The organism is Enterobacter wuhouensis (genome assembly GCF_004331265.1).
GTDB lineage: Bacteria > Pseudomonadota > Gammaproteobacteria > Enterobacterales > Enterobacteriaceae > Enterobacter > Enterobacter wuhouensis.
In genome coordinates, this window is record NZ_SJOO01000006.1 from 227,825 (window position 1) to 282,258 (window position 54,434).

The 54,434-nt window shown below is 56.1% G+C and carries 48 protein-coding genes and 5 tRNA genes (1 of these 53 cut by a window edge); 27 read left to right on the top strand and 26 right to left on the bottom strand.

The annotated features are described in order from the left end of the window. On the bottom strand, positions 1-118 hold the start of the coding sequence (locus E0L20_RS15380; protein ID WP_131634700.1) for an MFS transporter. Its footprint begins 1,283 nt before the window's first position; the window shows 118 of its 1,401 coding nt (coding positions 1-118); the start codon lies at positions 116-118; its stop codon lies beyond the left edge, outside the window. Between the two features lie 226 nt (positions 119-344). Between E0L20_RS15380 and E0L20_RS15385 the strand changes: the two genes are divergently transcribed. After that, positions 345-1,154: a helix-turn-helix domain-containing protein gene (locus E0L20_RS15385; RefSeq protein ID WP_131634701.1), complete on the top strand. Its 810-nt coding sequence runs from the start codon at positions 345-347 to the stop codon at positions 1,152-1,154. Here the strand turns inward: E0L20_RS15385 and araD are convergent. From araD to yiaK, 8 genes are all read right to left on the bottom strand, one after another. Further along, on the bottom strand, positions 1,146-1,850 hold the full coding sequence (gene araD, locus E0L20_RS15390; RefSeq protein ID WP_131634702.1) for an L-ribulose-5-phosphate 4-epimerase: 705 nt from the start codon (positions 1,848-1,850) through the stop codon (positions 1,146-1,148). The genes E0L20_RS15385 and araD overlap by 9 nt on opposite strands. After that, complete coding sequence (locus tag E0L20_RS15395; RefSeq protein ID WP_010436719.1) at positions 1,844-2,704, bottom strand: L-ribulose-5-phosphate 3-epimerase; 861 nt, start codon at positions 2,702-2,704, stop codon at positions 1,844-1,846. The genes araD and E0L20_RS15395 overlap by 7 nt, the downstream gene beginning before the upstream one ends. A gap of 2 nt (positions 2,705-2,706) precedes the next feature. Next, on the bottom strand, positions 2,707-3,360 hold the full coding sequence (ulaD, locus tag E0L20_RS15400; RefSeq protein ID WP_131634703.1) for a 3-keto-L-gulonate-6-phosphate decarboxylase UlaD: 654 nt from the start codon (positions 3,358-3,360) through the stop codon (positions 2,707-2,709). Continuing rightward, complete coding sequence (locus tag E0L20_RS15405) at positions 3,357-4,862, bottom strand: FGGY-family carbohydrate kinase (RefSeq protein ID WP_131634704.1); 1,506 nt, start codon at positions 4,860-4,862, stop codon at positions 3,357-3,359. Before E0L20_RS15405 ends, ulaD begins: the two co-directional genes overlap by 4 nt. 78 nt (positions 4,863-4,940) lie before the next feature. Beyond that, positions 4,941-6,260, bottom strand: coding sequence for an MFS transporter (locus E0L20_RS15410; protein WP_131634705.1), 1,320 nt, complete (start codon positions 6,258-6,260; stop codon positions 4,941-4,943). Positions 6,261-6,306: 46 nt separating this feature from the next. Beyond that, positions 6,307-7,233 (bottom strand): DUF4862 family protein, encoded by a 927-nt coding sequence (locus E0L20_RS15415; RefSeq protein ID WP_131634706.1) that lies wholly within the window; start codon positions 7,231-7,233, stop codon positions 6,307-6,309. A gap of 26 nt (positions 7,234-7,259) precedes the next feature. Further along, positions 7,260-7,727 (bottom strand): YhcH/YjgK/YiaL family protein, encoded by a 468-nt coding sequence (locus tag E0L20_RS15420; RefSeq protein WP_131634707.1) that lies wholly within the window; start codon positions 7,725-7,727, stop codon positions 7,260-7,262. 10 nt (positions 7,728-7,737) lie between these two features. Further along, on the bottom strand, positions 7,738-8,736 hold the full coding sequence (gene yiaK / locus E0L20_RS15425) for a 3-dehydro-L-gulonate 2-dehydrogenase (protein WP_131634708.1): 999 nt from the start codon (positions 8,734-8,736) through the stop codon (positions 7,738-7,740). A gap of 226 nt (positions 8,737-8,962) precedes the next feature. Between yiaK and yiaJ the strand changes: the two genes are divergently transcribed. Next, a complete protein-coding gene (yiaJ, locus tag E0L20_RS15430) occupies positions 8,963-9,781 on the top strand; it encodes an IclR family transcriptional regulator YiaJ (RefSeq protein WP_131634709.1) in 819 nt (272 codons plus the stop codon). Positions 9,782-9,784: 3 nt separating this feature from the next. Then, a complete protein-coding gene (locus E0L20_RS15435) occupies positions 9,785-10,240 on the top strand; it encodes a 4Fe-4S dicluster domain-containing protein (protein ID WP_131634710.1) in 456 nt (151 codons plus the stop codon). A gap of 4 nt (positions 10,241-10,244) precedes the next feature. Here the strand turns inward: E0L20_RS15435 and avtA are convergent, their stop codons facing one another. Both avtA and E0L20_RS15445 read right to left on the bottom strand, forming a co-directional pair. After that, entirely contained in the window at positions 10,245-11,501 is a 1,257-nt protein-coding gene (gene avtA, locus E0L20_RS15440) for a valine--pyruvate transaminase (RefSeq protein WP_131634711.1), read from the bottom strand. 241 nt (positions 11,502-11,742) lie between these two features. Continuing rightward, on the bottom strand, positions 11,743-13,773 hold the full coding sequence (locus E0L20_RS15445) for an alpha-amylase (protein ID WP_131634712.1): 2,031 nt from the start codon (positions 13,771-13,773) through the stop codon (positions 11,743-11,745). A gap of 314 nt (positions 13,774-14,087) precedes the next feature. Between E0L20_RS15445 and E0L20_RS15450 the strand changes: the two genes are divergently transcribed. After that, positions 14,088-14,912 carry a protein bax gene (locus tag E0L20_RS15450; RefSeq protein WP_131634713.1) on the top strand — a complete coding sequence of 275 codons (825 nt, stop codon included), beginning with the start codon at positions 14,088-14,090 and terminating at the stop codon, positions 14,910-14,912. A 40-nt stretch (positions 14,913-14,952) separates the two neighbouring features. On the opposite strand, the gene xylR is transcribed toward E0L20_RS15450, so the two are convergent. The 4 genes from xylR to xylF form a co-directional block, all read right to left on the bottom strand. Beyond that, positions 14,953-16,131 carry a D-xylose utilization transcriptional activator XylR gene (gene xylR, locus E0L20_RS15455; protein WP_131634714.1) on the bottom strand — a complete coding sequence of 393 codons (1,179 nt, stop codon included), beginning with the start codon at positions 16,129-16,131 and terminating at the stop codon, positions 14,953-14,955. Positions 16,132-16,165: 34 nt separating this feature from the next. Further along, positions 16,166-17,347 carry a xylose ABC transporter permease XylH gene (xylH, locus tag E0L20_RS15460; RefSeq protein WP_131634715.1) on the bottom strand — a complete coding sequence of 394 codons (1,182 nt, stop codon included), beginning with the start codon at positions 17,345-17,347 and terminating at the stop codon, positions 16,166-16,168. Continuing rightward, the gene (locus E0L20_RS15465; RefSeq protein ID WP_131634716.1) at positions 17,325-18,866 is read right to left on the bottom strand and encodes a xylose ABC transporter ATP-binding protein; all 1,542 of its coding nucleotides are present in this window, start codon (positions 18,864-18,866) and stop codon (positions 17,325-17,327) included. Before E0L20_RS15465 ends, xylH begins: the two co-directional genes overlap by 23 nt. A 71-nt stretch (positions 18,867-18,937) precedes the next feature. Next, positions 18,938-19,930: a D-xylose ABC transporter substrate-binding protein gene (xylF, locus tag E0L20_RS15470; protein ID WP_131634717.1), complete on the bottom strand. Its 993-nt coding sequence runs from the start codon at positions 19,928-19,930 to the stop codon at positions 18,938-18,940. A gap of 371 nt (positions 19,931-20,301) precedes the next feature. On the opposite strand from xylF, the gene xylA reads away from it, so the two are divergent. Next, on the top strand, positions 20,302-21,624 hold the full coding sequence (xylA, locus tag E0L20_RS15480; RefSeq protein ID WP_131634750.1) for a xylose isomerase: 1,323 nt from the start codon (positions 20,302-20,304) through the stop codon (positions 21,622-21,624). Positions 21,625-21,696: 72 nt separating this feature from the next. Then, positions 21,697-23,151, top strand: coding sequence for a xylulokinase (gene xylB, locus E0L20_RS15485; RefSeq protein ID WP_131634718.1), 1,455 nt, complete (start codon positions 21,697-21,699; stop codon positions 23,149-23,151). A gap of 54 nt (positions 23,152-23,205) precedes the next feature. On the opposite strand, the gene E0L20_RS15490 is transcribed toward xylB, so the two are convergent. Next, complete coding sequence (locus tag E0L20_RS15490) at positions 23,206-24,201, bottom strand: acyltransferase (protein ID WP_131634719.1); 996 nt, start codon at positions 24,199-24,201, stop codon at positions 23,206-23,208. 183 nt (positions 24,202-24,384) lie between these two features. On the opposite strand from E0L20_RS15490, the gene E0L20_RS15495 reads away from it, so the two are divergent. The 4 genes from E0L20_RS15495 (at position 24,385) to E0L20_RS15515 (ending at position 30,210) form a co-directional block, all read left to right on the top strand. After that, the gene (locus E0L20_RS15495; RefSeq protein WP_131634720.1) at positions 24,385-24,690 is read left to right on the top strand and encodes a YsaB family lipoprotein; all 306 of its coding nucleotides are present in this window, start codon (positions 24,385-24,387) and stop codon (positions 24,688-24,690) included. Positions 24,691-24,851: 161 nt separating this feature from the next. Then, complete coding sequence (glyQ, locus tag E0L20_RS15500; RefSeq protein ID WP_006177784.1) at positions 24,852-25,763, top strand: glycine--tRNA ligase subunit alpha; 912 nt, start codon at positions 24,852-24,854, stop codon at positions 25,761-25,763. A 9-nt stretch (positions 25,764-25,772) separates the two neighbouring features. Further along, positions 25,773-27,842: a glycine--tRNA ligase subunit beta gene (gene glyS, locus E0L20_RS15505; RefSeq protein ID WP_131634721.1), complete on the top strand. Its 2,070-nt coding sequence runs from the start codon at positions 25,773-25,775 to the stop codon at positions 27,840-27,842. A 748-nt stretch (positions 27,843-28,590) separates the two neighbouring features. After that, positions 28,591-30,210 (top strand): ABC-F family ATP-binding cassette domain-containing protein, encoded by a 1,620-nt coding sequence (locus E0L20_RS15515; protein WP_131634723.1) that lies wholly within the window; start codon positions 28,591-28,593, stop codon positions 30,208-30,210. Between the two features lie 40 nt (positions 30,211-30,250). Here E0L20_RS15515 and E0L20_RS15520 read toward each other — a convergent pair whose 3' ends face one another. Beyond that, on the bottom strand, positions 30,251-30,538 hold the full coding sequence (locus E0L20_RS15520) for an HTH-type transcriptional regulator (protein ID WP_131634724.1): 288 nt from the start codon (positions 30,536-30,538) through the stop codon (positions 30,251-30,253). A gap of 331 nt (positions 30,539-30,869) precedes the next feature. Between E0L20_RS15520 and E0L20_RS15530 the strand changes: the two genes are divergently transcribed. Continuing rightward, positions 30,870-31,580, top strand: coding sequence for a DUF3053 domain-containing protein (locus E0L20_RS15530; protein ID WP_131634726.1), 711 nt, complete (start codon positions 30,870-30,872; stop codon positions 31,578-31,580). A 244-nt stretch (positions 31,581-31,824) separates the two neighbouring features. Then, on the top strand, positions 31,825-32,037 hold the full coding sequence (gene cspE, locus E0L20_RS15535; RefSeq protein ID WP_032615822.1) for a transcription antiterminator/RNA stability regulator CspE: 213 nt from the start codon (positions 31,825-31,827) through the stop codon (positions 32,035-32,037). Positions 32,038-32,095: 58 nt separating this feature from the next. Here the strand turns inward: cspE and ghrB are convergent, their stop codons facing one another. The 6 genes from ghrB to E0L20_RS15565 all read right to left on the bottom strand — a co-directional run bounded on the left by ghrB (position 32,096) and on the right by E0L20_RS15565 (position 38,096). After that, the gene (ghrB, locus tag E0L20_RS15540; protein WP_131634727.1) at positions 32,096-33,070 is read right to left on the bottom strand and encodes a glyoxylate/hydroxypyruvate reductase GhrB; all 975 of its coding nucleotides are present in this window, start codon (positions 33,068-33,070) and stop codon (positions 32,096-32,098) included. A gap of 26 nt (positions 33,071-33,096) precedes the next feature. Then, complete coding sequence (locus tag E0L20_RS15545) at positions 33,097-34,377, bottom strand: MFS transporter (RefSeq protein ID WP_131634728.1); 1,281 nt, start codon at positions 34,375-34,377, stop codon at positions 33,097-33,099. Between the two features lie 115 nt (positions 34,378-34,492). Further along, entirely contained in the window at positions 34,493-35,431 is a 939-nt protein-coding gene (locus E0L20_RS15550) for a sugar kinase (RefSeq protein ID WP_131634729.1), read from the bottom strand. Between the two features lie 3 nt (positions 35,432-35,434). Further along, positions 35,435-36,184 (bottom strand): sugar phosphate isomerase/epimerase family protein, encoded by a 750-nt coding sequence (locus E0L20_RS15555; protein ID WP_131634730.1) that lies wholly within the window; start codon positions 36,182-36,184, stop codon positions 35,435-35,437. A 102-nt stretch (positions 36,185-36,286) separates the two neighbouring features. Beyond that, entirely contained in the window at positions 36,287-37,303 is a 1,017-nt protein-coding gene (locus E0L20_RS15560; RefSeq protein WP_131634731.1) for a LacI family DNA-binding transcriptional regulator, read from the bottom strand. A 130-nt stretch (positions 37,304-37,433) separates the two neighbouring features. Then, a complete protein-coding gene (locus E0L20_RS15565; protein WP_131634732.1) occupies positions 37,434-38,096 on the bottom strand; it encodes an OmpA family lipoprotein in 663 nt (220 codons plus the stop codon). A 165-nt stretch (positions 38,097-38,261) separates the two neighbouring features. On the opposite strand from E0L20_RS15565, the gene E0L20_RS15570 reads away from it, so the two are divergent. Further along, complete coding sequence (locus E0L20_RS15570) at positions 38,262-40,589, top strand: molybdopterin guanine dinucleotide-containing S/N-oxide reductase (protein WP_131634733.1); 2,328 nt, start codon at positions 38,262-38,264, stop codon at positions 40,587-40,589. Here the strand turns inward: E0L20_RS15570 and E0L20_RS15575 are convergent. Together E0L20_RS15575 and tag are read right to left on the bottom strand one after the other, a co-directional pair. Next, positions 40,552-40,998 (bottom strand): N-acetyltransferase, encoded by a 447-nt coding sequence (locus E0L20_RS15575; RefSeq protein ID WP_131634734.1) that lies wholly within the window; start codon positions 40,996-40,998, stop codon positions 40,552-40,554. The genes E0L20_RS15570 and E0L20_RS15575 overlap by 38 nt on opposite strands. Next, the gene (gene tag, locus E0L20_RS15580) at positions 40,976-41,557 is read right to left on the bottom strand and encodes a DNA-3-methyladenine glycosylase I (protein WP_131634735.1); all 582 of its coding nucleotides are present in this window, start codon (positions 41,555-41,557) and stop codon (positions 40,976-40,978) included. The genes E0L20_RS15575 and tag overlap by 23 nt, the downstream gene beginning before the upstream one ends. A gap of 161 nt (positions 41,558-41,718) precedes the next feature. Between tag and E0L20_RS15585 the strand changes: the two genes are divergently transcribed. The 9 genes from E0L20_RS15585 (at position 41,719) to dppF (ending at position 52,285) form a co-directional block, all read left to right on the top strand. After that, positions 41,719-42,417 carry an autotransporter domain-containing protein gene (locus E0L20_RS15585; protein WP_131634751.1) on the top strand — a complete coding sequence of 233 codons (699 nt, stop codon included), beginning with the start codon at positions 41,719-41,721 and terminating at the stop codon, positions 42,415-42,417. 238 nt (positions 42,418-42,655) lie between these two features. Further along, positions 42,656-43,858 carry an L-lactate MFS transporter gene (locus tag E0L20_RS15590; RefSeq protein WP_131634736.1) on the top strand — a complete coding sequence of 401 codons (1,203 nt, stop codon included), beginning with the start codon at positions 42,656-42,658 and terminating at the stop codon, positions 43,856-43,858. A 258-nt stretch (positions 43,859-44,116) separates the two neighbouring features. Further along, the gene (gene eptB, locus E0L20_RS15595) at positions 44,117-45,808 is read left to right on the top strand and encodes a kdo(2)-lipid A phosphoethanolamine 7''-transferase (RefSeq protein WP_131634737.1); all 1,692 of its coding nucleotides are present in this window, start codon (positions 44,117-44,119) and stop codon (positions 45,806-45,808) included. 91 nt (positions 45,809-45,899) lie between these two features. Further along, positions 45,900-45,976 (top strand) — tRNA-Pro (locus tag E0L20_RS15600). A gap of 620 nt (positions 45,977-46,596) precedes the next feature. Continuing rightward, a complete protein-coding gene (gene dppA / locus E0L20_RS15605) occupies positions 46,597-48,204 on the top strand; it encodes a dipeptide ABC transporter periplasmic-binding protein DppA (protein WP_131634738.1) in 1,608 nt (535 codons plus the stop codon). A gap of 160 nt (positions 48,205-48,364) precedes the next feature. Beyond that, complete coding sequence (gene dppB, locus E0L20_RS15610; protein ID WP_063145377.1) at positions 48,365-49,384, top strand: dipeptide ABC transporter permease DppB; 1,020 nt, start codon at positions 48,365-48,367, stop codon at positions 49,382-49,384. Positions 49,385-49,393: 9 nt separating this feature from the next. After that, the gene (gene dppC, locus E0L20_RS15615; protein WP_131634739.1) at positions 49,394-50,296 is read left to right on the top strand and encodes a dipeptide ABC transporter permease DppC; all 903 of its coding nucleotides are present in this window, start codon (positions 49,394-49,396) and stop codon (positions 50,294-50,296) included. Between the two features lie 10 nt (positions 50,297-50,306). Next, entirely contained in the window at positions 50,307-51,290 is a 984-nt protein-coding gene (gene dppD, locus E0L20_RS15620) for a dipeptide ABC transporter ATP-binding protein (protein WP_131634740.1), read from the top strand. Next, positions 51,287-52,285: a dipeptide ABC transporter ATP-binding subunit DppF gene (dppF, locus tag E0L20_RS15625; RefSeq protein WP_131634741.1), complete on the top strand. Its 999-nt coding sequence runs from the start codon at positions 51,287-51,289 to the stop codon at positions 52,283-52,285. Before dppD ends, dppF begins: the two co-directional genes overlap by 4 nt. Positions 52,286-52,326: 41 nt before the next feature. Here the strand turns inward: dppF and coaA are convergent, their stop codons facing one another. Further along, positions 52,327-53,277 carry a type I pantothenate kinase gene (gene coaA, locus E0L20_RS15630; RefSeq protein ID WP_131634742.1) on the bottom strand — a complete coding sequence of 317 codons (951 nt, stop codon included), beginning with the start codon at positions 53,275-53,277 and terminating at the stop codon, positions 52,327-52,329. 317 nt (positions 53,278-53,594) lie between these two features. On the opposite strand from coaA, the gene E0L20_RS15635 reads away from it, so the two are divergent. The 5 genes from E0L20_RS15635 to E0L20_RS15655 form a co-directional block, all read left to right on the top strand. Then, positions 53,595-53,670: transfer RNA gene (locus tag E0L20_RS15635), tRNA-Thr, on the top strand. 8 nt (positions 53,671-53,678) lie between these two features. Next, positions 53,679-53,763, top strand: a tRNA-Tyr gene (locus E0L20_RS15640). A 117-nt stretch (positions 53,764-53,880) separates the two neighbouring features. Continuing rightward, positions 53,881-53,955: transfer RNA gene (locus tag E0L20_RS15645), tRNA-Gly, on the top strand. 6 nt (positions 53,956-53,961) lie between these two features. Next, positions 53,962-54,037 (top strand) — tRNA-Thr (locus E0L20_RS15650). A gap of 118 nt (positions 54,038-54,155) precedes the next feature. Continuing rightward, a partial coding sequence (locus E0L20_RS15655; protein WP_032442743.1) for a GTP-binding protein occupies positions 54,156-54,434 on the top strand: 279 nt, incomplete at its 3' end.

The following is a 54,434-nucleotide window of genomic DNA, read 5'->3' on the forward strand; positions in this document are numbered from 1 at the left end:
AGGTCATCACCGTGCCGCCCGCGTCGCCCAGGCCGTAGCCAATTTTCTCGCGAACGGACAAACGGTCATCTATCGCCCGGTGTGCAACGTCAGACTCTGTAATCGGTGTGGAAGTCATCGGGTAACTCCTCGGTAATCGAATTTATTATCGTATTTGTGCAAGGTACCCCTTTTATTCTGCACTCCACGGAAAGACCAACAAGGGAAGGGAAAAGTATAAAAAGGTGACGATTCCGACCTGATGGTAAATTTGTGATGCCGATCGAGCAGGTATTTAATTATTTATTAATAATCAATGGATAAACTCAATAATGGCCACATAAAAAGCGGAATGGTGAATATCCATGCTTGAATTATCCATAGCGCTTCCGATTAAAGTACAAAACGGCGGTTTGTTTATCTCCAGGGGCGTGGGCCGCCATCCTGCGCGAAAATTAACGTCGTGGGAGATTATTTTTGTCGAAAAAGGGACGTTAACGATCCAGGAGGAAAACGCGGTTTTTGAGGTAAAAGCGGGGGAAAGTTTGCTGCTTTGGCCCGATCGGCGGCACGTGGGGACAGAAGACTTTCCGGCGGATCTGAAATTTTACTGGCTGCATTTTGAGGTTGAGCATCACCCGCCACGGTTACCTAACCTGGCAATAGAACAACACTGCTGCGTGAGGGATGCACAATATACGATCGCTCTGTTTCGGCAATTCCTGACCGAGCAGGAAAAATTGCAGCGCAGCGTGGCGCTGGAAATGATCTTATTGCTGATTTTACAGCAAATATCTCTTTCATCAGGTTACGAAGATAAAGCGGATGAAGCGGGTGCGGCAATGGCGTGGAAGGCTAAACAGCTTATTCGCACGCAGTTTCATTTGCCGCTCTCCACGTCGCAGCTGGCAAAAGAGCTGCACTGCAATGCGGATTATCTGGGGCGCGTATTTCGGCGGACGTTTCATTTAACCCTGACGGAGGCGATCCATCGCCAGCGCGTCAGGGCGGCGGAAAAGCTGCTGCTCAACGATTCTGCGTCATTAACCGAAGTGGCCACCCGCTGCGGTTTTAATGACGTGGGCTATTTTCGGCAGATTTTTTCGAAGTACACCGGCTTAACGCCCGCCGTCTGGAAACGGCGGTACTGTAAGGAGCACATTAATTCAGGATGATTGCTGCCCGTAGTAGGCATTCGCACCGTGCTTGCGCAGATAGTGTTTGTCCAGCAATTCCTGCTGCATATCCGGCAGCTGTGGCGCGAGCTGGCGTGAGAACAGGCCCATATAGGCGCACTCTTCCAGCACTACGGCATTGTGGACCGCGTCGGCGGCATCTTTGCCCCAGGCAAACGGGCCGTGCGAGTGCACCAGCACCGCCGGGATCTGCATCGGATTTAAGTCGCGCTCCTCGAAGGTTTTAATAATCACTTCGCCCGTCTGGTATTCGTACTCGCCCGCGATCTCGGCCGCGGTCATAAGACGCGTGCAGGGGATCGCACCGTAGAAATAGTCTGCATGCGTTGTGCCCCATGCGGGGAGATCCCGGCCCGCCTGCGACCAGATGGTGGCGTGGCGGGAATGGGTATGTACGATGCCGCCAATCTCCGGGTAGCGGCGATACAGCGCAAGGTGGGTCGGCGTGTCGGAGGAGGGCTTTTTACTTCCCTCGACCACTTCACCGGTAGCGATATTCACCACCACCATATCCTCTGCCGTCATCACGTCATACTCCACGCCGGAGGGCTTAATCACCATCATGCCGCTTTCGCGATCCACCGCGCTGACATTGCCCCAGGTAAAGGTCACCAGCTGGTGGGCGGGCAGCGCCAGGTTTGCTGCCAGCACCTCGGCTTTGAGTTGTTCTAACATGTCATGCCTCCTTCCTGCATTCGGGCTTCAATCCAGCGGCGCGCCTGGATGATTTCCAGCACCGGCTCTTTTGCCTTTTCGGTCCACATTTCAATCAGAAACGCGCCGCGATAGTTGAGCTTATTCAGCGTGTTAAACACGCCAACGAAATCGACGCAGCCTTCGCCAAACGGCACGTCGCGGAACTGCCCGGGACTTTGCGCGGTGACGGGTTGGGTATCTTTCAGGTGTATAGCCGCGATGCGGTCAATGCCCAGCGTCAGCTCGGCGGTGACGTCGTTGCCCCACGCGCTGAGGTTGCCGACGTCCGGGTAAACGCTGAACCACGGCGAGGCGAGCATGTCGTCCCACTTTTTCCATTTGCTGATGGAGTTCATAAACGCGGTGTCCATGATCTCCACGGCCAGCATCACCTGCGCGGCGGCGGCCTGCTCGACGGCCCACGCCAGCCCTTCGGCAAAGCGCTGCTGCGTGCCCTCATCGTGCTCTTCGTAGTAAACGTCATAACCCGCAAGCTGAATGGTGCGAATGCCTAAGTCACGCGCCAGCCTGATGGCTTTGGTCATGATCTCGCGGGCGCGTTGGCGCACGGTTTCATCCCGGCTGCCAAACGGAAAGCGGCGATGTGCGGAAAGACACATCGACGGGATCGCCACGCCGGTTTCCAGCATCGCTTCAACCAGCGAAGCGCGCTGCGTGGTGCTCCACTCGAGGCGTGACAAACGCTCGTCTGTCTCGTCGACGGACATCTCAACAAAATCGAACCCGCAGCTTTTCGCCAGCACCAGACGCTCTGGCCAGGAGAGATCTTTCGACAGCGCTTTTTCGTAAATCCCTAACGGATGTTGACGCATGGTTACGCTCCCCAAATGTCGCGGATTTGCGAATGGAACGCCTGTGCCACCTGCGGCGGATTTTCTGCGCCTGCCAGCGCGCGCCCGGCGATAAAGGCTTTGACGTTGATCTGCTTAAACAGCGGCAGGTCGGCAGAGGTGATCCCGCCGGTGATCGAGAGCTGCAGGCCGATATCGGAGAGCGCCTTCATTTTCGCGAGATCGGCTTCGCCCCACTGCTGACCGCTGGCCTGCGCGTCGCGGCCGCGGTGGTAGATTGCCTGCTTCACGCCGACGCGATGCCACGCGCGCGCGTCGTCCAGCGTCCAGTTGCCAAACAGCTCCATCTGGATTTCTCCCCCGCAGCGCAGTGCGACCTCGTGGCCTCGCTCAACGGTTGCCAGCGGGGCGGCGCAGATGATGGTCATCCAGTTCGCGCCCGCGCCAAACGCCTGCTGTGCCAGCGTTTCTCCTGCGTCGGCGACCTTCCAGTCCGCCACGATGATTTTATCCGGACACTGCTCGCGCAGGACGCGCACGGCGTTCAGCCCTTCGGTCAGGCACAAAATGGTGCCGGCCTCGACGATATCAACGTGATCTGAAAGCGTCGCGACGTCGCGCTGGGCGGCCTGAAGTGAGGTATGGTCGAGCGCCAGCTGCAGTAATGGTCGGCTCATAGGTTGTACTCCTTAATACGGGCGTGATAGTCCTGAAGTGCTGAAATCAGTAACTGGTAACGGTGATATTTGCGCTGGTAAGCCGCATGGGCGCGCATGTCGGGTTCAACCACCCGGATGTCGTGTTTAAGGGCGCGCTGCGCAGCGTGGAAATCGGGGTAAACGCCGGTGCCCACCAGCGCCGCCAGCGCCGCGCCGGAGCAGCCGGTCTCTTCTACCTGCGGCAACTCAATCGCCAGGCCGCTGACGTCGGCGAGCATTTGCATCCACACGTCCGAATGGGTCGGGCCACCCGTGACGCGCAGCGCCTGCACCTGGGTAAAGCGTTCAAGCATGCGGTTGAGGTGGGTCATGTGGCTGAACACCACGCCCTCGTAAACGGCCTGCAGAAGATGTGCGCGGGTATGCAGCGCCTGCATGCCGTAAAAACCACTGGTCATCTCCAGCCCGGCGTTGCTGCCGTAGAGGAACGGCAGAAAGAACACCTCGCTTTCCGCTTTCGGCAGGCTGGCGACGGCATGGTTGATCTCGTCGAATGACATATCGCCCCACTGTGCGGTGAGCCACTCCAGGTTGCCGGATGAGGTCGGGCTGGCTTCGTGAACGATGTACTGCTGCGGGTGGACGTAACGGCCATACACATAGGGGAACGGCTCGTTATCGCGAAGCGCACTGGCGATCCCGCTGGTGACGGCCCAGGTGCCCATCACGGCGTTCAGCGTGTGTTCGTCGTGAAGCCCGGCGCAGATCGCGGTGGAAACCACATCAAACAGTCCACCAACGACGGGCGTGCCCGCCGCGAGACCGGTCAGTGCGGCTGCCTGAGCGGTGATTTCCCCGCAAATTTCTGCTGAGCCGACAATCGGCGGCAGGGCGCCGTCAATTTCGCTGATACCGAGCCAGCGCGTAAGCTGTGGGTCGTATTTCCCGGTATTCATGTTGTAGAGATTGGACTCGGAGATATTGCTCTCCTCGCAGCCCTTCACGCCGGTCAGACACCAGCGCAGATAGTCGTGCGCCATCATCACGCAGCCGATCTGTTGATACCGCTGCGGTTCGTTCTCTTTCACCCAGCGCAGGAGCGAGGCCGGATGCCCTGTCCACAGCGTCTGGCGCGTATGCGGATAGAGCTTTTCGGGAATGCCGTCCTGCTGCCAGCGCTGCACAATGTCCAGCGCCCGGCGGTCAGAGGAGAGTATGGCGTTGCCCAGCGGCTGGTCCTGTTTATCGAGTAGAAACAGCCCCTTGCCCTGAGCAGAAATGCCGACGCCCTTGATCTGTTTACCGTCTACGCCTGAATGGTGGAGCAGCGCGGCGACGGTAGCGTGGCAGTGCTGCCAGAGCTGGGTCATATCCCGCTCGGCGTAGCCTGCGCGCGGGCTGAGCGTGGCAACCGAGCGGCGTTCGATACACACTTCCTTGCCCTGGCTGTTGTATAAACCGGCTTTCAGATAAGTACCGCCACAATCGATACCCAGCCAGAAGGGCTCTTTTTCACTCATCTTCTTCTCACTTATTCGCCGGGTGGACCCGGTTCGGTTTTCTCCCTCTCCCCGTGGGAGAGGGCTGGGGTGAGGGCATCAGGCCGCACGCTTGTGCGGATTTACCGTGGGATTAGGCTCTGCGCCGGCATCGCATTTCGCCGGCAGCAGCAGGGCCAGCAGCGACGCCAGCGCCAGCGACACCGCCAGGCAGTAAACGCCCGCGTCTTTGCTGTAGAGGGTGATCAGCACGCCAACCGCATACGGGCCGCAGAAGCCACCAAGGTTGCCCAGGGCGTTGATCACGCCGCGCGCGCCGCCCGCCATCTCTGCGCTGAACAGACGCGCCGGAATGGTCCAGAACACGCCCGCTGCGGATTGCAGGAAGAACCCGCAGCCCACCAGCGCGGCATACGCCAGCCAGGTACTCTCTTTCAGCGCCACGGAGAGGAACATGCACAGCGCAAAGCCAATCAGCGGCAGGGAGACAAACAGCTTGCGTTTGCCGGTGCGGTCAGAGAGCGTGGAGAACAGGAACATCCCTGCAATGGCCCCGATGTAGGGCAGGATGGCAAGCATCCCCACCTGACCGATGCTGGTGTGCGTCAGCTCCTTCAGGATGGTCGGCAGCCAGAGCGTGTAGCCGTAAATCCCGGTCTGATAGAAGAAGTTCAGGGCAATCAGCTGCCACATGGTTTTGTCAGAAAGTACGGCGGTCAGCGACGCGTTTTTCACCTCTTTACCGGCAATCGCCTGCTGCTCCGCCGCCAGCGTTTGTACCAGGTAGTTCTTCTCGGCGTCTGAAATCCAGCGCGCTTCCTGCGGGCGGTCGTACACGGTGAACGCCCACAGCACCAGCACAACGACGGACATCAAGCCTTCAATGATGAACAGCCAGCGCCAGTCGAGCGCGGTGATGATCCAGCCTGACAGCGGGGCGGTGACGATCCCGGCGATGGGGACGAACATAATCACAATGGCGTTGGCGCGACCGCGCTCGGCGTCCGGGAACCAGTTGCTGATCATGGTGAGCACCACGGGCAGCATCCCGCCTTCCGCCACGCCGAGTAAGAAGCGCAGCGCCAGCAGCTGATACTGATTCGTCACGAGGCCCGTGAGCACCGAGATCACCGCCCAGGCAACCAGCGACCAGCCGATAAACTTCTTGCCGCTGCCGTGCACGGCAATCTTGCCGCCGGGAACCTGCAGGAACAGGTAGCCGATAAAGAAGATCCCACCTGCGAGGCCCGCCATGGTGGCGGTGATACCCAGTTCTTCATCCATGCCGCCGGGCATGGCAAAGGCGATATTTACGCGGTCCATATAGGAAATAATGCAGGCGATTAGAATCGGAGGAATAATTCTTAGCCAGCGCTGGCGCGGAATGTCCGCTTGTAGAGCATTCGAGTAAGTGTTCATATTTACTGTCTCAGTCAGAGTAACCGGAATAGGGATATTTTTATTGTTATTGCGTTGCTTTATTCATTTGGCTAATGCCGTCGCGCAAAATAGCGATGCGATGGCTGACGTCAGCATTAGCATTTATTTCCAGTAATTTAATACCGGAGAATTTCAACGTTGCGGCGCTCGCCGCAGTAAAGAGTGAGGTTGCATGTTCAGTGGACATCAAACTGTCGGCGCAGAATGAAGAAAACGGCGCGTGCAGATCCTGCCATTCACCGTATTCCCCGTGGGTGGCCGTGCCCGAAAACATCAGCGCGCCCAGCTTTCCGGCACCGAGAGCAGCCTGAACATGTTCCAGCGGGAGCGTCGTATTACGGCCTTCGATGGCCGAGCGCGCCCAGTTGATGCAAACGCTGATATCGGTATCTTTCACCACCTCCAGCACCTGCGCTAAGGGCAGGAAGCCCTTGCGCGGTGCCGGGCCGGTCATGGCATCGCAGTGTTCCAGCACCAGATCGCAGTCCCAGTCCCAGCTCGCGATTTCCCGGATCGAGCGGGAAAACGCTTCGGTAGCCTGTTCGACGGAAGCATTGCCCGCCTGCGGGGCCGCCTGCATCTCCAGGGCAATCACTTTGCCGGGAAAACGGGCGTTCACTGCAGCAATTTTCTGCTGCAGATGACGGTAGTAATCGACGCAGGCTTTACGCTGTCCTTCGTCGGCTGACGCCAGGCCAAATGCGCCGTTGCTGCCGCGACGGCGCATGGTTTCCATGACGGCGGTGACGACGATTTGCCAGTCGCCCGGCGTATGGCGGAACAGCCATTCGTCGCCAAACGGATGGAGATTTTCAAGGCACGGCTGTTCCAGCCCGCGAATGTTCGGCGTGTCGGAAAGTTCCCGCCAGAAGGTGTGTTCTTCTTGTTCCCCTTTCTGGTGAAACGAGGGTGCGCAGGGGTACGCACCAATAATAAAACTGGTATTGGCCATTTCGCGTTCCTGTATATATCAGAAAATTAATCTAATTCGCTGACTGCCACTTTCACCACAATTTTACGAATTGCGGCTTCCTTGTTCTTAATACAGGCAGGACGGTGCACATCCTGCGGGAAAAATATGGCATAGCTGCCGGGTATCATTTCGATAAAGGATTCATTTTCGCTGGCGTGATAAAAAATAATATCCCGCTGTTCCAGTAACGATTCGCTTATTTCGTTATTGCCGGTATCAATGGCGATACCGATTTTTTCTTCACCCCATGCCAGAAACTGAATATCCAGATAGCGGCGGTGTACTTCCGGGCGATTCTCATGCGGTTCTTTTGTCGTCAGGTCGAGTACCTGAGCGAAAATGTTGCGCCCTTCGATTTCCACCACGCCTGGCGCCAGGGTGGTGAAATCCGTCGTGCGCAGAAAATGAAGCGCTTTTTCAATCGCCTGCGGCAGGCGGCACGGATTTGGCTGTGAAATATGTCCGAATATCATCGCCCACTCCTTACAGAGACTGGATTTTCGCCCACACGCTGTCGTCGATGGTGATGCCGTCGCGGCGGTTCTCTTCCAACAGGCGCGTAAACTCATGCCCCGGGAGACGGACGGCGACGTTTTCATCAGCGCGTTCTGCGGTGGTGATGAAGTCCATAATGCGCTGCAGTTTGGCATCGCGGGTTGGGCCGTCGATCAGACGATCAACCTCGATGGCGATAAAGATCTGCGACACGCCGTACTCGTCGCTGTTGTCCTGGGTCACTTCCGCGACGGACGAGCCGTTGGAGAGCAGGGTGGCGATCATGTCGAGCACGATAGACAGGCCGGAGCCTTTCCAGTAGCCCATCGGCAGAATACGGCGATTTTTCTCAATCACGCCCGGCTCTCGGGTGAGATTGCCCTCGTCGTCAAAGCCGCCATCGACCGGCAGCTCGCGTCCGGCCAGGCGATTCACTTCCAGCATGCCGTAGGAGAACATCGACATCGACATATCGACCATGGTGATCGGGTTAGAAGGGATCGCCACGATCAGCGGGTTGGTTCCGATGCAGCACTCTTTTGATCCCCATGCGGGCATCACGGCGATAGAGTTGGTCCAGCAAATGCCGATGTAGCCCTTCTCCGCCGCCTGCCAGCCGTAGCTGCCGCCGCGCATCCAGTGGTTCGCGTTACGCAGTGCCACCAGACCAATACCGTGGTCGGACGCCAGCTCGGTGGCGCGATCCATCATCTTTTTCGCCGTCAGGTTGCCGATGGAGCGCTGGGCATCCCACTGTTCGATCGCCCCTAATGTCATCACCCGCTTTGGCTGGGCGTCAGGGATGATGTCGCCAGCATCAAGCTGCTGAATGAAACGCGGAAAGCGGTTAACGCCGTGCGAATAGACGCCGGATTCCGTCGTGCGGGCGAACATCTCGGCGCAGGCGTCTGCGGTGTCCGCTTTTATGCCGCGATCGAGCAGAACCCGATTGAACGCCGCTTTTAACTCTTCAAAGGTCACTTTCATCCCTGTTCTCCTGTTCTTTTTCGGGGCAAATGCGAGTGCTTTTTTATCGCTAAATTTCACTATGCGAAATCTGATTTCAAATATAGCGATCAAATTTTGTCAGATCAACGACATTCATGATTTTCAAAATCGATTAAAATCAAGTGGTTGTGTTTTTTCTGTTGAGATCGTGAACTAAACCACACTTTGCGCTACCATCAGGGCGCGATAAAACAGGAGCGATTTGATGAGCATGAAAGAGAGCGAAATGACGCAGGAAAAAGAGAGGCCAGCAGGTAGCCAGAGCTTGTTTCGCGGCCTGATGCTGATTGAAATCCTCAGCAACTATCCAAACGGATGTCCGCTTGCGCACTTATCAGAACTCGCGGGGCTGAATAAGAGCACCGTGCACCGCTTGCTGCAGGGGCTGCAGTCGTGCGGGTACGTCACCCCGGCGCCTGCCGCGGGCAGCTATCGCCTGACCACCAAGTTCATTGCCGTCGGGCAAAAGGCGCTGTCGTCGCTGAACATCATTCACGTGGCGGCTCCGCATCTTGAGGCGCTGAACATTGCCACCGGCGAGACGGTGAACTTCTCCAGCCGCGAGGACGACCACGCGATCCTGATTTATAAGCTTGAGCCGACAACCGGCATGCTGCGCACGCGCGCCTATATCGGCCAGCATATGCCGCTCTACTGCTCCGCGATGGGTAAAATCTACATGGCGTTTGGCCATCAGGATTACGTGGCGACCTACTGGGAGAGCCACCAGGAACAGATCCAACCCTTGACCCGCAACACCATTACCGAGCTGAGCGCGATGTATGATGAGCTGGCGGAAATCCGCGAGGGCAGCATGGCGATGGACAAAGAAGAGAACGAGCTGGGAGTGTCCTGCATTGCCGTGCCGGTGTTTGATATTCATGGTCGGGTGCCGTATGCGATCTCCATTTCGCTGTCGACCTCGCGCATGAAGCAGATTGGCGAGAAAAACCTTCTCAAACCGTTGCGAGAAACGGCTGAGGCCATCTCAAGAGAGCTGGGTTTTAACGTGCGCGAGGCGTAGCAGATGAACCGATTTATCACGGCGGATTCGGCAAAATGCATTGGGTGTCGCACCTGCGAAGCGGCCTGTGCGGTGTCGCATCAGGAATTCGTCTACGCAAACGCCTTTACGCCCCGCATTCGGGTCGTTAAAGGGGATTCATACACCACGGCGGTGGGGTGCCATCAGTGCGAGGATGCACCCTGTGCGAACGTGTGCCCAACCGGCGCCATTCAACGTTCAGCGGGCGTCTGGCTCGTGGAGCAGGCGCGCTGTATCGGGTGCAAAAGCTGTATGGTGGCGTGCCCGTTCGGGGCGATGCAGGTACAGTCGGCGGGGGATCGTGCTCAGGCGTTGAAGTGTGATTTGTGCAGCCATCGCGAGAGCGGGCCTGCCTGCGTGGAGGCGTGTCCAACACGCGCGCTGAGCTGCGTCGATCCTGCCAGATTACGCACCGAACGGCTGCGTAATCTGGCGTAACGCGTTACTGACCGCCTTCGCGCCAGGCGTTTTCAATCTCTTCGGCGAGGATCTTCACGCCCGCTTCGATTTTTTCCGGGTCCGGCACGTAGTTCATGCGCATGCACTGGTGCGTGTGCGGCCACGGCTTATCCAGCCCGGGGAAGAAGTAATCCCCCGGCACCATCAGCACACCGCGTTTTTTCAGGCGCTGGTAGAGGAGTTCTGTGGTGATCGGCAGATCCTTAAACCATAGCCACAGGAAAATAGCCCCTTCCGGTTTATGGATCAGACAGCGTTCTTCCGGCAAATAGCGGCGAAGTATCGCGATCGTCTCCTGAACGCGCTGGTAATAGAACGGTTTTATCACGTCATTCGACAGACGCAGCAGATCGTTGCGTTTAATCATTTCGCACATCATCGCCGGGCCGATACCGCCCGGTGAAAGGCTGATAATGCCGTTCATGTTGGTGATGGCTGTGATGATTTTTTCGTTGGCGATAATGATACCGCAGCGGCTGCCCGGCAGGCCCAGCTTGGAGAGGCTCATGCACAGGACGATGTTCGGGTTCCACAGCGGGCGTGCTTCGCTGAAAATTATTCCAGGGAACGGTACGCCGTAGGCGTTATCGATCACCAGCGGGATGCCGTGCTGATTGGCAAGCGCATCCAGCTTCATCAGCTCGTCGTCGGTGATGACGTTGCCCGTTGGGTTGGTAGGGCGCGAGACGCAGATCATGCCCGTCTCTTCACCGATGTGCAGGTGTTCAAAATCGACGTGATATTTGAACTGACCTTCAGGCAGCAGTTCGATATTCGGGCGCGCGGAGACGAACAGATCTTCCTCGAGGCCGGAATCGGCGTAGCCGATGTACTCCGGCGCCAGCGGGAACAGCACTTTTTTGGTCGTGCCGTCGGCGCGACGTCCTGCGAACAGGTTAAACAAGTAGAAAAACGCGCTCTGGCTGCCGTTTGTCAGTGCAATATTCTGTGGTTCGATATCCCAACCCAGCTCTTCACGCAGCATATCGGCGAGGAGTTTCAGCAGTTCGGTTTTGCCCTGGGGGCCATCGTAATTGCAGAGTGCCTCGGTTGCTTTGCCGCTCTCCAGCATCTGGGCCAGCAGCGTCTGGAAATAGGTATTCATCTCCGGGATTTGAGCCGGGTTTCCGCCGCCGAGCATGATTGCGCCCGGTGTGCGCAGCCCGTCGTTGAGGTCCTCCATCAGGCGGGTAATGCCTGAATGGCGGGTAAATTTGTCGCCGAAAAGTGAAAACGTCATAGCAGGTGATCTGTCGGGCTTATTATGAAAGGGGGTAACCATAACGCTAGCACCGTGCGGGTGCAAATCGGTGGATGTGGTCGGATTTGTTGTTTTATGTGGTTGGTTTGGATTTATGTAGTGAATAGTTCTGGTGGGTTTCCCCTCACCCCGGCCCTCTCCCCAAAGGGGCGAGGGGGGAAAGACGGCGCTATCCGGTTCCCTCTCCCCTGCGGGGAGAGGGTTAGGGTGAGGGGGAGAATTACTGATTACCCGCCCATACCACCATCACCTTATCGCCCTTGTGCTCGCGCACAAATCCGTAGCCTTCTTTCAGCGACAGCGTGGTTTGCTTGCCTTCGCCAATCGCCGGATGGCGGGCGCGGAACTGGCCCAGCGTTTGCCAGTGGGCGACGGTTGAGGCCTGTTTGCCCGTGACGTCCTGCCAGTTCATGTCCGAACGGGTACCCTGAAGCGGGTCGGAACCTGTCGGGCCGAACGGACGCTCAGATTCATCACCGTAATATATCTGCACGCTTCCCGGCGCCAGCAGGAGCAGCTCGGCGGCGCGCTGGCCGCCTTCGCGGAACAGGCGGGTATCGTGGGACGAAAGGTAGCTCAGCACGTTGAAGCTTTGCAGCTTTTCCGCCATCTGCTGCCAGGTGAGATCCATATCGGCCAGGCAACTCACCGCTTTCGCCGCCTGCTCCTGGTAATCAAAGTTAATCATCGCGTCAAAGCCGTGGCGGTAATACTCGCTCTGCATCACGCCGTGACCCCAGGATTCGCCCGTCATCCAGAACGGCGCATTGTCGAGCTTTTTGTCCGGATTCGCGGCTTTCCAGGCGGCGAGCGCCTGTTCTGCACGTTCTTTAAGCTGCTGCCACGCGTCAAGCTCAACGTGTTTGGCGGTATCGACCCGGAAGCCATCGATACCGTAGTCACGCACCCACTGGCTGAGCCAGTGGATCAGGTAATCCCGGGGCGTGAAGTTCGCTATCGCTTTAGCATTGGTGTCGGCCTTATGCTGGTAAAAGTTCGGCAAGCCGGAAGGCGTTGTGGATTCGGTTTTCAGGTCCGGCAGGAACGCCAGGGACATCGTCAAATCATCGAATCCTGGGTTGTCGTAATCCCCGATATCGGTGCGAACCCATTTCTTGCCCCACCATTTTTCCCAGGCCGCTTTGTCGCTGAAGTTGATGTAGTCGTTAAAGCTGTGCCAGCTTTGTCCTGCGCCCGGCTTCCAGTCCGTCCAGCGCTCACCCAGCGTCTTTTTCAGCTCATCGCCCTGCAGGTACAAGGCACCAAACTGGTACTCCTGCATGTCCGCAAGCGTGGCGTAGCCGACGTGGTTCATGACGATATCGAACAGAACGCGGATCCCGCGCTTGTGCGCTTCGTCGATCAGGCGGCGTAAATCCTCTTCGGTGCCCATGTTGGCATCAAGCTTCGTCCAGTCCTGCGTGTAGTAGCCGTGATAGGCGTAATGCGGAAAATCCCCTTTGGTTCCGCCGCCTACCCAGCCGTGGATCTGCTCCAGCGGGGAGCTTATCCACAGCGCGTTCACGCCAAGCTGCTGCAAATAATCGAGCTTGCCGGTAAGCCCCTTGAGATCGCCGCCGTGGAAAGTGCCGATCTCCTGCATGCCGTCTTTATGGCGGCCATAGCTGTTGTCATTGCTCGGGTCGCCGTTAACAAAGCGATCGGTGAGCACAAAATATACCGTGGCGTTTTGCCAGCTGAACGGCGCGGGCCTGTCGGTTTCGGCACGCTCCAGCAGCAGCAGGCCATTGGCGCTGGCGGCAGGCTGGAGGGTGATTTTGCCGTTCTGCACCGTTGCGGTCTGCTTGCTGTAGAAATCTCTTACCACCGTGCCTTCGGGGAAGGTGTTGCTCACCTCCAGCGTCAAAGGCTTACCATCCCACATAGGACACTGACGGATAACATTAGCGACGGGTTGTTCCGCTGCGCTCTTTATGGTCAGCATCAGCGTTGGCGTACCCGATCGGGTATCGATGCGCATCTGGTACTCACCGTCGCGGAACAGACGCCACTGCGGAGGCGTACCCTGGCAGCGCTTGAGCGACAGCATCTCGTTGAGCTTTATGGCATCCGTGGGCTGCCAGCACGTCTTGTCAAAACTCAGCGTAAGAGGACGCGTACCCTTCGCAAGCTTTGCCTGGCTGGTGAAAACCCCGGTGCCTTCCGCGCTAAACGCGCCGAACCCCGGCGATGACCAGTCGGCATGCGCCAGTGCGGGTAACATCAGTAGTGCCAATGCGGTGCGTTTCATGAGATTTTCCTGTCGCGGCATTTTTGACCAGTTTGCCATCGGGCGCAGCCGAAAAACTCATCCCCTGACGCTTTCTGCCAGGAGGACGCGAAGGGATGAGTGATCCCGCGCAAAATTAGGCAGTTATCTGCGATATCGCACACATTTTTCCGGCAGCGATGCTTTTGTGAGCAGCTTTTAGGTGACATAGTTTCGGAAATGGACTATTTCTATACGTGCTCTTGAAGGCTATTTTTGATATGATTTGAGATTCCGCTCTCAAATTTGTGAAAAAAATAAGGTGTTGGGATGATTACATCCGACCAGGAGACCTAATGATATCGACTCCCATTCGACGATATGGGGCCGCGATACTCATGTTACTCACCATGGCATTTTCGGGTGAGGTGCTTGCGAAGACGCACACGGATACAACGAGTAAGAAAGCCCACGTAATAAAGACGACAAGTAGTAAGGTTAGCAGTAAACAAGAGTATTCTCGCAATAGTGCAAAGAGTAGTTCACTTCCTGATTTGCGAAAATACCCTTCCGGGACACCAAGGAAAAAAGCGTTTCTCCGGACGGTAATGCCTTATATTACAAGTCAAAACTCTGCGATTACGGCAGATCGTAACTGGCTGATCTCAAAACAGTACGATAGCCGCTGGTCGCCGTCTGAGCGCACGCGCCTGAAAGATATCACCAAACGTTATAAAGTGAAGTGGAGCGGGAACACGCGTCGCGTGCCGTGGAATTCACTGTTGGAACGTGTGGATATTATCCCAGGCAGCATGGTGGCAACGATGGCTGCAGCCGAAAGCGGCTGGGGTACGTCGAAGCTGGCGCGCAGCAACAACAACCTCTTCGGCATGAAGTGTGCGAAAGGGCGTTGTAACAACGCGCCGGGCAAAGTTAAAGGGTATTCGCAGTTTGAGTCGGTTAAAGATTCCGTGAATGCCTACGTGGTGAATCTCAACACGCATCCGGCCTACTCCTCGTTCCGCAAGTCACGCGCTCAGCTGCGTAAAGCGGATCAGGAAGTGACGGCAAGCACGATGATTCATAAGCTGAAAGGGTATTCCACTCAGGGACAGCGTTATAACAACTACCTGTTCGCGATGTACCAGGATAACCAGCGCTTAATCGCCGCACATATGTAATTCTCAAAAAAACGCCTTCCACTGGAAGGCGTTTTTCTTTTTATATCAGCACCTCGCTATGGCGCTCGCGGTACTCTTTTGGCGTGGTGTCGTACTCCTTCCTGAACACCGAATAAAAATACTGCAGCGACGGATAACCGCACATCTGTGAAATCTCGTTGATCGACAGCGACGTGGAGATCAGCAGGCTGCGCGCTTTTTCCAGTTTTTCGGCATGGATCACCGCGTGAATAGTTTCGCCCACTTCCTCTTTGAAGCGCTTCTCCAGATTCGAGCGGGAAATGCCGACCGAATCCAGCACCTGATCGACCTTGATACCTTTGCAGGCGTGGTTGCGGATGTAGTGCATGGCCTGGATGACGGCCGGATCGCTCAAAGAACGATAATCAGTAGAGCGGCGTTCGACCACGCGCACCGGGGGCACCAGCAGGCGTTGAAGCTGAAGAGATTCGTTATCCAGCAGGCGATGCAGCAGCTTCGCAGCCTGATAGCCCATCTGACGCGTTCCCTGTGCCACCGAGGAGAGCGCCACGCGAGACAGGTAACGGGTGAGCTCTTCGTTATCGATACCAATCACGCACAGCTTTTCCGGCACCGGGATGTGTAAGTGTTCGCAGACCTGCAGCACGTGGCGGGCGCGTGCGTCCGTGACGGCGATAATCCCGGTCTGCGGCGGCAGCGTTTGCAGCCAGTCTGCCAGGCGGTTTTGCGCGTGCTGCCAGTTCTCCGGTGCGGTTTCCAGCCCCTGATAGACCACGCCACGATACTTCTCCTGCGCGACCAGCTGGCAAAACGCGTGCTCGCGCTCGACCGCCCAGCGTTTGCCGCTGGTGGTGGGTAAACCGTAAAAGGCAAAGCGGTGAACGCCTTTCTCTTTGAGATGCAGAAAAGCGGCCTCCACCAACGCATGGTTATCGGTGGCGATATAGTGAACCGGTGGGTAGTGTTCAGGTGTGTGATAGGAGCCGCCGACCCCCACGATGGGGACGTCGACGTCGGTCAGTAGTTGTTCGATCACGGGATCGTCAAAATCAGCGATCACGCCATCGCCCAGCCAGTCTTTGATGTTCTCCAGACGGGTGCGGAAATCTTCTTCAATAAAGATATCCCACTCGGATTGCGACGCCTGCAAATATTCGCCAACCCCTTCAACCACCTGGCGGTCATAGGCTTTGTTAGCATTGAATAACAACGTAATGCGGTGACGCTTTTCAAACATGGCTCACTTTCCCAAATAGGTAACGATACTGTTCTCAGGCACGTCGCTTGGTAGCAGAGTCCATCCAGACTGCCAGCAACAGAATGGCACCCTTGACGATATACTGCCAAAACGTCGGAACGTCCATCATACTCATCCCGTTATCCAGCGAAGCCATAATAAATGCGCCCATTACCGCACCTGCGACGCTGCCGACACCGCCCGCGAGGCTGGTTCCGCCGATAACGCAGGCGGCAATGGCATCCAGCTCTGCAATGTTACCCGCAGACGGGGAACCGGCACCCAGGCGCGAGCTGAGGATCAGGCCCGCAATAGCGACCATCAGGCCGTTGATGGCAAAGACCGCCAGCTTGGTGCGCTCGACGTTGATGCCCGACAGACGTGCCGCTTCCAGGTTGCCGCCAATGGCGTAAATACGTCGACCAAATGCGGTACGCGTCGCCATAAACATGCCGCCCAGCAGCAGGAGCGCCAGCAGCAGAACGGGCGTTGGGACGCCGCGATAGTCATTCAGAAGCCAGATGGCACCCAGCACAATCACTGCGGTAAGTGCCTGGCGGCCCACAACGGATGTCGATGCAGGTGAAGCCAGCCCCAATGCCTGACGGCGCATACGTCCACGCCACTGCCAGCCAACAAACGCCATCAGACCCATCGCGCCGATGGTAAAGCCCACGCCATCGGAGAGATAGCTCTGCCCAATCTGTGACATGGCTGCACTGGTGGGGGAGACAGTTGTGCCGTTGGTAATGCCAATCAGAATGCCACGGAAGGCCAGCATCCCCGCAAGAGTGACGATAAATGACGGGACTTTGCGGTAGGCCACCCACCAGCCGTTCCACGCACCGAGTACCAGACCCAGCGCCAGCGTGACGACAATCGTCAGCGGCAGGGGCCAGCCGAGCCAGACGTCAAAAATCGCCGCCACGCCTCCGAGCAACCCCATCATCGACCCGACGGACAGATCGATTTCCGCCGAGATAATCACGAAGACCATCCCTACGGCCAGAATGCCGGTGATCGCCGTCTGGCGCAGGAGGTTTGAAACGTTACGCGCGCTTAAATAAGAGCCGTCGGTCATCCAGGTGAAGAACAGCATGATGGCGATAATCGCCGCGATCATGACGAAAACCTGCAGGTTGAGCGCTTTTAGCCCCGAGAATGCGCCGGGCGTCGGAACAGCGACTTTGATATCAGACGGATTGCTTTTCGACATGACGTTCGCTCCTTAAAGCGGCTTCCATTACCTGCTCCTGCGTCAGGCTTTGGTTAATCAGATTGGCTTTCAGTTTCCCTTCGTGCATGACCAGCACGCGGTCGCTAAGGCCCAGCACTTCGGGTAATTCGGACGAGATGACAATGACGGCAATGCCTTGCTGCACAAGCTGATTAATCAGCTTGTAGATTTCATACTTCGCGCCGATGTCTATTCCGCGCGTCGGTTCATCAAGGATCAGAATGCGTGGATTGAGGAGCAGGCAGCGCGCCAGAATGGCCTTCTGCTGGTTTCCGCCGCTCAGGCGTCCAATCGCCAGCTCCGGGGAAGACGTTTTGACCTTGAGTCGGGCGAGCGACTGGAGAATGCACTGCTGCTCTGCGGCATCGTCCAGGCTGGTCAGCGTGCCGGAAAACTGATTAAGCGCGGCGAGCGTAATGTTTTTCCCGACCGCCATGACCGGCACGATGCCGTCTTTTTTGCGATCTTCCGGCACCATGGCGATACCCCGCGCGATCGCCTGCTGGCAGTTATCGATTTTCACCGGCTGGCCGTCGATATAAATCGTGCCCTCCCAGCGCCCCGGCCATACGCCGAACAGGCACTGCACGGCTTCGGTTCGCCCGGCGCCAACCAGGCCCGCGATGCCAAGAATTTCACCCCGGTGCAGCGAGAAGGAGACATTGTTAACCCGCTTGATGTGGCGGTTTACCGGATGCCATGCGGTGAGATTTTCCACGCGCAGGATTTCATCTCCGACGGCGTGAGGTTCGTTCGGATAAAGCGCAGTGAGTTCGCGCCCCACCATCATGGTGATGATGTCATCTTCACTCATGCCTTCCGCGTCGCGCGTGCCGATGTGTTGACCGTCGCGGATGACGCAGATGGTATCCGAAATGGCTTTGACCTCGTTCAGCTTGTGCGAAATGTAGATGCAGGCGATACCGTGGTTTTGCAGGTCGCGAATGATATTGAGCAGGACCGCCGTTTCCTGCTCGGTGAGTGAAGCCGTGGGCTCGTCGAGAATCAGCAGCCTCACCTGTTTGTTCAGCGCCTTGGCGATCTCAATCAGCTGCTGCTGACCCAGACCCAGATCGCCCACGCGGGTGTCGGGTGAAATGCTGAGGCTGACCTGCGCCAGAAGCTTTTCACAGCGTAGCGTCATGGTGTCGTAATCGAGCACGCCGTGGCGTGAAATTTCAGCGCCGAGGAAAATGTTCTCCAGCACGGTGAGGTGCTTCACCAGCGCCAGCTCCTGATGAATGATGGCAATGCCTTTACGCTCGGTATCGCGAATATGGGTGGCCTGAATGACCTCGCCGGCAAAAACGATTTCGCCTTCGTAGCTGCCGTGCGGATAGATCCCACACAGCACTTTCATCAGCGTCGATTTGCCCGAACCGTTTTCGCCGCACAGTGAGACGACTTCGCCAGGATTCAACCGCAGGCTTACGTTGTCGACTGCTTTCACCGCGCCAAAGGCTTTTGTGATGCTTTTCATTTCAAGTAAATAAGACATAACTGCTCCACATAACCGAAGGGCGAACAGGGCACGTCGGCGAGCCCCCGCACGGCGGGGGCTGCGCGGGATTACAGTTCACTCTTTTTATGGAAACCGTCTTTTACCACGGTGGCGTCAATGTTCTCTTTATTGACTTCAATTGGCGTGAGCAGGCGAGCAGGAACATCTTTCAGCCCGTTGTTCAGCGTGGCATCGGCTTTAGGTTGCTGTCCGTTACCCAGCTCTACGGCAATTTCGGCAGCCGTGTTGGCAAGCTGGGTGATCGGTTTATAGACCGTCATGGTTTGGGTGCCGGCAATAATGCGCTTCACGCCAGCCAGGTCGGCATCCTGGCCGGATATAGCGACTTTCCCGGCGAGCCCCTGGGCGCTAAGCGCCTGAATGGCGCCACCGGCGGTGGCATCGTTGGATGCGACAACAGCATCTATTTTGTTGTTATTGGCTGTTAACGCATTTTCCATTATTTTCAGCGCGTTCTCTGGCAGCCAGCCATCCGCCCACTGATCGCCGACCACCTTAATCTTCCCGTCGTCGATATAGGGTTTCAGGACTTTCATCTGCCCTTCGCGGAACAGTTTGGCGTTGTTATCGACCGGTGAGCCGCCCATCAGGAAATAATTCCCCTGAGGCACTTTTTCGACCAGGCTTTTGGCCTGTAATTCGCCCACTTTTTCGTTGTCGAAAGAAATATAATAATCAATATCTGCATTATTAATCATGCGGTCATAGGCCAGCACTTTTATGCCTTCTTGTTTGGCTTCCTTCACCACGTTACTTAATACCTGACCGTTATACGGGATAATGACCAGGACATCGACGCCGCGGTTAATCATATTTTCGATTTGGGACATTTGCGTTTCTTCATTGCCGTTTGCCGACTGAACAAACACGTTTGCACCCAGTGACTCCGCTTTTTTCACAAAAATATCGCGATCTTTTTGCCAGCGCTCCAGGCGCAGATCGTCAATCGCCATACCGATTTTGACCTCTTTAGCGTGCCCGGCAAAGCTTGCAAGCAGGAGAGTGGTGCAGAGCGTTAGGGTCAGGTTCTTTATCTTCATAATTATTAGGCCTTTATGTAGGGGTATGTGTTGCTGAGATAAAAGAAACATTCACTGCTGAGACGCAGCAAATTTTTAACGTGGAAAGGCCTGCTGGCAATTACAGATTTTTATCTTCTCATTACGATATTTGGTTTATTTCCGAATTTATGACCGCGATCGGGTTTTAAAATACGTAACTTATTAATTACATTTGATTCTGGAATCTGCGCCGAAAAATAGTTTGCTTGCACATTATTTTGCGAGCCAGCGCACAGTTGTGCATTCTCTCAATAGCAGTGTGAAATAACGTAATTGAGCAAGCTGGAATGAGTATTCACTATTACTCCTGTATCTACGACTCGCCGCATACCCTGATAATGGAGCTGAATATGCAAGCTTATTTCGACCAACTCGATCGCGTCCGTTACGAAGGCACGAAAACGACCAATCCTTTAGCATTTCGTCACTACAACCCGGATGAGCTGGTGCTGGGTAAGCGCATGGAAGATCATCTGCGCTTTGCCGCCTGTTACTGGCATACCTTCTGCTGGAACGGCGCGGATATGTTCGGCGTTGGCGCATTCGATCGCCCATGGCAGCAGCCGGGCGAGGCCATTGAGCTGGCAAAGCGCAAAGCAGACGTTGCCTTTGAATTCTTCCACAAGCTCAACGTGCCGTACTACTGCTTCCATGATGTCGATGTGTCGCCGGAAGGCGCGTCGCTGAAAGAGTATCTGAATAACTTTGCACAGATGGTTGACGTGCTGGCCGCAAAACAGCAGCAAAGTGGCGTTAAGCTGCTCTGGGGTACGGCAAACTGTTTCACCAACCCACGCTACGGCGCGGGCGCAGCGACTAACCCCGATCCAGAGGTCTTTAGCTGGGCGGCGACGCAGGTTGTGACTGCGATGAACGCCACGCATCAGCTGGGCAGCGAAAACTACGTGCTGTGGGGCGGGCGTGAAGGTTATGAAACCCTGCTGAATACCGATCTGCGTCAGGAGCGCGAGCAGATTGGCCGCTTTATGCAGATGGTCGTTGAGCATAAGCACAAAATCGGTTTCCGCGGCACGCTGTTAATTGAACCTAAACCGCAAGAGCCAACCAAACATCAGTACGATTATGATGTTGCAACGGTGTACGGCTTCCTGAAGCAGTTTGGCCTGGAAAAAGAGATCAAGGTAAACATCGAAGCGAACCACGCCACGCTGGCTGGCCACTCTTTCCACCACGAAATCGCGTCAGCCATTGCGCTCGGCATCTTCGGCTCTGTGGATGCTAACCGCGGCGACCCGCAGCTGGGCTGGGATACCGATCAGTTCCCAATCAGCGTGGAAGAGAACGCGCTGGTGATGTACGAAATCATCAAAGCGGGCGGCTTTACGACCGGCGGCCTGAACTTTGACGCCAAAGTGCGTCGTCAGAGCACCGATAAATACGATCTGTTCTATGGTCACATCGGTGCGATGGATACCATGGCGCTGGCGCTGAAAGTGGCTGCCCGCATGATCGAAGACGGTGAGCTGGATAAGCGTGTTGCGAAGCGTTACAGCGGCTGGAACAGTGAGCTGGGCCAGCAAATTTTGAAAGGGCAGTTATCGCTGGCCGAAATCGCGAAGTACGCTGAACAGCATCAGCTGGCGCCGCAGCATCAGAGCGGACATCAGGAACTGCTGGAAAATCTCGTAAACCACTATCTGTTTGATAAGTGATTTAGCTGAAGATGGACGTAGGCCCGGTAAGCGTTAGCGCCACCGGGCATTTCTGTTAAAGGAGTCACCGTAATGTATATCGGGATCGATCTTGGCACATCGGGCGTGAAGGCCATCCTGTTGAATGAGCAGGGCGACGTGTTAGCCACGCAGACTGAAAAACTGCAGGTTTCACGTCCGCATCCGCTATGGTCGGAACAGGAGCCGGAGCAGTGGTGGCTGGCGACGGATCGCGCCATGAAAGCCTTAGGTGAACATCACAGTCTGCGTGACGTTAAGGCGCTGGGCATTGCCGGGCAAATGCACGGCGCAACGCTGCTGGATGACCAGCATCGCGTGTTAAGGCCCGCCATTCTCTGGAACGATGGCCGCTGTGCAGAAGAGTGCGCAATCCTTGAGGAACGCGTGCCTGCGTCTCGTCAGATTACCGGCAACCTGATGATGCCGGGTTTTACCGCACCGAAACTTCTGTGGGTCCAACGCCACGAACCGGAAATTTTCCGTCAGGTGGCGAAAGTCCTGCTGCCAAAAGATTATCTGCGTTTTCGCATGACGGGCGATTTCGCCAGCGACATGTCAGACGCGGCGGGCACAATGTGGCTCGACGTGGCGCAGCGCGACTGGAGCGAGACGATGCTCGAAGCCTGCCATTTGACGCGCGAGCACATGCCTGCGCTTTATGAAGGCAGTGAAATTACGGGGGCGTTGCAGCCATCCATTGCCGAGCGCTGGAATATGCCAGCCGTGCCGGTGGTCGCCGGTGGCGGTGATAATGCGGCGGGAGCAGTGGGTGTCGGCATGGTCGATGCAGGACAGGCGATGCTCTCGCTCGGCACGTCCGGCGTTTATTTTGCCGTCAGCGACGGTTATCGCAGCAATCCTGAAAGCGCGGTTCACAGTTTCTGTCATGCCCTGCCGGGGAAATGGCACCTGATGTCGGTGATGCTGAGCGCGGCATCCTGCCTGGACTGGGCAGCGAAGCTGACCGGAATGGCAGACGTGCCGGCGCTGATCGCAGCAGCACAGCAGGCAGATGAAAACGCGGGGACGGTGTGGTTTTTACCGTACCTTTCCGGGGAACGTACGCCGCACAACAACCCGGAAGCGAAAGGGGTGTTCTTTGGCTTAACCCATCAGCACGGCCCGGCGGAACTGGCGCGAGCGGTACTGGAAGGCGTGGGATATGCCCTTGCGGACGGCATGGACGTGGTGCACGACTGCGGCATTAAACCGGCGAGCATTACCCTGATTGGCGGTGGGGCACGCAGCAGCTTCTGGCGGCAGATGCTGTCCGATATCAGCGGGTTGCAGCTGGACTACCGTACCGGGGGAGATGTCGGTCCTGCGCTCGGCGCGGCGCGTCTGGCTCAAATTGCGGTGAACCCTGATAAGCCGTTGAACCTGCTTTTGCCACAGCTGCCGCTTGAGCAGCAGCATCGTCCTGATGCGAAAAAACATGCGCGCTATGCAGAACAGCGTGATGTTTTTCGCAAAATCTATCAGCAGCTTGTGCCGCTTATGTCCTAAAACTTCGCCGGGTGGCGCGGCGCTTACCCGGCCTACTATCCCCTGTGTATCTGGTTAGCTTACAAACCTGCGCGTATCCATTTTTTGCAGTGCCATCGACAGGAGCAGGCTGACAGCCAGCGTAGCGGAAAATATCCAGACAATATCCAGCACCGGCCAGCTTTTAAGCTCCACGCCGCGGGTGCGCAGCGCGTGGATCACCAGCGCGTGAAAACCATAAATTCCCAGCGAGTGGCGCGAGATAAATCCCAGTATTGGAAGTGGGCGATTGTTCAGGGTGTTTTTAACCAGCGTCAGCAGGGTAACGGCACAGATAAAGACCATTGGGCCGCAATAGAGATACCAGGTATCGGCAAAATTACCTCGCCACTGCAGTTCATGAAGCGTCCCGCGTGAAATCACGATCGCGCTGATGATAAACAGCCCCCCGCAGAGCCAGTTCATTCCGCGTTTTTGCGTATCCATCATGCCAATGGCACGCCCCAGCATGCCGTAAAGCACGTAGTAGAAGGTATCGCCGTTGATATAGAGATCAACCGGCAGCCATTCAAAACCATTAATCTTCTGAGAGACGGTATTCGGATTCGCGACGATGCCAATCACCACCATCAGCGCCAGCAACATCTTACCGCTGATGTTTTTTACCTGAATGAGCGGTGAAACCAGGTAAATAACGATAATGGCGAAGAAGAACCACAGGTGATAAAACACCGGTTTTTGAAGCAGATATTTAAGCGACAGCCCGGCATTAATTGAGGTGAACAGCGTGATATAGAGCAACGCAACGGCGCTATAAAACCCCAGGCATGCCGCAATACGCATGAAATGCCTCGGTTGCGCGCTTCGCTCGCCAAAAAACAGAAAGCCGGAGATCATAAAGAACAGCGGCACGCTTACCCGTGACGCGGAGTTGAGAACGTTGGCGATATCCCAGTTAACGGGGCTGATGCTGTGCGCGTTTGTGACGTACCACGTCGTGGTGTGAATCATCACCACCATCAGACAGGCTATTCCTCGCAGGTTATCAATCCAGCTAATTTTTGACTGCATCAGTTCCTCTTATTCCCTGTAAATAGAGTGTGACTGCCAATGGGAAAAACCCTTCCCTTGGAAAAATCTGAGTTTTATTAGGCAGGCTTGTATGAGCGCCGCGAGATTCGCAGAATGCCAGACCTTAATCTATAAAACCTTTGATACTAAAAATAACAGCCACTGACCGGGGCGGTAATAAAAATGATGATGACGCGCGTGGTATCACTCTTTCTGCTGCTCGTGCTTGCAGGATGCAGCGCTTCGCAAGAAGCGCCGGTACAGAAAGCTCAGCAGGGGAAAATCAGCCCGGAACGCTCGCTGAACATGGAGCAGCTCTGCAAAGATCGGGCTGCTCGACGCTATAACGCCGAGGTGCAAAAAATCAACGTAATCGGATTTGAGCGCTTTCAGGGCAGCTATGAGCTAAAGGGGTATACGGCGCGCAAAGAGGGCTTTGTCTGTTCTTTTGACGCGGACGGCCAGTTTTTACATCTCTCGATGCGCTAATACGCGCGTATATTCAGCAACCAGAGCGCTCAGGTGCTCTGGCGTAAAGGGTTATTTCCCCAATTTTCCCTAAACAACCCCGTTTCGTACTGTATATCTTGCAGCCAGCGGGTATACTGATCCCTTCCATTTAAAACCACACGTATCCAGCACGAAATACTATGCAAAAGTTTGATACCAAGACCTTCCAGGGCCTGATCCTGACCTTACAGGATTACTGGGCTCGTCAGGGCTGCACCATTGTTCAACCTTTGGACATGGAAGTTGGCGCAGGCACCTCGCACCCAATGACCAGCTTACGCGCGTTGGGGCCGGAGCCGATGGCGACCGCTTACGTGCAGCCTTCCCGTCGTCCGACCGATGGCCGTTACGGCGAAAACCCGAACCGTCTGCAGCACTATTATCAGTTCCAGGTGGTGATTAAGCCATCACCAGAGAACATTCAGGAACTGTACCTCGGGTCACTGAAAGAGCTGGGTATGGACCCGACCATCCACGACATTCGTTTCGTGGAAGATAACTGGGAAAACCCAACGCTGGGTGCCTGGGGTCTGGGTTGGGAAGTGTGGCTGAACGGCATGGAAGTGACGCAGTTCACCTACTTCCAGCAGGTTGGCGGACTGGAATGTAAACCGATCACGGGTGAAATCACCTACGGTCTGGAACGTCTGGCGATGTACATTCAGGGCGTAGACAGCGTTTACGACCTGGTCTGGAGCGACGGCCCGCTGGGTAAAACTACCTATGGCGACGTGTTCCATCAGAACGAAGTGGAGCAATCCACCTATAACTTCGAATACGCGGACGTGGACTTCCTGTTCACCTGCTTCGAGCAGTACGAGAAAGAAGCCCAGCAGCTGCTGGCGCTTGAAACTCCGCTGCCGCTGCCTGCCTACGAGCGTATTCTGAAGGCCGCCCACAGCTTCAACCTGCTGGACGCCCGCAAAGCCATCTCCGTGACTGAACGTCAGCGCTACATTTTGCGTATTCGTACCCTGACCAAAGCCGTTGCAGAAGCTTACTACGCGTCCCGTGAAGCCCTTGGCTTCCCGATGTGCAACCGAAACAAATAAGAGGCGGCCATGTCTGATAAAACTTTCCTGGTGGAAATCGGCACCGAAGAGCTGCCACCAAAAGCCCTGCGCAGCCTGGCTGAATCATTTGCTGCGAACGTGACCGCCGAGCTGGATAACGCTGGCCTGGCGCACGGTAAAATTGAATGGTTTGCCGCACCGCGCCGTCTGGCGCTGAAAGTGGCGAACCTGGCGGCGTCTCAGCCGGATCGTGAAGTCGAAAAACGTGGCCCGGCCATTGCGCAGGCTTTCGACGCCGAAGGCAAACCGAGCAAGGCGGCAGAAGGCTGGGCGCGCGGCTGCGGTATTACCGTTGACCAGGCCGAGCGTCTGACCACCGACAAAGGCGAGTGGCTGCTGTATCGTGCCCATGTGAAAGGCGAAAGCGCCGAAGCGCTGCTGCCAAACATGATCGCAACTTCGCTGGCTAAGCTGCCGATTCCTAAGCTGATGCGCTGGGGCGCGTCCGACGTTCACTTCGTGCGTCCGGTTCACACCGTGACTCTGCTGCTGGGCGATACCGTTGTTCCGGCCACCATTCTGGGCGTCGCGTCCGATCGCGTGATCCGCGGCCACCGCTTTATGGGTGAGCCAGAGTTCACCATCGACAATGCTGACCAGTATCCGCAGATCCTGCTGGAGCGCGGTAAGGTCATTGCCGACTACGAACAGCGTAAAGCCAAAATCAAAGCGGACGCCGAAGAAGCGGCGCGCCAGATTGGCGGTAACGCTGACCTGAGCGAAAGCCTGCTGGAAGAAGTGACCTCTCTGGTTGAATGGCCGGTTGTGCTGACCGCGAAGTTCGAAGAGAAGTTCCTGGCCGTTCCGGCAGAGGCGCTGGTTTACACCATGAAGGGTGACCAGAAGTACTTCCCGGTTTATGCCAACGACGGCAAGCTGCTGCCAAACTTCATCTTCGTGGCGAACATCGAATCGAAAGATCCGATCCAGATTATCTCCGGTAACGAGAAAGTCGTTCGTCCGCGTCTGGCGGATGCAGAGTTCTTCTTCAACACCGACCGTAAAAAGCGTCTGGAAGACAACCTGCCGCGCCTGCAGACCGTGCTGTTCCAGCAGCAGCTGGGTACGCTGCGCGACAAGACCGACCGCATCGCGGAGCTGTCCGGCTGGATCGCCCGTGAAATCGGTGCCGACGTCAACCACGCGACGCGCGCGGGCCTGCTGTCCAAGTGCGACCTGATGACCAACATGGTGTTCGAATTTACCGACACCCAGGGCGTGATGGGCATGCACTACGCGCGTCACGATGGCGAAGCGGAAGATGTAGCCGTTGCTCTGAACGAGCAGTATCAGCCGCGCTTTGCCGGTGACGATCTGCCGTCTAACCCGGTTGCCTGCGCCGTGGCGATCGCCGATAAGATGGACACCCTGGCGGGTATCTTCGGTATCGGTCAGCATCCGAAAGGCGACAAAGACCCGTTCGCGCTGCGTCGTGCCGCGCTGGGCGTGCTGCGTATCATCGTTGAGAAGAACCTCAACCTCGATCTGCAAACCCTGACCGAAGAAGCGGTGCGTCTGTACGGCGACAAGCTGACCAACGCGAACGTTGTGGATGACGTGATCGACTTCATGCTGGGCCGTTTCCGCGCCTGGTATCAGGACGAAGGTTACACCGTCGATACCATTCAGGCGGTGCTGGCGCGTCGTCCGACCCGTCCGGCCGATTTCGACGCGCGCATGAAAGCCGTGTCCCACTTCCGTACGCTGGAAGCGGCATCTGCTCTGGCCGCGGCCAACAAGCGTGTATCCAACATCCTGGCGAAATCCGACGAAACGCTGAACGAGCGCGTTAACGCGGCGACCCTGAAAGAGCCGGAAGAGATCGCGCTGGCAATGCAGGTTGTTGTGCTGCGCGACAAGCTCGAGCCGTACTTCGCGGAAGGTCGTTACCAGGAAGCGCTGGTGGAGCTGGCCGAGCTGCGCGACGTGATCGACGCCTTCTTCGAGAAAGTGATGGTGAACGTAGAAGATAAAGAGCTGCGTGTTAACCGTCTCTCTATGCTCGAAAAACTGCGCGAGCTGTTCCTGCGCGTGGCGGATATTTCGCTCCTGCAGTAACGTGCCCGTTGTTATAAATGCTAAAAACCCGCTTCGGCGGGTTTTTTTATGGGGCTTTTGCAGGCCGGATAAGCGCAGCGTCATCCGGCAGGTTTAGCCGATCGCGATTGTGCCTTCGTCTGTCTGCAACCAGCGCGGTTCATTGACATAAAATAACCTCAGTGAGTGGTATATCTTCCGTCACGGGAGGTTCCAGGCTCGCTGGTGGCGGAACCGAACAAGGTTGGAACGACTGGCCTCACTGACACCAGTGCGCTTTGCAGCGCCCCTGTCCGGCCCGCCATTGAAATGCAACAGGCCGTACGACACAGAGCCTGTGTCGCCAGTGAAGTGATTCAGGGTTCCAATCCCGGCACCTGATTTTGCAGGTGCGAAGAGAACTTACTGCTCATCAAAACAGGCGGCAACAGATTTGAGCTATGCCACTGAGGATATTACCATTTCTGGAAAGAGGCTCGCAAAATTACCGTCTGTTTCCCCTCACCCTAACCCTCTCCCCAAAGGGGCGAGGGGATTGTTTACTGCTCGCATTAATTTGTGGGGATCCCTCAGCTCAAAGGGAGAGGGGGTATAAGTCGTCCAAAATTTAACCTTGAAATGGTCATTACATTACCGCTATTCTTACCCCCGTTAACTTTCTCGTGCTGGAGTGCCCCCCAAAAATGAACAAACACGACTGATGAATTTCGATCCTTGCTAAACGCCACCGCGTCGGCAGGGGATGTTTTGATTTCATTCAGGAGTGCTTATGGCTCATTTTGCGCAGTCCCCTTCTTTTATTTTGCATCAGGTCACCTGTCAGTTTGCGACGGGCGATATCCTTTTTGGTCCGCTGAATTTGTCGCTGGAGCCCGCGCTGTGCGCGCTGGTGGGCCGCAACGGCAGCGGAAAAACACGCCTGCTGCGCCTGCTGGCAGGCCTTGATGAACCCGACAGTGGTCATATCGAACGTTCCGGGACGCACGTCTATGTGGCGCAGCAGCAGGATATTTCGCCGCAGACTACGCTGGCGGAACTGCTCGGCTATGATGCTCTCTTCGCGGCGCGTAAGCGTATCGACAGCGGTGACTATCTGCCTGACGATTTGGAAACGCTCGACGGATACTGGGATTTAGCAGAACGTCTTCGCGACGCGTTTATCGCTGCGAAGCTCCCGCCTTTTGAACCGGATAAACTCGCCATTGAACTCAGCGGCGGCGAACGAATTCGCGCCCTGCTGTGCGGGGCATTCACGGCGGGGGCGGATTATCTGCTGCTGGATGAACCCACTAACCATCTCGACAGAGACGGGCGCGAGTGGTTCTACAGCCAGCTTGCTCGTTATCAGGGCGGCGTGCTGGTTGCCTCCCATGATCGGGAGCTGCTGGCACAGGTACCGCGCATTCTGGAACTGAGCGCCTCTGGCCTGCGCAGCTTTGGCGGTAATTATGCTGATTATCAAACTCAGCGCGATGCCGAGCAGCAGGCCGCCCGCGCGGCGCTGGAACATGCGGCGACGGAGCGTAAACGCACCCGCTCTCGTATGCAAAAAGAGCATGACGACAGCCAGCGTCGTTCGGCAAAAACGCTGCGTACGGTCGATACGCTAAACATCGCCTCGTTTGAGCGGGTCAAATACAAAGGCGCGGCAAAGGAGCGGATTGGTTCCTGGAAAAAACAGCATAGCGATCGGAACGATGCCCTGAACGCCGCCGTAAACAAGGCGCGCGAGCGGGTTGAGGAGGATAATCCGGTGATGTTCACCCTGCCCGGTAGCCAGATTGCCGACGGGAAACAGGTGCTGGTACTGGAGGGGCTGGTATTACCGCATGTGGATAACCCGCCGATTCACTGGCGTATGGACGGGCCGATGCGCGTTGCGCTTAAAGGGCCGAACGGCTGCGGTAAGTCGACGCTGCTAAAGGCGATCCTCGGGGAGATCGCGCCACGCTCCGGTACGTGCAGCGTATCGGTCTCCTGCGCGTATCTCGATCAGCATCTCACTCAGTTAGATCTTACGCAGTCCGTGATGACGCATCTCAACCTGAGCAATACGCCCCTCGAGGAAGGCAGCCTGCGGACCCGGTTAGCTCAGCTTCAGCTCGGTGCCGATAAGGTCATGCTGCCACTGGCGGACCTGAGCGGGGGAGAGCGTCTGAAGGCCGCGCTGGCCTGCGCGCTGTGGCGTGAAGAGGCCGCGCAGCTCCTGCTGCTTGACGAGCCGACTAACCATCTGGATTTGGCATCGGTGCAGGCGATTGAACACGCGCTGGCTGATTTCCCCGGTGCGCTGGTGGTGGTATCGCACGATGAGGCCTTTCTGAAAGGGTTAACATTGACGCATGAGATGGTGTGGGAAAAGGCAGGGTGGCGTTGTGAAACCCTTTAAACACAAACCCCCGCAGAGGCGGGGGCGGTAACAAACTTTACTAGGCTATCTGCTTGCTGAGTGCCGGGTTGGCCTTGATAAGGCGCATCAGCTTTAGCTCGGCAGGCGTGGGTTTTTCACGTTTCGACTCCCACTCCAGCACCATCGCTACGCTGACACCCATTGCTCTGGCGAATTCTTCATTTTTTAAGCCCGACCCTTTGCGCAATTGCTCAAATTCTGTAAAGGGATTGGGTTTCTGTTGCAGGGTAATCGCCTGCGGTACACCTTTAAAAATAATCTGTTCCAGGCTGCTCAGCAGCTCAAACTCAGGATCTTTATATTCCATTGAGAACTCCTCTTAAATCTCACACAGGGATCAAGAACATCAGAGAGCCATTTAAGAATAGCCTCAAAAGCGGACACGGGATCGTCACGCCTGTGATTAATTGTGCGGTAACGATCGCTTTACCCGTTTCAGCTATATGGATAGTTATGCTAATTACCTGATTAACCATATGACGGCCGCGATGCGTATTTTTTTGTAAATAGTAAGATATAAAACGGCAATAGCCGTTTTGCATGAAAAGAGTATCTTGCTGGGCTGACCTGGACTATCCTTGTCAGCGTCGGGCACGCGTGTGCCGGTGTGCGCTTTTTTGGGTGAAAGGAGTAATGAAATGGCGACAGGAAAGTCCTGCTCTCGCTGGTTTGCGCCTATTGCGGCGTTGCTGATGGTGGTTAGCCTGAGTGGGTGTTTTGATAAAGAAGGCGATCAGCGCAAAGCGTTTATCGATTTTCTGCAGAATACAGTGATGCGCAGCGGCGAGCGTTTACCAACGCTGACTGCGGATCAGAAAAAACAGTTTGGTCCGTTCGTTTCTGATTACGCCATTATTTATGGTTATTCACAGCAGGTGAGTCAGGCGATGGACTCCGGTCTGCGTCCGGTACTGGACAGCGTTAACGCTATTCGTGTCCCTCAGGATTACATGACCCAGCGTGAACCTCTGCGCCAGTCTAACGGTGCGCTCGGCGTCCTGAGTCAACAGCTGCAAAACGCGAAAATGCAGGCCGATGCCTCACGTTCTGCGCTGAAGCAGGGCGACGATCTCAAGCCAGTGTTCGACAAGGTCTATGAGAAAGTGGTCACGAAGCCTTCGGACGCGTTGCAACCGCTGATCCCTGCCGCTCAGATTTTCACGCAGCAGCTGGTTCAGGTGGGTGATTTTATCTCCCAGCAGGGCACGCAGGTGAGCTTTGTCTCTAACGGCATTCAGTTCCCGACGTCCCAGCAGGCGAGCCAGTACAATACGCTGATTGGGCCGCTGGCTTCCCAGCATCAGGCCTTTAGTCAGGCGTGGAGTGCAGCAGTCGCTGCAACCGAATAAAAGAAAAGCCCCGCCTCGAGCGGGGTTTTTTTTATGACTAGAGAAAATAATGCTTGTCATTTATCTACCACATCGGTATAACTATCCCCGTCGGTTTGTTACACAGACCTAAAGCAGTTTAGTAAAGCAGTCCAGATTGTTATCCATAGATACCCTTCGTAGTGACCCTTCCTTCATCGCTTAAAAATCTGTAACGCAACCATCATGCCGGAAGGCAAAACATATTTTTAATAAGGTAATTTCTATGTCTGGTAAAATGACTGGTCTGGTAAAATGGTTCAACGCTGATAAAGGTTTCGGCTTCATCACTCCTGACGATGGCTCAAAAGACGTGTTCGTACACTTCTCTGCTATCCAGAACGATGGCTACAAATCTCTGGACGAAGGTCAGAAAGTTTCCTTCACCATCGAAAGCGGCGCTAAAGGCCCAGCAGCTGGTAACGTTGTAAGCCTGTAAGCTTCCAACCCAGTAGCACAAAATTCAAAAACCCGCCTTCTGGCGGGTTTTTTCATTTCTACTCCTGGATCTGCGGGTTAACGCAGTTTCGTTCCACTTTCCCGCCCAGTGCGGCGATCAAATTGTCCACCGCGGTGGCTGCCATGTTATAGCGCGTTTCGTGTGTTGCCGAACCGATATGGGGCAGGGCGACGACGTTTGGCAGCTGTAGCAGCGGGGAATCAACCGGCAGCGGCTCCTGCTCAAACACGTCCAGACCGGCGGCGTGGATCTCACCGTTTTGCAGGGCTTCAATCAGTGCTTTTTCGTCCACCACCGGGCCACGGCCTGCGTTAATGAAAATGGCCGATTTCTTCATCTTCTCAAATGCAGATTTGCCGATCAGATGGTGGGTCTCCTCCGTCAGCGGCAGGATCAAGCACACGTAGTCAGATTCCTGCAGCAGCGTATCAAGCTCACAGTAGCGAGCGTTGAAGCGTTCTTCAGCTTCACCGTGATGACGGCGCGCGTTGTACAGAATCGGCATGTTGAAGCCGAAATGCGCGCGCTGTGCCAGCGCCAGCCCAATGCGGCCCATGCCCACAATCCCCAGCGTTTTACCGTGTACGTCCACGCCAAACCAGTCCGGACCGATGCTCTTGGTCCACTCGCCCGCTTTGACACGCTCGGCCACCTCCACCACGCGGCGGGCGGTGGTGAGCACCAGCGCCATCAGCGTGTCGGCTACCGTCTCCGTCAGGGCATGCGGCGTATGCATCAGCAGGATTTTGCGGGCATTCAGGGCATCTACGTCAAAATTGTCGTACCCCACGGAAACGGTCGAGGTAGCACGAAGCTTCGGCATTTTCTCCAGCAAGGCCACATCCACTTTTTCGCTTGAACCCAGCAATCCTTCGGCGCGGGCAAACGCATCCGCGTGCTGTGCCACGGTGTCCGGGCTGAGGTTCTTCACCTGCGTCACGGTGAAGTGTTCCTCGAGGCGTTTTTGCAGATCTTCAGGCAGTGCTTTGTACAAAATGACGGACGGCTTCATGCTAATCTCCGTTGATATTTAAAGGGTCAGGCGTGGCGTGCGCCGACGGGTAATTGTTGATTATTAGCAGGCTTAACAATCAGAGTAAGCCACACCGAGGCAAAAAGTGCTACCCCCATAAATATGTACGACGCCGACGGGCTGCCGGTTGCGCCGTTCAGGTAGCCAACAAACCAGGAGCCGAAGAAGGAGCCCAGCGCGCCCATGCTGTTGATCAACGCCATCGCGCCGCCCGCCACGTTACGCGGCAGCATTTCCGGGATAATCGCGAAGAAGGGACCATACGGGGCATACATGGCTGCACCGGCAATCACCAGCAGCGTGTAAGAAGCCCAGAAGTGGTTTGCGCCCACGGCCCAGGAGCCAATAAAGGCAAAGGCGGCGATCAGCAGCAGCGGCCAGACGAACAGCTTACGGTTTTGCAGCTTGTCCGATGCCCAGGAGACGATAATCATCGCGATTGTCGCGGCCAGATAAGGCACGGACGACAGCCAGCCCACTTCCACCATGCCGAGGTTTTCACCGCCGCTGCGGATGATTGACGGCAGCCACAGCACAAAACCGTATACGCCAATGCTCCACGCAAAGTACTGAGCACACAGCAGAATGACGTTGCGGGAGCGGAAGGCCTCGCCGTAATTACGTACCGCCTTCAGCCCTTGCTGCTCTTTATCCAGCTGCGCCTGCAGCGCGGCTTTTTCGTCTTCGGAAAGCCACTTCGCCTGCGCAGGCATGTCTTTCACCAGCACCCACCAGCAGAATGCCCAGATCACCGCCGGAACCCCTTCGATGATAAACATTTCGCGCCAGCCAAAAGACTGGATAAGGTAGCCGGATACAACCGACATCCACAGCACGGTGACCGGGTTACCGAGGATCAGGAAAGTGTTGGCGCGCGAGCGTTCGGATTTGGTAAACCAGTTGCTGATGTAGATAAGCATTGCGGGCATCACCGCAGCCTCAACGACCCCGAGGATAAAGCGAATGGCGGCAAGCGCTGGAATGTTATTCACCACGCCGGTCAGCGACGCGCAGCCGCCCCACAGGATCAGGCAGACGAAGATCAGCTTGCGCACGCTGCGGCGTTCGGCGTAGATAGCGCCGGGGATCTGGAAGAAGAAGTAGCCGAGGAAGAAAAGGGCGCCGAGCAGGGAGGAGACACCTTTGGTAATGCCGAGGTCTTCGGTGATCCCCGCAGCGGATGCGAAACTAAAGTTGGCACGATCGAGGTACGCCAGGCTGTACGTGATGAACACGATAGGCATGATGTACCACCAGCGTTTAACTGCATTGGTCGAACTGTTCATAGGCTTGCCTCTGTTGTTGAGGTGGTCACCCCCCTCACCCTAACCCTCTCCCCAAAGGGGCGAGGGGATGATTTGCACCCTCTCCCCTTTGGGGAGAGGGCCGGGGTGAGGGGAGCTATTCGTTAAGCTCTGCGCGCGTTGGTAATCCTTCGCTGTCGCCCTGCACCTGGATCGCCAGCGAGCCGATGGTGTTGCCACGCGCAATGGCCTGCAGCAGCGGTTTGCCTTCCAGCAGGGCGCTAATGACGCCTACGGCAAAGCCGTCGCCCGCGCCTACGGTGTCGACCACGTTCTCGACTTTTACCGCCGCGACCGCGCCCTGTTCACCGCTGGCCGTTTTGAACCATGCGCCGTCGGCGCCGGTTTTCAATACCACGGCTTTTACCCCTTTATTCAGGTAAAAATCGGCAATCCCTTCCGGAGAGCTTTCGCCGGTAAGGATCATCCCTTCCTTTACGCCGGGCAGAACCCAGTCGGCCTGAAACGCCAGACGGTTCAGCTTTTCAACCATCTCGGCTTCGCTTTTCCACAGCACCGGGCGCAGGTTGGGATCGAACGAGATCGTTTTTCCCTGTGCCTTCATCGCGGCGGCTGCGTGATCCAGCAGTTCGTACGAGCTGGCTGAGAGCGCTGCCGCCACGCCGCTCAGGTGCAGGTGGCGCGCGGACGAGAAATGCGGGGCGTTGTAGTCGTCAACGGAGAGATGGCTGGCTGCCGATCCTTTGCGGAAGTACTCCACGATGGGATCGGTTCCATTTTCGACCTTCGATTTCAGCTGAAAGCCGGTTGGGAAGCGGGCGTCCAGCGTGACGCCGGCGGCATCAATGCCCTCTTTTTTCAGCGAGTCGAGGACGAAATGGCCAAAGCTGTCATCCCCCACGCGGCTGACCCAGCCGACGTTCAGGCCGAGGCGCGCCAGCCCCGTCGCGACGTTCAGCTCTGCGCCCGCCACGCGTTTGATAAAGTGTTTAACCGCGCTCAGCTCGCCGGTTTCGGTAGCGACAAACATCGCCATGGCCTCGCCGATAGTGATGACATCCAGCGTCTTGTGCATGGTTTACTCCTCGCGCAGCAGGTTAACGTAGTGGCGGGTGACGGCGGTTAAATCGGCTCCCTCCAGCGGGAACTCAATACCGCGTGGGGCATCGGCAGGCAGTTGATTGAGCAGGTCGAGCCAGCGCGCATCGGTGGCGTCCGGCGCAACGGCGCGGAACTGGTCCTTGTGCTGAACGGCGGCCTTAACGTGAATATAGCTCACCGCAGGTGCCAGGTGACGCGCGGCTTCTTCGGGTGAGTCACCTACCCACAGCCAGTTGCCCATGTCGAACGTCAGGGTGACGGGCAGCGCCATTACCCGACAGGCGGCTTTGAAGCGCTGCATCGGGGCGAGCTGCCCGCAGTCGGTCTGATCGTTTTCCACGACCAGCGCCATGCCGCTGTCGTCCAGCAGCGCGCGCAGGGCTTCAAGGGAATGTTTGTCGCTGAAATGGCCGAGAGAGACCTTCAGCCACAGCGCGTTGAGGGTGTTGGCTTCGACCAGATAGCGCGGGAGGTCCGGGTTGAGCTGGCCATCGGGCATAAACAGGGCGGCGGGAGCGGAGTAACATGCCAGCAGGCCCAGCAGCTCGATGGACTCACCCAGCGCGGGCAGGGCCAGCAGCTCCTCAGCGCTGAACAGTTCGCGGCGGATCTCTACGCCGTCGGCACCCGCGCCCGCAATCACCGGAAGCATGGCCCGTTGGCCACCCGCCTGTCGCACCCGATCCGCGCCGTAAGCGGCGGTGACCACCATTATTTTCCTGCTCATTACCGGACTCCATCACGTATTCGATAGTATTACGCTAGATGGAACCGGTTCCAAAGGAAAGGTCAGGATGTTGAATTTATGATCGCTGTCACGAAGGGAACGTTAACGGGCGGTAGAGCCGCGAACAATCAGTTCGCCAGAGAAAACCTGCTCGCGGACGGCATCGCTGACGCCCTCAATCCGGCGAACTACCTGTTCGACAGCAGCATAGCCAATTTGCCACGTCGGTTGCTTGAGTGTGGTGATGCCGACGCCTGCCAGCTCTGCCCATTCCAGTTCATCAAAGCCCAGCAGGCCGATGTCGCTGCCCCAGTGCAGGCCAATGCGCTTGAGGGAGCGGGCGACCTGCAGCGTCAATGCCCCGTTGGCGGAGATAACGGCTTTGCGCATTCCGCGATGGCGGGTGTGAAACTGACGCAGGATATTGTCAATCTGACCGGCTTCGTGCAGGGGCGTTTCGGCATTTTCGGCGATGGTGCCGGGATAGCGCTCGAGAGTGGCGCGAAACGCGCTCAGACGCTCGCGGCGCGTGTTAACCATCCCCAGCGGTTCGCTGAGGAAAAGAATCGCTTCAAAGCCCTGTTCGACGAGGTGCTCGGTGGCGGTGGTGGCGGCCTGAACGTTATCCAGCCCGACAACGTCGCAGGCAAATTCGGGAATTTTTCGGTCGATAAGCACCATCGGCAGGGAGGATTGCTGCAGGCGGTTTAAACCCTCTTCGCGCATCCCCACTGCATTCACCACGATACCTTCCACCTGGTAGCTGCGCAGCAGGTCGAGGTAGTGCAGCTCCTGATCGACTTCGTTGTTGGTATTACAGACCAGCGGCGTAAAGCCCTTCTCGCGGCAGGCGGCTTCGATGCCGCTCAGCACGTTAACGGAGTAAGGGTTGGTAATGTCGGCGATGATCAGCCCAATAAGCCGGGTGCGCCCGCGTTTGAGGCCGCGCGCCATCAGGCTGGGGCGGTAGTCGAGGTCAGCAATGGCCTGTTCAATGCGGGCGAGCAGCGCCTCGGACAGCAGGTGTTTCTCGCCGTTGAGGTAGCGCGAAATGCTGGTTTTACCGGTTTTCGCGGCTTTCGCCACGTCGCTGATGGTGGCCCGTGCTGGTTTGCTCATCGCTGATTTCCCTGACTTTAGTGAGAACACCTTAGCGGGAAAATCAACGATGGCAAGTGGTTCATGTTGGGGTGTGCGGTCTGATGCTCTCACCCCGACCTTCTCCCACAGGGAGAGGGGGGAAATGCGATTACTGCACGGGGCTTAACGTAATCTCAACGCGACGGTTCTGCGCTTTGCCTTCCGCCGTGCTGTTGCTGGCGATTGGGTTTGCAGGCCCCATGCCGCTGGTGCGGATACGGGTTGCTTCAACGCCCTGGGTAATCAGCGAGCTGGCCACGGAGTCGGCGCGCTGCTGGGACAAGCGCATGTTCAGATCCTGGCTGCCGGTGCTGTCGGTGTAGCCAATCACGTTCACGGCGGTCTTGTTGTACTCTTTCAGCACCATCGCCACGCCGGTCAGGGTGTTGGCGCCCGCCGGTTTCAGCGTTGCGCTGCTGCTGTCGAAGGTGACGTTGTTTGGCATGTTCAGGATGATGTTGTCACCGCTGCGCGTTACGCTCACGCCTGTGCCCTTCATTTTGTCGCGCAGTTTCGCTTCCTGCACATCCATGTAATAACCGACGCCGCCGCCCAGTGCTGCCCCTGCTGCTGCGCCGATCAGCGCGCCTTTGCCGCGATCTTTCTTGGAGGAGGAGAGCGCGCCAACGCCTGCGCCTACCAGCGAGCCGATGCCCGCGCCGATGCCGGATTTGCCCGCTTCGCGTTCACCGGTGTAAGGGTTTGTTGTGCAGCCAGAAACAGCCAGGGCGCCGCTCACCAGAGCAGCAATAACGAGTACGCGTTTTTTCATCTTCTTTCCTTAATCCTTTTTATTCTTTGCCACGACGCGCGTGGCAGTTGATTATGACGTCCGGATACGGAGAAAATTCAGTGTATAACTCTGAAATTTGTGACTAATCATAAACAGCCTCGGCAAGAAGGCCGTAAAACCTGCACGCAACCAGGAGCGCACGCTTTGAGCACCTCAACAAAAACCATTCTGACCGCCGCCCACTGGGGGCCGATGCTGGTCGAAACCGACGGCGAAAACGTCCTGTCATCGCGCGGGGCATTGCCTTCGCAGCATCCCAACTCACTGCAGACCGCCGTTCGCGATCAGGTGCATAGCAAAACCCGCGTGCGCTGGCCGATGGTGCGCAAAGGCTTTCTGGCATCGCCGGATAAGCCGCAGGGCATTCGCGGTCAGGATGAGTTTGTTCGCGTAAGCTGGGATGACGCGCTGGCGCTGATCCACGCCCAGCACAAGCGCATTCGCGACAGTTACGGTCCGTCGTCCATTTTCGCCGGATCCTACGGCTGGCGTTCTAACGGCGTGCTGCACAAGGCCGCGACCCTGCTGCAGCGCTACATGAGCCTGGCGGGGGGCTATACCGGCCATCTGGGCGATTACTCGACCGGCGCGGCGCAGGCGATCATGCCGTACGTGGTGGGGGGGAACGAAGTTTACCAGCAGCAGACCAGCTGGCCGCTGGTGCTCGAGCACACTGACGTGGTGGTGCTCTGGAGCGCCAACCCGCTGAATACGCTGAAAATTGCCTGGAACGCCAGCGACGAGCAGGGGATTGGGTATTTCGACGCGCTGCGCAAAAGCGGCAAGCGCATTATCTGCATCGATCCGATGCGCTCGGAAACCATGGATTTTCTCGGCGATAGCGCCGAGTGGATTGCCCCCCATATGGGCACCGACGTGGCGATGATGCTGGGCATTGCCCATACGCTGGTTGAAAACGACTGGCACGATGCTGATTTCCTCGCCCGCTGTACGTCCGGCTTCGGCAAATTTGCCGACTACCTGACGGGTAAAGCGGACGGTGTAGCCAAAACCGCAGAGTGGGCGGCTGACATTTGTGGCGTAAATGCAGACAAAATCCGTGAGCTGGCGGCGTTATTCTACCAAAACACCACCATGCTGATGTCCGGCTGGGGCATGCAGCGCCAGCAGTTTGGCGAGCAAAAGCACTGGATGCTGGTGACGCTTGCCGCGATGCTTGGGCAGATCGGCACGCCGGGCGGTGGTTTTGGCCTTTCTTATCACTTTGCGAACGGCGGTAACCCGACCCGCAAAGCGGCGGTGCTGGCCTCGATGCAGGGTTCCGTGCAGGGCGGCGTCGATGCTGTCGATAAAATTCCGGTAGCGCGCATAGTTGAAGCGCTGGAAAACCCGGGCGGTTTTTATCAGCACAACGGCCTGGACCGCCACTTCCCCGATATCAAATTTATCTGGTGGGCGGGCGGGGCGAACTTTACCCATCATCAGGACACCAACCGCCTGATCCGCGCCTGGCAGAAGCCGGAGCTGGTGGTGATCTCAGAGTGCTTCTGGACCGCGTCGGCCAGGCATGCCGATATTGTGCTGCCGGCGACCACCTCGTTTGAACGTAACGATCTCACCATGACCGGCGACTACAGCAACCAGCATATGGTGCCGATGAAGCGCGTGGTGCCGCCGCGCGATGAAGCACGTGATGATTTTGACGTCTTTGCCGTCCTGAGCGAGCTGTGGGAAACCGGCGGGCGCGAGCGCTTTACCGAGGGCAAAACGGATCTGGAATGGCTGGAGACGTTCTACCAGATTGCCGGTCAGCGCGGCGCTGCGCAGGGCGTGACGCTGCCGCCGTTTGCTGAATTCTGGGACGCGAATGCGATCTTCGAAATGCCGGAGAGCGAGCAGAACGCACGGTTTGTCCGCTTTGCTGATTTCCGCCGCGACCCGGACGGCCATCCCCTGAAAACCGAGAGCGGTAAGATTGTGATTTACAGCGAGCGCATCGCCAGCTTTGCGTATGCCGACTGCCCGCCGCATCCGACGTGGCTGGAGCCGGACGAATGGCACGGCAATGCCCAGCCGGAGCAGCTTCAGGTGCTCTCCGCGCACCCGGCGCACCGCCTGCACAGCCAGCTTAACTTTACGTCGCTGCGCGAGCGGTATGCCGTTGCCGATCGGGAACCTATCACCCTGAACAGTGCTGATGCAAAAGCGCGCGGGATTGCTGACGGTGACGTGGTGCGCGTCTGGAACGCGCGGGGACAGGTGCTGGCAGGCGCCGTAGTCACTGACGGGATTAGGCCTGGCGTGTTCTGCATCCACCAGGGCGCATGGCCGGATCTGGCGTTGAGCGAGGGCGGTATCTGCAAGAACGGCGCGGTTAACGTGTTAACCAAGGATCTCCCCAGCTCGAAGCTGGGGAATGGCTGTGCGGGAAATACCGCGCTGGCCTGGGTTGAGAAATATCAGGGACCTGAGCTTACGTTAACGGCGTTTGATCCGCCTGCCAGCTCATGATCCACGTCGGGTGCTGGGTATCATCCTGCCATGCGCTGTCTTCAATGCGAAAGCCATGCGCATGATAGAAATTCACCGCCCGAATGTTTTTCTGGTACACCTCCAGCGTTAAATAGGGGAAGCGCTGTTGAACATGGTTCAGCAGCGCATGCCCAATTCCTTTCCCGATTAACGACGTGGAGACAAACAGGGCACCCACAAACTGCGCCTGCATCACGCTAACAAAACCTAGCGGCTTGTCGTCCTCTTCCCAGATCCAGGTTTCAGCCGCGGGCAGATACACGTCCCGCACCATGGCTTCATTTTCTCTCCAGTAGCCCGCGTTGATAAAGGGGTGCGCCGCCGTAGTGCTTTCCAGCCACAGGCTCAGGAGCGGGGCGGGATCGTCACTTTGCCATTTGCGGATCATGGTCTCCTCCCGGGTGGCAGAAGCAGCCCGTGATGTGGTCGTTCACCAGCCCACAGGCCTGCATAAAGGAGTAACAGATGGTGGTGCCCACGAATTTAAAACCGCGATTTTTCAGCGCCTTAGAAAGTGCGTCTGACGCGGGCGTTGAGGTGGGGATCTCTGCAAGCGTGGCCGCCTGGGTGACTTTCGAGTCGTTATCAACGAATGCCCAGACAAATTCTGAAAACGGCTCACCGCTTTGTTCCATCGCCAGATACGCTCGCGCGTTACCGATGATGGCCTGAATTTTACCGCGATGGCGGATGATACCGGCATCCTGCACCAGCCTTTCTACATCGTCGTCGGTCATGGCGGCAACGGCAACCGGATCGAACCGGTGGAAGGCCTTGCGGTAGTTTTCTCGTTTTTTCAGCACGGTAATCCAGGATAACCCCGCCTGCTGGCCCTCCAGGCAGATCATTTCGAAGAGCTTTTTGCCATCCGTTTCCGGCACGCCCCATTCCTGGTCGTGATAGTCGATATAAAGCTGATCCTGGCTTACCCAACCGCAACGCTGCATAGGTTATCTCCCTTATTCATACTGAAATCGCAAAATTTTCAATCTGTCCGGCTTGACGTGTCTGCTAAAGAGACAATAGTTAATAAAGGGTTATATGCCCTCATACCGCTTTCTAACAATGACAAATGTCGCCGAATTCGGCTCTTTCTGGAGTCGCTTTGATGATGATAAAAATAATCAGTGGCCGCCATGCTGTTTCTGGCCTGGTGGGGATCTCAGCCTGCCTGTTTTTTTGTAATACAGCATTTGCCTGGCAACAGGAATATATCGTTTCAGACGCACAAAGTAATACGGCCGAACGCTATACATGGGATGCGGATCACCAACCGCGTTATGAGGATATTCTCGCTGAGCGTATCCAGTCTTCGCAAAATATGCCCGGGTTCGCCCTGAGTCTTCCCTCCGGCTCGGCGGCAGAAGGCGCTATGAGCGTGGGCTGGAATTTTCCGCTGTATGGACAAATTTCAACCGGCCCTGTGATGGCGTGGCGTTATGATGGCTCTGCCCCGACGATGATAAATGAGTTCGGTGATAGCGTCACCACGCAAGGGCTTACCGATCCGCTCTGGCATGCCAGCGTCAGTACCCTTGGCTGGCGCGTGGATACGAAATATGGCGAGCTTCGCCCCTGGGCGCAAATAAGCTTTAATCAGCAGTTAGGTGAAAACCAGTGGAAATCCCAGTACGGGATGCCGCAAACCCCTGCGCCCGTGCAAAACGGCAGCTGGATGGATGTCACCGTCGGAACGGATATTCCCTTTAATACCCATATGGCGGCCTATGCTTCGTTAGCACAGGGCGAAAACACGATGACGGGGGAAGAATTTATGTACACCCTGGGCGTCAGTGCAAATTTTTAGCGTTGTAACTTTTTTCAACCTTGCTGTAACATCCTGAATACAACAACGACGGGGATTGTGGCGATAGCGGGTACTAACAAATCATCGCTTCATTCCCCGGCAAGGTCGTTCATTCCCGATTCCAGGCATTTCATTCCGTCCTTCCTGCACTTCATGCCGTTTTACCCCATACGCCTTATGGTTTTGTTTATCGTTGTCCACAGCGAATTTCCTTAATTTATCCTGCAGGACAACTGCCATGAATACATCAACCTATAATCGTACGCGCTGGCTGACTCTCTTCGGCACCATCGTTACCCAGTTTGCGCTGGGCTCGGTCTATACCTGGAGCCTGTTTAACAGCGCGCTTTCCGATAAGCTCAATGCGCCCGTTAGCCAGGTCGCGTTTTCCTTCGGTTTGCTGAGCCTGGGTTTGGCGATCTCCTCGTCAGTGGCGGGCAAGCTGCAGGAGCGCTTCGGCGTTAAGCGCGTGACCATGGCCTCCGGCATCCTGCTGGGCGTTGGCTTTTTCCTGACGGCGCACTCCAATAATCTGCTGATGCTGTGGTTAAGTGCCGGGGTGCTGGTGGGGCTGGCGGACGGTGCGGGCTACCTGCTGACGCTCTCTAACTGCGTGAAGTGGTTCCCGGAGCGTAAAGGGTTGATCTCTGCCTTTGCCATCGGCTCGTATGGACTGGGCAGCCTCGGTTTTAAATTTATCGACTCTCATCTGCTGGCCTCTGTGGGGCTGGAAAAAACCTTTATGATCTGGGGCGTTATCGTTCTGGTGATGATCCTGTTTGGCGCAACCCTGATGAAAGATGCCCCGCAGCAGGAAGTGAAATCCGTTAACGGCGTGGTGGAGAACGACTTCACCCTGGCGCAGTCCATGCGCAAACCGCAGTACTGGATGCTGGCGGTGATGTTCCTGACGGCCTGCATGAGCGGCCTGTATGTGATTGGCGTGGCGAAAGATATCGCTCAGGGTATGGTGAAACTGGATGTGGCCACGGCAGCTAACGCGGTGACCGTTATCTCCATCGCGAACCTTTCTGGTCGCCTGGTGCTGGGCATTCTGTCTGATAAAATTGCTCGCATCCGGGTGATTACTATCGGGCAGGTGGTTTCGCTGGTGGGCATGGCGGCACTGCTGTTCGCACCGCTGAATGAAGCGACCTTCTTCGCCGCCATTGCCTGCGTCGCCTTTAACTTCGGCGGTACGATTACGGTTTTCCCGTCGCTGATCAGCGAGTTCTTCGGCCTGAACAATCTGGCGAAAAACTACGGCGTCATCTACTTAGGCTTTGGGATCGGCAGTATTTGCGGCTCGCTGATAGCCTCGCTGTTCGGCGGGTTCTACGTGACCTTCTGCGTGATCTTTGCCCTGCTGATTATTTCCCTGGCGCTGTCGACCACCATTCGCCAGCCGCAGCGTGAAGTGTTTAATGAAGCGCACGCGTAAGTGATGCTACGAAAAGGCCGGCTCTCCGGCTTTTTTTTGTTAAACCGAGGCTTAGCCACTTTCGCTCGTTATCAAATTGTCTTTTTTGTAAAAAACTGTACCGATCACATTCTCTGCTGCCACTTTTTCCTTTCCCTGTGGTCTACTTACCACGCTTGTAGACGTTTCCGATAACGACTCCCATAGCGATTCTTCAATCTGTTCACCTTTCAGTTCAAAAGTGAACAGCAATACCATCCCTTTTTCCGGGTAGCTTGCATGAAATACATTAAATCGATGGCGCAACAAAAGCTCTGCTTTTTGCTGGCGTTGTACATCGGCCTGTTTATGAATGGCGCAGTCTTTATCCGTCGGTTTGACGGTTACGCGCAAGATTTTACCGCCTGGAAAGGAATTGCAGCGGTTGTCGAATTGGTCGCTGCGGTACTGGTCACCTTCTTTTTACTCCGTATTCTTACTCTGTTTGGCCGCCGCGTGTGGCGAGTGCTGGCAACGTTTATCGTGCTGTGCTCGGCGGGGGCCAGCTATTACATGACCTTTATGAACGTGGTGATTGGCTACGGCATTATTGCCTCAGTGATGACCACGGATATCGATCTCTCCAAAGAGGTCGTTGGCCTGCACTTTATTCTCTGGCTGGTGGCGGTGAGCGCCTTGCCGCTGCTGCTCATCTGGAGCAACCGCTGCCGCTACACGCTGGTACACCAGATCCGCACGCCGGGTAAACGCTTCAGGAGCGTCGCGATTGTGCTGCTGGCCGGGCTGATGGTCTGGGGGCCAATTCGCCTGCTGGATGTGAAGCAGAAGTACGATGAACGCACCTCTGGCGTTGATATGCCAAGCTACGGCGGCGTGGTGGCAAACTCTTACCTGCCATCGAACTGGATCTCCGCGCTGGGGCTGTATGCGTGGGCGCAGGTGGATGAATCTTCAGACAATAAATCGCTGATGAATCCGGCGAAGAAATTTACCTATACCGCGCCGAAAGATATCGATGACACCTACGTTGTCTTTATCATCGGTGAAACCACCCGCTGGGATCACATGGGCATTCTGGGCTATGACCGTGATACCACGCCGAAGCTGGCACAGGAGAAAAACCTGATTGCCTATCGCGGCTACTCCTGCGATACGGCGACGAAGCTCTCGCTGCGCTGTATGTTCGTCCGCGAAGGCGGGGCGAGCGATAACCCGCAGCGCACCCTGAAAGAGCAGAACGTATTCTCTGTGCTCCATCAGCTCGGCTTTACCTCCGACCTCTATGCGATGCAAAGCGAGATGTGGTTCTACAGCAACACCATGGCGCAGAATATCTCCTACCGCGAGCAGATTGGCGCTGAGCCGCGTAACCGTGGCAAGGCGGTTGATGACATGCTGCTGATTGATGAGATGAAGAACTCATTGAACGGTAATCCGGACGGTAAGCACATGATCATCCTGCATACCAAAGGGTCCCACTTTAACTACACCCAGCGCTATCCGCGCAGCTTCGCCAAATGGACGCCAGAGTGCGTGGGCGTGGATAAAGACTGTACCAAAGAGCAGCTGATTAACTCCTACGATAACTCCGTCACCTACGTTGACCACTTTATCGATACGGTGATTGACCAGGTTCGCGATAAGAAAGCGATTGTGTTTTATGCTGCGGACCACGGTGAATCTATCAACGAATTTGAGCACCTGCACGGTACGCCGCGCAAGATGGCGCCGCCAGAGCAGTTCCGCGTCCCGATGATGGTGTGGATGTCTGACAAGTACCTGGAAGATCCGGAGAAAGCACAGATGTTTGCTCACCTGAAAAAAGAGGCGGAAATGAAGGTACCGCGTCGCCACGTAGAACTGTACGACACCATTATGGGATGCCTGGGCTACACGTCGCCAGACGGTGGCATTAACGAAAATAACAACTGGTGTAAGCTTCCCGCAAACGCCACGAAAGCCGCCCAGTAAGGACTCTGGCGAGAATATCGCCAGTTGAATGGCTTTTTTAAATTAAGGGATTGACGGGTGCGCACCGCAGCAGTAAGATGCGCTCCGCATTCGGCGAGTAGCGCAGCTTGGTAGCGCAACTGGTTTGGGACCAGTGGGTCGGAGGTTCGAATCCTCTCTCGCCGACCACATTTAAAAAAGGGCTAACCGCAAGGTTAGCCCTTTTTGCATTATGGCGTTAGCCAACCCGATTCATCAAAATGCCCCTTAGCCCTGCTTCACCCTGCCTGTTAACGATTTTGTGACATTATCCATTGTATTTTTTTATATATGGATTGATCTTTTTTCGCGTTGCTTATGGATAACCTCAGCATTTTTCGCTGTGCGTTTTAACGTTCGCGGAATTTAGTGCTCAGATAATCACCATTCTGCAAGAAAATTTACCCGTTCTGAATAAAAGTTAATCACTGGATGTTGCGAAATATGAAGATATTTGTGCTGCAAGATAACGAGTAGCATAAATTTCCCTGCTGAAAACTGCCGCTGTAGGTTTTTTTAATCTTTGTTTGCGGTTTCTCACACTCCGCGTAAATCCCCGTCACCTGTATTGACGTTTTCACATTCTGTTGACAGATTGTAGGGCACGAGGGGCATTTCAGGGACGATCTGCGCTGCAACTCAAACGCTCTTCTGAAAGGATTCTCCATCCCTTTAACGCCTTCGGGCATCACCGACCAGACCGGGTAAAAAATAAATAAAGGTCAGGCGGCGTAACACAACAAAGCAAAACATCACATTGGAGCAGAATAATGAGTATTTCCTTGAAGAAGTCAGGGATGCTGAAGCTTGGTCTGAGCCTGGTGGCTATGACCGTGGCAGCAAGCGTACAGGCAAAAACCCTGGTTTACTGTTCTGAAGGCTCGCCGGAAGGCTTTAACCCACAGCTCTTTACCTCTGGTACAACGTACGACGCAAGCTCTGTACCTATCTATAACCGTCTGGTTGAATTCAAAACCGGTACCACGGAAGTGATTCCGGGCCTGGCAGAGAAGTGGGACGTCAGCGAAGACGGCAAAACCTATACCTTCCACCTGCGCCAGGGCGTGAAGTGGCAGGACAGCAAAGAATTCAAACCAACGCGCGACTTTAACGCCGACGACGTTGTGTTCTCCTTCGACCGTCAGAAAAACGCTCAGAACCCGTACCATAAAGTGTCTGGCGGCAGCTATGAATACTTCGAGGGGATGGGCCTGCCAGACCTGATCGCTGAAGTGAAGAAAGTGGACGACAACACCGTTCAGTTCGTGCTGTCTCGCCCGGAAGCGCCATTCCTTGCTGACCTGGCAATGGACTTCGCCTCTATTCTCTCTAAAGAATATGCGGACAACATGCTGAAAGCCGGCACGCCGGAAAAAGTGGATCTGAACCCAATTGGTACCGGCCCGTTCCAGCTGCTGCAGTACCAGAAAGATTCCCGCATTCTGTACAAAGCGTTTGAAGGTTACTGGGGCACCAAGCCGAAGATCGACCGCCTGGTGTTCTCTATCACCCCTGACGCCTCCGTACGTTACGCTAAGCTGCAGAAGAATGAATGCCAGGTGATGCCGTACCCGAACCCGGCTGATATTGCTCGCATGAAGCAGGACAAAAACATCAACCTGCTGGAGCAGGCTGGCCTGAACGTGGGCTATCTCTCCTTCAACACCGAGAAGAAACCGTTTGATGACGTGAAAGTGCGTCAGGCGCTGACCTACGCGGTGAACAAAGAAGCGATCATCAAAGCCGTTTATCAGGGTGCAGGCGTAGCCGCCAAGAACCTGATCCCACCAACCATGTGGGGCTATAACGACGACATTAAGGACTACACTTACGATCCTGAGAAAGCGAAAGCGCTGCTGAAAGAAGCAGGCCAGGATAAAGGCTTTACCGTTGAGCTGTGGGCGATGCCTGTTCAACGTCCGTACAACCCGAACGCACGTCGCATGGCGGAAATGGTTCAGGCTGACTGGGCGAAGATTGGCGTTCAGGCCAAAATTGTGACCTACGAGTGGGGCGAGTACCTGAAGCGCGCCAAAGCGGGTGAGCACCAGGCGGTGATGATGGGCTGGACCGGCGACAACGGGGACCCGGACAACTTCTTCGCCACCCTGTTCAGCTGTGCGGCAGCGAAAGACGGTTCCAACTACTCCCGCTGGTGCTACAAGCCGTTTGAAGACCTGATCCAGCCGGCGCGTGCGACCGACGATCACAACAAACGTATTGAGCTGTACAAGCAGGCGCAGGTTGTAATGCACGATCAGGCTCCGGCGCTGATTGTTGCTCACTCCACCGTGTACGAGCCAGTGCGTAAAGAAGTGAAGGGCTACGTGGTTGATCCGCTGGGCAAACACCACTTCGAAAACGTATCGGTTGAATAATAAGTAGGGTGTTCTCCCTCTCCCTTTGGGAGAGGGCAGGGGTGAGGGTCTTGCATGCATCCCCTCACCCTAACCCTCTCCCACGGGGAGAGGGAATTTACATTTGTGAGCAATACAGACGTCACGCCACTGTCGTGCGTCTTCAGAGAGAATCCGGGTTATGTTGCAGTTCATCCTCCGACGTCTGGGGCTTGTTATCCCCACGTTTATCGGTATCACCCTTCTCACTTTTGCCTTCGTCCATATGATCCCCGGCGACCCGGTAATGATTATGGCGGGCGAGCGTGGTATCTCCCCTGAGCGTCATGCGCAGCTGCTGGCAGAGCTCGGCCTCGATAAGCCGATGTGGCAGCAATACCTCCACTATATCTGGGGTGTCTTGCACGGCGACTTAGGGATTTCACTCAAAAGCCGTCTCCCGGTGTGGGACGAGTTCGTGCCGCGTTTTAAAGCGACGCTGGAACTGGGCGTCTGCGCCATGATTTTTGCCACTGCGGTGGGTATCCCTGTAGGGGTGCTGGCTGCCGTTAAGCGTGGTTCTATCTTCGATCATACCGCCGTTGGCCTGGCGCTGACCGGCTACTCCATGCCTATCTTCTGGTGGGGCATGATGCTGATTATGCTGGTTTCGGTGCAATGGAACCTGACGCCGGTCTCCGGACGCGTTAGCGACATGGTCTTCCTCGACGATACCAATCCGTTGACCGGCTTTATGCTGATCGACACGGCCATCTGGGGCGAAGAGGGCAACTTCATTGATGCCGTCGCCCACATGATCCTGCCTGCGATGGTGCTGGGCACCATTCCTCTGGCGGTGATCGTGCGTATGACCCGTTCGTCGATGCTGGAAGTGCTGGGCGAAGACTACATCCGTACCGCGCGTGCCAAAGGGTTAACCCGTATGCGCGTGATCATCGTTCATGCTCTGCGTAACGCCATGCTGCCGGTGGTGACCGTTATCGGCCTGCAGGTGGGAACGTTGCTGGCAGGGGCGATCCTGACGGAAACCATCTTCTCCTGGCCGGGCCTTGGACGCTGGCTGATTGATGCACTGCAGCGCCGTGACTATCCGGTTGTGCAGGGCGGTGTGCTGCTGGTCGCGACGATGATTATCCTCGTCAACCTGCTGGTCGATTTGCTGTACGGCGTGGTGAACCCGCGTATTCGTCATAAGAAGTAAGGGGCCATCATGTCACAAGTTACTCAAAATAAAGTGGTCGCTGCACCGGTACCCATGACGCCGCTGCAGGAGTTCTGGCACTACTTCAAGCGCAATAAAGGCGCGGTCGTAGGGCTGGTGTATGTCACCATCATGATCCTGATTGCGGTGTTCGCTAACGTGCTTGCGCCGTACAACCCGGCGGATCAGTTCCGTGATTCACTGCTGGTACCGCCGTTCTGGCAGGAAGGGGGGAGTTTTGCGCACCTGCTGGGTACAGATGACGTGGGTCGCGACGTGCTGTCGCGCCTGATGTACGGTGCGCGTCTGTCGCTGCTGGTGGGCTGTCTCGTTGTTGTGCTGTCGCTGATCATGGGCGTGGTGCTCGGTCTGGTGGCGGGCTACTTCGGCGGCGTCGTTGATAACGTCATTATGCGTATCGTCGACATCATGCTGGCGCTGCCAAGCCTGCTGCTTGCGCTGGTGCTTGTCGCGGTCTTTGGACCTTCGATAGGCAATGCCGCGCTCGCGCTGACGTTCGTTGCGCTGCCGCACTACGTCCGATTAACCCGTGCGGCCGTGCTGGTCGAGGTGAACCGCGACTATGTGACCGCTTCCCGCGTGGCTGGCGCCGGTGCAATGCGCCAGATGTTCGTCAATATTCTTCCTAACTGCCTTGCGCCGCTGATTGTTCAGGCATCGCTCGGTTTCTCAAACGCCATTCTCGATATGGCCGCTCTTGGCTTCCTTGGCATGGGTGCGCAGCCGCCAACACCGGAGTGGGGCACCATGCTCTCCGACGTGTTGCAGTTCGCGCAAAGCGCCTGGTGGGTCGTCACCTTCCCGGGTCTGGCGATTCTGCTGACGGTGCTGGCATTTAACCTGATGGGTGATGGTCTGCGTGATGCACTTGATCCCAAACTGAAGCAGTAAGAGGCACGAGATGGCGTTATTAAATGTTGATAAATTATCGGTGCACTTCGGTGACGAAGGCACACCGTTTCGCGCCGTGGACCGCATTAGCTACAGCGTAAATCAGGGCGAAGTGGTTGGCATCGTAGGGGAGTCCGGTTCCGGTAAGTCAGTCAGCTCGCTGGCGATCATGGGGCTAATTGATTATCCAGGCCGCGTAATGGCGGAAAGCCTGGAATTCAACGGTCAGGATCTGCAACGTATTTCCGAGAAGCAGCGCCGCCAGCTGGTCGGCGCGGAAGTGGCGATGATCTTCCAGGACCCAATGACCAGCCTGAACCCCTGCTATACGGTCGGCTTCCAGATTATGGAAGCGATTAAGGTGCATCAGGGCGGTAACAAGCAAACTCGGCGCCAGCGCGCTATCGATCTGCTGACGCAGGTGGGTATTCCCGATCCGGCATCGCGTCTGGACGTTTACCCGCACCAGCTGTCGGGCGGGATGAGCCAGCGCGTGATGATCGCAATGGCGATTGCCTGTCGGCCAAAGCTGCTGATTGCGGACGAACCGACAACCGCGCTGGACGTCACCATTCAGGCACAAATCATCGAGCTGCTGCTGGAACTGCAGCAGAAAGAGAATATGGCGCTGGTGCTGATTACGCACGACCTGGCGCTGGTGGCCGAAGCGGCACACAAAATCATCGTGATGTATGCAGGGCAGGTAGTGGAAACCGGAAGCTCGCACGACATCTTCCGCGCGCCGCGTCATCCGTATACCCAGGCACTGCTGCGCGCGCTGCCTGAGTTTGCGCAGGACAAAGCGCGTCTGGCGTCGCTGCCGGGCGTCGTGCCGGGTAAATATGACCGTCCGCAGGGCTGTCTGCTTAACCCGCGTTGCCCGTATGCGACGGACAAATGCCGCGCAGAAGAACCGGAGCTGAACCTGTTAGCGGACGGTCGCCAGTCCAAATGCCACTACCCACTCGATGATGCCGGGAGGCCAACACTATGAGTACGCAACAACTGCTGTTGCAGGCCATCGACCTGAAAAAACACTATCCGGTGAAGAAGGGGCTGTTTGCCCAGGAGCGCCTGGTGAAAGCGCTGGACGGCGTTTCCTTTACCCTCGAACGCGGTAAAACGCTGGCGGTGGTAGGGGAGTCCGGCTGTGGGAAATCCACGCTGGGCCGTCTGCTGACGATGATTGAAGTGCCAACCGGCGGCGAGCTTTACTATCAGGGCCAGGATCTGCTCAAGCACGATCCGCAGGCGCAGAAGCTGCGTCGCCAAAAAATCCAGATTGTGTTCCAGAACCCGTACGGTTCACTGAACCCGCGCAAAAAAGTGGGGCAGATTCTGGAAGAGCCGCTGCTGATTAACAGCAATCTGAGCAAAGAGCAGCGCCGTGAAAAAGCGCTGGCGATGATGGCGAAAGTTGGCCTGAAAACCGAACATTACGATCGCTATCCGCACATGTTCTCCGGCGGCCAGCGCCAGCGTATCGCGATTGCCCGCGGCCTGATGCTCGACCCGGACGTGGTGATTGCCGACGAGCCGGTTTCCGCGCTCGACGTTTCCGTTCGCGCGCAGGTGTTGAACCTGATGATGGATCTGCAGCAGGATCTGGGGCTGTCGTACGTGTTTATTTCCCACGATCTGTCGGTGGTGGAGCACATTGCTGATGAAGTGATGGTGATGTATTTGGGCCGCTGCGTGGAGAAGGGGACGAAAGACCAGATCTTCAATAACCCTCGTCACCCGTACACCCAGGCGCTGCTCTCCGCGACGCCTCGCCTGAACCCGGACGACCGTCGCGAGCGTATCAAGCTGACCGGCGAGCTGCCAAGCCCGCTGAATCCGCCTCCGGGATGTGCGTTCAACGCCCGCTGCCGTCGTCGTTTTGGCCCATGCACGCAGCTGCAGCCGCAGCTCAAGGATTACGGCGGACAGCTGGTGGCCTGCTTTGCAGTCGACCAGGATGAAAACGGCGAAAAGCCGCATGCATAAACAAAAAAACCGGCGCTGAGCCGGTTTTTTTATCTGCTTGATTACTTCCTCAAACGAATCTGGTCGACGGCGTGTTTCTCACTTTTGGTGAGGATCAGGCTCGCGCGCTCGCGCGTCGGCAGGATGTTCTCTTTGAGGTTCACGTAGTTGATCTCATTCCATAGCCCTGTCGCCACGTTAACGGCTTCTTCTTCAGAGAGCTGGGCATAGTTATGGAAGTAAGAATCAGGATCGGTGAACGCCCCTTCGCGGAACTTGAGGAAGCGGTTGATATACCAGCTTTGCAGTAAATCTTCCGGCGCATCGACATATATAGAGAAATCGACGAAGTCGGAGACGAACACGTGATGAGGATCGTGTGGATAATCCATTCCGCTTTGCAGAACGTTTAATCCTTCCAGAATCAGAATGTCCGGCTGCACCACCGTTTTATCCCCGTCCGGGATGCGGTCGTAAATCAGGTGTGAGTAAACCGGTGCGGTAACGTTAGGCGCACCTGACTTCAGATCAGAGACGAACTTCACCAGCCGATGCATATCATAAGAAAGAGGGAAGCCTTTCTTCTTCATCAGGCCGCGTTCTTTTAATACTTCGTTCGGATGCAGAAAGCCGTCGGTGGTGATCAGCTCAACGCTGCGGTGCTCCGGCCAGCGGCTCAGCAGCGCCTGCAGCACGCGCGCGGTCGTGCTTTTACCCACCGCCACGCTGCCTGCAATACTGATGATATAAGGAATGCGCTGGCCGTTAGTGCCGAGAAACTGCTCCAGTACGGCCTGGCGGCGCAGGTTGGAACTGATATAGAAGTTAAGCAAGCGAGAGAGGGGCAAATAAATTTCTGCCACTTCTTCCAGCGAGAGATCTTCATTTATCCCTTTTAACCGTGCGATTTCACCTTCCGTCAGCGTCATCGGGACGGAGTCACGCAGAGCAGCCCACTGGCTGCGGTTAAACTGAAGATAAGGCGTCATTAACGTTTGCTCTTTTTTGCTCATAAGCATGCTTCTGTGAGTCATCGACAAAACCGCCCGCCGTGGCTCATCACATAGTTAATTTTGGACAATGGGCAGGAGGTTAACACCAGATGACAGGAATAATAAGAAAAAATATGGGCAAGCGATGCTTACGCGGGAGCCGTCACGCTAGCGCATTGACGAGGTAAATCGCCTGTTCTTGCTGCATATTTGACCGTGCATGACTGTTTTTACAGCACTCAGCGCTTCTTTCGCATAAAATGTGAGCGAAAGAACGTTTTATGCAATTTTTTAGTTGCATGACTGCGCATGTCTCCATAGAATGCGCGCTACTTGATGCCGACTTAGCTCAGTAGGTAGAGCAACTGACTTGTAATCAGTAGGTCACCAGTTCGATTCCGGTAGTCGGCACCATCAAGTCCGGTGGGGTTCCCGAGCGGCCAAAGGGAGCAGACTGTAAATCTGCCGTCACAGACTTCGAAGGTTCGAATCCTTCCCCCACCACCACTTTCTGGCAGCGTTAACGCCGCCGGAGTTGGTTGGAAAAATCGACCAGCTCGAACATAAAAAGAGAGAAATCTCTTTTTTTGTTACAGAAAGAACTGGGTAGCCGAGTTTCAGGATGCGGGCATCGTATAATGGCTATTACCTCAGCCTTCCAAGCTGATGATGCGGGTTCGATTCCCGCTGCCCGCTCCAATACGTGCTGATATGGCTCAGTTGGTAGAGCGCACCCTTGGTAAGGGTGAGGTCCCCAGTTCGACTCTGGGTATCAGCACCACTTCACTTCTCCCTCCCGTTTCTCTCTGTTTCAATTTAAATGTATTCAACAGTTCAGGCATTTCGCCTGGTTGATGTGGTGATATCACCGATTTATCCGTGTCTTAGAGGGACAATCGATGTCTAAAGAAAAGTTTGAACGTACAAAACCGCACGTTAACGTCGGTACTATCGGCCACGTTGACCATGGTAAAACAACGCTGACCGCTGCAATCACTACCGTACTGGCTAAAACCTACGGTGGTTCTGCTCGCGCATTCGACCAGATCGATAACGCACCAGAAGAAAAAGCGCGTGGTATCACCATCAACACGTCTCACGTTGAATATGACACCCCGACTCGCCACTACGCACACGTAGACTGCCCAGGCCACGCCGACTATGTTAAAAACATGATC

Bases quoted from the DNA above. Each gene is read 5' to 3' on its own strand.
- xylH (WP_131634715.1), bottom strand. From the start codon at position 17,347: ATGTCGAAAAGCAATCCGTCTGATATCAAAGTCGCTGTTCCGACGCCC.
- eptB (WP_131634737.1), top strand. From the start codon at position 44,117: ATGAAATACATTAAATCGATGGCGCAACAAAAGCTCTGCTTTTTGCTG.
- E0L20_RS15590 (WP_131634736.1), top strand. From the start codon at position 42,656: ATGAATACATCAACCTATAATCGTACGCGCTGGCTGACTCTCTTCGGC.
- araD (WP_131634702.1), bottom strand. From the start codon at position 1,850: ATGTTAGAACAACTCAAAGCCGAGGTGCTGGCAGCAAACCTGGCGCTG.
- ulaD (WP_131634703.1), bottom strand. From the start codon at position 3,360: ATGAGCCGACCATTACTGCAGCTGGCGCTCGACCATACCTCACTTCAG.
- E0L20_RS15450 (WP_131634713.1), top strand. From the start codon at position 14,088: ATGATATCGACTCCCATTCGACGATATGGGGCCGCGATACTCATGTTA.
- yiaJ (WP_131634709.1), top strand. From the start codon at position 8,963: ATGAGCATGAAAGAGAGCGAAATGACGCAGGAAAAAGAGAGGCCAGCA.
- E0L20_RS15395 (WP_010436719.1), bottom strand. From the start codon at position 2,704: ATGCGTCAACATCCGTTAGGGATTTACGAAAAAGCGCTGTCGAAAGAT.
- E0L20_RS15520 (WP_131634724.1), bottom strand. From the start codon at position 30,538: ATGGAATATAAAGATCCTGAGTTTGAGCTGCTGAGCAGCCTGGAACAG.
- E0L20_RS15490 (WP_131634719.1), bottom strand. From the start codon at position 24,201: ATGCAGTCAAAAATTAGCTGGATTGATAACCTGCGAGGAATAGCCTGT.
- tag (WP_131634735.1), bottom strand. From the start codon at position 41,557: ATGCAGCGTTGCGGTTGGGTAAGCCAGGATCAGCTTTATATCGACTAT.
- E0L20_RS15445 (WP_131634712.1), bottom strand. From the start codon at position 13,773: ATGAAACGCACCGCATTGGCACTACTGATGTTACCCGCACTGGCGCAT.
- E0L20_RS15585 (WP_131634751.1), top strand. From the start codon at position 41,719: ATGATGATAAAAATAATCAGTGGCCGCCATGCTGTTTCTGGCCTGGTG.
- dppB (WP_063145377.1), top strand. From the start codon at position 48,365: ATGTTGCAGTTCATCCTCCGACGTCTGGGGCTTGTTATCCCCACGTTT.
- glyS (WP_131634721.1), top strand. From the start codon at position 25,773: ATGTCTGATAAAACTTTCCTGGTGGAAATCGGCACCGAAGAGCTGCCA.
- E0L20_RS15555 (WP_131634730.1), bottom strand. From the start codon at position 36,184: ATGAGCAGGAAAATAATGGTGGTCACCGCCGCTTACGGCGCGGATCGG.
- E0L20_RS15565 (WP_131634732.1), bottom strand. From the start codon at position 38,096: ATGAAAAAACGCGTACTCGTTATTGCTGCTCTGGTGAGCGGCGCCCTG.
- E0L20_RS15515 (WP_131634723.1), top strand. From the start codon at position 28,591: ATGGCTCATTTTGCGCAGTCCCCTTCTTTTATTTTGCATCAGGTCACC.
- dppA (WP_131634738.1), top strand. From the start codon at position 46,597: ATGAGTATTTCCTTGAAGAAGTCAGGGATGCTGAAGCTTGGTCTGAGC.
- cspE (WP_032615822.1), top strand. From the start codon at position 31,825: ATGTCTGGTAAAATGACTGGTCTGGTAAAATGGTTCAACGCTGATAAA.
- E0L20_RS15420 (WP_131634707.1), bottom strand. From the start codon at position 7,727: ATGATATTCGGACATATTTCACAGCCAAATCCGTGCCGCCTGCCGCAG.
- glyQ (WP_006177784.1), top strand. From the start codon at position 24,852: ATGCAAAAGTTTGATACCAAGACCTTCCAGGGCCTGATCCTGACCTTA.
- dppF (WP_131634741.1), top strand. From the start codon at position 51,287: ATGAGTACGCAACAACTGCTGTTGCAGGCCATCGACCTGAAAAAACAC.
- E0L20_RS15550 (WP_131634729.1), bottom strand. From the start codon at position 35,431: ATGCACAAGACGCTGGATGTCATCACTATCGGCGAGGCCATGGCGATG.
- avtA (WP_131634711.1), bottom strand. From the start codon at position 11,501: ATGACGTTTTCACTTTTCGGCGACAAATTTACCCGCCATTCAGGCATT.
- ghrB (WP_131634727.1), bottom strand. From the start codon at position 33,070: ATGAAGCCGTCCGTCATTTTGTACAAAGCACTGCCTGAAGATCTGCAA.
- E0L20_RS15385 (WP_131634701.1), top strand. From the start codon at position 345: ATGCTTGAATTATCCATAGCGCTTCCGATTAAAGTACAAAACGGCGGT.
- E0L20_RS15545 (WP_131634728.1), bottom strand. From the start codon at position 34,377: ATGAACAGTTCGACCAATGCAGTTAAACGCTGGTGGTACATCATGCCT.
- E0L20_RS15435 (WP_131634710.1), top strand. From the start codon at position 9,785: ATGAACCGATTTATCACGGCGGATTCGGCAAAATGCATTGGGTGTCGC.
- E0L20_RS15415 (WP_131634706.1), bottom strand. From the start codon at position 7,233: ATGGCCAATACCAGTTTTATTATTGGTGCGTACCCCTGCGCACCCTCG.
- coaA (WP_131634742.1), bottom strand. From the start codon at position 53,277: ATGAGCAAAAAAGAGCAAACGTTAATGACGCCTTATCTTCAGTTTAAC.
- xylA (WP_131634750.1), top strand. From the start codon at position 20,302: ATGCAAGCTTATTTCGACCAACTCGATCGCGTCCGTTACGAAGGCACG.
- E0L20_RS15465 (WP_131634716.1), bottom strand. From the start codon at position 18,866: ATGTCTTATTTACTTGAAATGAAAAGCATCACAAAAGCCTTTGGCGCG.
- xylB (WP_131634718.1), top strand. From the start codon at position 21,697: ATGTATATCGGGATCGATCTTGGCACATCGGGCGTGAAGGCCATCCTG.
- yiaK (WP_131634708.1), bottom strand. From the start codon at position 8,736: ATGAAAGTGACCTTTGAAGAGTTAAAAGCGGCGTTCAATCGGGTTCTG.
- E0L20_RS15495 (WP_131634720.1), top strand. From the start codon at position 24,385: ATGATGATGACGCGCGTGGTATCACTCTTTCTGCTGCTCGTGCTTGCA.
- E0L20_RS15575 (WP_131634734.1), bottom strand. From the start codon at position 40,998: ATGATCCGCAAATGGCAAAGTGACGATCCCGCCCCGCTCCTGAGCCTG.
- xylF (WP_131634717.1), bottom strand. From the start codon at position 19,930: ATGAAGATAAAGAACCTGACCCTAACGCTCTGCACCACTCTCCTGCTT.
- dppC (WP_131634739.1), top strand. From the start codon at position 49,394: ATGTCACAAGTTACTCAAAATAAAGTGGTCGCTGCACCGGTACCCATG.
- E0L20_RS15560 (WP_131634731.1), bottom strand. From the start codon at position 37,303: ATGAGCAAACCAGCACGGGCCACCATCAGCGACGTGGCGAAAGCCGCG.
- E0L20_RS15405 (WP_131634704.1), bottom strand. From the start codon at position 4,862: ATGAGTGAAAAAGAGCCCTTCTGGCTGGGTATCGATTGTGGCGGTACT.
- xylR (WP_131634714.1), bottom strand. From the start codon at position 16,131: ATGTTTGAAAAGCGTCACCGCATTACGTTGTTATTCAATGCTAACAAA.
- E0L20_RS15410 (WP_131634705.1), bottom strand. From the start codon at position 6,260: ATGAACACTTACTCGAATGCTCTACAAGCGGACATTCCGCGCCAGCGC.
- dppD (WP_131634740.1), top strand. From the start codon at position 50,307: ATGGCGTTATTAAATGTTGATAAATTATCGGTGCACTTCGGTGACGAA.
- E0L20_RS15530 (WP_131634726.1), top strand. From the start codon at position 30,870: ATGGCGACAGGAAAGTCCTGCTCTCGCTGGTTTGCGCCTATTGCGGCG.